This window comes from Sphingobium boeckii, assembly GCF_014199215.1.
GTDB classification, from domain to species: domain Bacteria; phylum Pseudomonadota; class Alphaproteobacteria; order Sphingomonadales; family Sphingomonadaceae; genus Sphingobium_A; species Sphingobium_A boeckii.
Genome location: NZ_JACIJC010000003.1, coordinates 568,776 through 624,267, shown reverse-complemented (window position 1 = coordinate 624,267; position 55,492 = coordinate 568,776). Strand labels below are relative to the sequence as shown.

Here is a 55,492-nt window from a genome sequence, read left to right as displayed (position 1 = left end):
GCGCCATATTGCGGCAAATCGTGACTAACGCAGTGTTGGGCATAGATTGCCCCCTTGCCCCAGCGGCGGGGAATGCCATATTCTGCGTTCAACGATGCAAGACATATCCAAACAGATGATCCCGCCGGCCATGGCCGGGCGGAAAGATGGCGAAGACCCGGGCACCGGCCTGGGCGTCGCCACGCGCACACGCACGCGGACGAAAAAGCCCACACCCTATAAGGTGCTGATGCTCAACGACGATTATACGCCGATGGAATTCGTCGTGCTGTGCCTCCAGCGCTTCTTCCGCATGGATATGGAAGATGCCACGCGCGTGATGCTTCATGTGCATCAGAAGGGCGTCGGGATATGCGGTGTCTTCAGCTATGAAGTGGCGGAGACGAAGGTGACCCAGGTGATGGATTTCGCCCGGCAGAACCAGCATCCGCTCCAATGCACGCTTGAGAAGGCTTGAGGCGCGGGCCGAACTCAACACGCCGTCATGCTGAACTGGTTTCAGCATCCATTCTTTCGCGCCACCATTTGTCCGGACTTTGCAATGGACCCTGAAACAAGTTCAGGGGTGACGTGCGATGGGGTCACCGCGTTTTGACGTAGCGGCCCGGCGCGTCCTCGATCGCTTTCAGCTTGCCTTTCCCGGGAATACGGGCGGCCTTGGCTGAGACCTTGTCGGCATCCTGGCCGGTGAGCCAGTCGATCCAGTCCGGCCACCAGCTTCCGGCCGTTTCGCTGGCACCGGCCATGAAGTCTTCGAGCGTCTTGACCGGCTTGTCATTGGTCCAATATTGATATTTTCCGGCGCTCGGCGGATTCACCACGCCTGCGATATGGCCTGATCCTGCCAGCAGGAATTTGATTGGCCCCGCGAAATGCTCGGTGATCTTCCATACGCTTTCCAGCGGCGCGATATGATCCTCTTTTCCCGCCTGCACATAGGATGGCGTCTTGACCTTCGTCAGATCGATCGGGGTGCCGTCCACGCTGATCGCGCCGGGCACCACCAATTTGTTATCGCGATAAAGGTCCACCAGATAGGCCTTGTGCCATTTGGCGGGTAAATTGGTGGTGTCGCCGTTCCAGTGCAGCAGATCGAACGGCGTATAGTCCTGGCCGAGCAGATAATTGTTCTGCACATAATTCCAGATCAGATCGCGGCCGCGCAACAGATTGAAGGTGGCGGCCATATAGCGGCCGTCGAGAAAGCCTTCGCCCGACAGGCTCTCGACCAGCTTCAATTGCTCGTCATCCACGAACAAATTCAGTTCACCGGCCTTGGCGAAATCCACCTGCGCGGTGAAGAAGGTCGCGGTCTTCACTTTCCTGGCCTCATCGCGCGCGGCGAGCAGCGCCAGCGTGGCCGCCAGCGTGGTGCCTGCTACGCAATAGCCGATGGCATGGACGGTCTTTACGTCCAGCAGATCACGGACGGTATCGATCGCGTCGATTTGCCCGCGGACGATATAATCGTCCCAGGTCACATCCTTGAAGCTGGCGTCCGCCGATTTCCACGAAACCATGAAGACCGTCAGCCCCTGCGCCACCGCCCAGCGGATGAAGCTTTTTTCCGGGTTGAGATCGAGGATATAGAAACGGTTGATCCAGGGCGGAAAGACGATCAGCGGCGTCTTGTAAACCTCGCTCGTCTGCGGCGTATATTGGATGAGTTGATAGAGCGGCGTTTCCTTCACCACCTTGCCGGGCGTCGTGGCGATATTGCGGCCCACCTCGAACGCATCGGGATCAGTGTGCGTCAACTGCCCCTTGGTCATGTCGCGCAGCATGTGCTCGAGGCCCTTGAGCAAATTCTCGCCGCGTGTCTCGATGGTCTTTTCGATCACCACCGGATTGGTGAAGGCGAAATTGCTGGGGCTCATCGCATCGACAAAGCCCTTGGTGGCAAAGCGGACCTGATCCTTCTGCTTGGGGTCCAGCCCGTCGATCGCATCCACGCCCTTCAGCAGATGGTCGGCGATCAGCAGATAGCTTTGCCGCACCAGATCGAACATGGGATTGTCGCGCCACTGCGGCGCTGCGAAGCGGCGGTCGCGCGCATGGGCGGGATTTTCCTCTGCCGGTTCGGCTTGCGCCGGGGTGAGGAAGCGCTGCCACATCTTCAAACTGTCGGTCCAGAAATCGGCCTGCGCCTTGGCAAAGGCGCTGGTGTCGGGCAGCGCGGGCAAGCCGGGTGCCGCCGGTTTGGCGGTGGCGATCTGCATCATGTCCAGCCCGTGCTCCAGCATCATCTGCTGCGCCTTGCCGATCACCCAGGTCCAGTGCTGCATATCGTCCAGGCTGGGGTAAGGCAGAACGGTGCTGTTTTCAGCCATGCTAAATCCTCTTCGCCGACAAGGTTAGCCGGGATTGAGGGTGAGCGGAATAGGGGGCTTACGCGAAAGTTGACCGGATTCGCTGGCATTTCTCCGCGCTTTGCCGCATGAATCCCGCTCCTTTATCAACGGAAATTGGATCATGACCGAAGACTTCTACCGCATCAAGCGCCTGCCACCCTATGTCATCGCAGAAGTGAATGCGATGCGGGCGGCCGCGCGCGCGGCGGGAGACGACATCATCGATCTCGGCATGGGCAATCCCGATCTGCCGCCGCCGCAGCATGTGATCGACAAGCTTTGCGAAGTGGCACGCAAGCCCGATGCGCATGGCTATTCGGCGTCCAAGGGGATTCCGGGGCTGCGCAAGGCACAGTCCAATTATTACGGACGTCGCTTCGGAGTGGATGTCGATCCGGACACCGAGGTGGTCGTGACGATGGGATCTAAGGAGGGGCTCGCGAGTCTCGCCACCGCGATCACCGCGCCCGGCGATGTCGTGCTCGCGCCCAATCCAAGCTATCCGATCCACACTTTCGGCTTCATCATCGCGGGGGCAACGATCCGTGCGGTGCCGACCACGCCCGACGAGCATTATTTCGAGAGCCTCGAGCGCGCGATGAAATTTACCGTGCCGCGGCCGTCGATCCTGGTGGTCAATTATCCCTCCAACCCGACGGCGGAGACGGTCGACCTGGCATTTTACGAACGGCTGGTCGCCTGGGCGCGCGAGAACAAGGTGTGGATCATCTCCGATCTGGCCTATTCCGAGCTTTATTATGACGGCAATCCGACGGTCTCGATCCTGCAGGTGAAGGGTGCCAAGGATGTCGCGATCGAATTCACCTCGCTCAGCAAGACTTATTCGATGGCGGGCTGGCGGATCGGCTTTGCAGTGGGCAATAAGGATCTCATCGCGGCGATGACGCGCGTGAAATCCTATCTGGATTACGGCGCTTTCACTCCGATCCAGGCCGCGGCCTGCGCTGCGCTGAACGGGCCGCAGGATATCGTCGAGAAAAATCGCCAACTCTATCACAAGCGCCGCGACGTGATGGTGGAGAGCTTCGGCCGTGCGGGCTGGGATATTCCGGCGCCGCGCGCGAGCATGTTCGCCTGGGCGCCGCTGCCACCCGCACTCGCGCATCTGGGCTCGCTGGAGTTCACCAAGCAATTGCTGACCCACGCGGGCGTCGCGGTGGCACCGGGGGTTGGCTATGGCGAGGATGGCGAGGGCTTCGTGCGCATCGCCATGGTGGAGAATGAGCAGCGCATCCGTCAGGCGGCGCGCAACATCCGCAAATATCTGCAGAGCATGGGTGTCAACACGCCGTCCATCAAGGCGGGCTGATCACACTTATCGAGCCGTCTCATAAACCCGTTCGGGCTGAGCGTGTTGAAGCCTTTCCTTCTTTCGGACCGTGAGAAGAAGGAGGCTTCAACAAGCTCAGCCCGAACGGCGTGTGCGCATTGATTGTTCAGGCGGTCGCCAACGTGCCTTCCGCGCGCCGGCGGCGGCGCATGGCGAATCCCACGATCCCGAAACCGGTGATCATCATCGCCCAAGTGCCGGGTTCCGGCACGGCGCCCGTGGGCCGCGCCAGCGTGCCGGCATAGCGGGTGTTGGAAATATCGAAGCCGTTGCCGACGATGCTTTTTGCCAGAACCTGTCCATCCACATTGCCATTGGTGAAGTTCAAGGCAGCGTTCGGGGCCAGGATCGTGCCCTTTACCGCGATATTCGTCAGGTTCAGCGTGGTCGCCTGAAAGAAGTTGAACAGCACGTTGGACGAAGCCAGGCCGTTCAGATTGATGCCACCGGAAAATTGATCGCTCAGGCCACTGATGTTGAAGATCACCAGCGAACCGGAAGGGGCGTTCACGTTGAAATTGTTGGTCGAAGCCAGATCGGCACCCGAAACGGTGAAGATGTTTACGGCGGCGTTGGTGCCGGTGAAGGTCAGCCCGCCATATTGAAAGAGCGTGCTGCCGTTCGACGCTGTGTTGGCCAGCGTGGTCGACGCATAGGAAAGCGCCGCGGCCTCGGCCACGAAATCGATGCTGCCGGTGCCCGTGCGTGCGCTGCCGTTGGAAAAGATGTTCCACGAGGGCAATGCCAGCGATCCGGCGACGGCATTGCCATGGGACACGGTGCCGCTATTCGCCGTCAGCTTGCCGCCCACCACGATCGTGTCCGTGGCATTGGCGGCGTTGCCGAGGCCCGATGTCGCGTTGAAATTGCCGAAGGTCGCATCGCCGCCGACTGCGGTGTTGCCGCGGATGGTGCCGTTGCCCACATTCAAATTGCCGCTGGTGAACACGCTATAGTCAATGGCCTGCGTCGCCCGGGCGGGCGCTGCGGCGGCGAAAGCGCCGATGACGGCGGCAAGAGCAATAACGCGCTTCATCACATGAAACTCCAACGAAAATCCGTTTGATCTGAGAGATTTGTGCCATTCGCACGAGATGCTGCGTCGCACAATGCTCTGGGATAGCTCTAAGCCTTCTAAGTTGAACAAAGGCAAAAGAAGAATGGTTAACGGCCGTTATTTGATGCTTTGAGCCCGAGCCGCTAAGCGGCGTGCATGAGCCGCGCGGATTTCACCTTTTGTCATCGCTTCCGGGTCCGTTATGCGGAAGGGGATGCTCAGGCGATCGTCTTCAATTCCCGCTATCTGGAATATGCCGATCTGGTGCTGACTGAATATTGGCGGGCGCTTGGGGTGAACGCCGTGACGCCGCCCTTCGAGGTGAATGTCGTGCGGGCCTTGGTCGAATATAAAAAGCCGATCCGCGTGGATGAAGAAATCGACGGCTGCATCCGCACCGCCCGCATCGGATCGAGCAGCCTGACCACGCTGTTCGAGCTGCATGGGGCAGGGGCGGACGATCTGCGCGCCGCGATCGAGACGGTGCATGTCCATGTCGATCTGGCGGCGGGCAAATCGCGGCCCATCCCAGCCAATGTGCGGCGGATGTTTGGCGGCTAGATCGCCGCCAGCGCCTGCTCGAAATCGGCCAGCAGATCGCCCGCATCCTCCACGCCGATCGAGATGCGCACCATATTGTCGCCGATCCCCAGCGCCTTCTTGCGCTCATCGGGGACGGAGAGATGCGTCATCGCTGCCGGGTGGCTGGCCAATGTCTCCGTGCCGCCAAGGCTGACGGCGAGCTTGGCGATCTTGAGCGAATCGAGGAATTTGAACGCCTCGGCTTCGCCGCCTTTCAGATAAAGCGAAAAGGTCGATCCCGCGCCGGTGCAATGGCGCTTGTAGATATCGGCCTGTCGCTCGGTCTCCGGAAAGCCGAGATAGACGATCTTCTCCACCTTGAGATGATCCTTCAGCCAGGTGCAGATTTTTTCGGCATTTTCGCCCGCGCGCGTCATGCGAAGCTCCAGTGTCTCCAGGCTACGCAGCAGCATCCAGGCGCTGTTGGGATCGAGGATCGTACCGATGGTATTGCGCATCATGCGGATCGCATTGATGTGGACGGCCGATCCCAGCGCACCGCCCGCGACGAGATCGCTATGCCCGCCGGCATATTTGGTGAGCGAATAGACGACGATATCAGCGCCATGTTGCAACGGCTTCAGCCAGAGCGGGCCGAGGAAGGTGTTGTCGATCACGATCGGCGGCTGATCCGGTCCGCGCGCGAAATGTCGGTCGCGCACGGCGGAGACGGCCTCGATATCCACCAGCACATTGGTCGGATTGGCGGGGCTTTCGAGATAGATCATCGCGACGCGGCCCTGCGCCTTGGCCTTTTCCACCACTGCTTCGATCTCGTCCTCGGTCGCGCCTGCGGGAAAATCCAGCCAGGTCACGCCGAACTTGCCGAGGATACGCCCGATCAGCGTTTCGGTGGCGGCATAAAGCGGAGCGGAATGCACGATCACATCGCCGGGTTTGACGAACGTGAGCAACACTGTGGCGATGGCGGACATGCCGCTGGAGAAGGTCAGCGCGTCCTCCGCATCCTCCCACACGCCCAGACGATCCTCGGCAATCTCCTGATTGGGGCCGTTGAAGCGCGAATAGACCAGTCCTTCGGCACCACCGGGGCGCTTGCCGGTCACCCCTTCGAAATGGCGCTTACCCGCGGCGGCGCTTTCGAAAACGAAGGTGGAGGTGAGGAAGATCGGCGGTTTGAGCGATCCTTCTGAGAGCATGGGATCATAGCCATGACCCATCATCAGCGTGGACGGATTGAGCTTGCGATCGCCGATCGCCATCACATCGGGCTTGGGACGGCGGCGCGGGGTGATGCCGGTCAGATCGGCTTCATCGGGCGTTTTGGGCATGTCGGAAAACCTCTCGCTATTCTTGTAATAAAATTACTCTAACGCGAAATGGTTGCGGATGAAACTACATCCCGATCAGGGATATCGCTCGGCCATAGCCCGCTTCGCCGCGATGGCACGAGCGACGATAGCTGAAGAAACGTGTCGGATCGGCATAGGTATCCAGCCCCAAAGCCTCGATCTGGCTTAGGCCCGCGGCGGCGAGCCGCGCGGTCACATAGGCTTCGATATCGAATTGATGGTGGCCCGGCTTGCCCGCACTGAAGAAGCGCTCATTGGCGGGATCGGCTTGTGCGAAGACCGCCGCGAAATCCTGGCTCACCTCATAGGAGGCGCGCCCGATGCAAGGTCCGATCGCGGCCACGATCCGGCTGCGGTCTGCGCCGAGCGCCTCCATCGCGGTGATCGTCGCATCGGTCACGCCGCCGATTGCACCCTTCCAGCCGGCATGGGCCGCGCCGATGACACCGGCCTGGACATCGGCGAACAGCACGGGGACGCAATCAGCGGTGAGGATGCCCAGCAGAAGACCGGGTCGATCGGTGACGAGGGCGTCGGCATGGGGACGCTGATCGTCGGGGAAGGGCGCGGTCACGGTCACGGCGTGGGCGCTGTGCACTTGATGCAACGTCACCAATTTCGAGCCAGGCAGCACGGCATCTGTGGCGCGTGCGCGATTTTCGATGATGGCGGCGCGATCGTCGTCGCTGCCCAGACCCACATTCAATCCGGCGTGAATCCCGGTGGAAACCCCGCCCCGGCGGCCGAGGAAGCCATGAGGTAAAGAGGAAAGGGCGGCGGCGCGGATGACTTCGATATGAGGCATGAAAGTAGCATAGCCAGATACCTCCCCATTGAAAATGAAGAGTCAGCGAAACCCTTCCGGTTCCGGCCAATCCGGCGATACGAACGCCAGCACCTTGAACAATCGCCCCATCTGATCGGCCTTGACGAGCCGATCGCGCGCGGCGGCGATCTCGTCGGCGCGTTCGGGGCGGGCTTTCATGAGAGATGCGGCGCGGGCGGCAATGCCGAGACCGTTCAGCCAATCGCCCTGCTCTATGGGGCCGCAGATGCGCAATCCGGCCGCCCGGCCTTCCTGCGCCAATGCGGCGAAATCGACATGCGCGGTCAGATCGCGTTCGCCTGGATCGGCGAAGGGATCGGCATAAGCATGGGCCTTCACCGCCTGAAGCGTGTCGCCCGTGGCAGGACCGGAATAGCCGTAATCGATGAACAGTGCCGCGCCGCCTTGATCCGCGATCCGCGTGGCAATCTGCGCGGCGATGGCGTTGGCGGCGGGTGAAGTTTCGATGATGGCGCCCGGCGGTGCATCGATCAGGGCGGGCGGGATCGCGGCGTCCATCGGGCGCGGGCCGATGGTGGCAACGAAATCGCTGCCATTCAAAGCCACCACGCGCTCGCGCCAGCCGTTTGCGGTCGCAACGAGTTGCCGGACGGGGAGCGCATCGAAAAACTCATTGGCCACGATGAGCAGCGGACCTGAGGTGGGGAGTTCCGCCACGGCATCGTGCCAGTGCGCGCCCGCCACGCGCTCGGCTTGGGCGGTCCGCAAGGCTGCGCTGGTTTCCACGAAATGTACCGGCGGATCGAGCCGCGCCGCGCGCATGGCGCGGAGCGCATCGGCCGCCAGTGTGCCGCGCCCCGGCCCCAATTCGGCATAGAGCGCGGTGATGGGCGATCCGGCGCGCAGCCACAGATCGGCCAGCCAGAGACCGCAGAGTTCGCCGAACATCTGGCTGATCTCGGGCGCGGTGATGAAATCGCCGCCTGCGCCCAGCGGATCGCGCGTCGCATAATAATGCGCATTCGCCTCCGCCATGAACTGCGCAACGGGGATCGGCCCGCCCTGTTCAATGACCCGGGCCAGGCGTTTGGCGACGGGGGAAGGCGTCATATCTCCAAACCTCCCACGCGGCCTTGCTTTTTACCCGCTTGTCCCGAGCGAAGTCGAGGGACGTTGGTCCTTGGTCCTACGTCCTTCGACTTCGCTCGCGACAAGTGGTGGCTTTGGTTAAGCGACGCTTTGGCCCCCGCCGGTGGCCTCAACGCGCTGGCGGCGGCCCTTGGCGGTGGCGATCAGATAGATGCCGCCCACGATCATCGGCACGGTGAGCCATTGGCCCATGCTCATGCCGCTGTTATAGGCAAATTCGGTCAATTGCGCGTCCGGCTGGCGGAAGAATTCCACGGTGAAGCGGCTGATGCCATAGCCCAGCAGGAAGGTGCCGACGAGCTTGCCCGGCTCATAGCGCGCCTGGGTTTTCCAGAACATCAGCCAGAGCACCAGCATCAGCAACAGGCCTTCCATTCCCGCTTCGTAAAGCTGGCTCGGGTGACGCGGCGGGCCGGTGATCAACATGCCGCTCATGTATTCGGGAAAGCGGATCGCCCAGGACACGTCGGTTTCGCGGCCCCAGAGTTCACCGTTCACGAAATTTGCAAGCCGCCCGAAAAACAGGCCGAAGGGGACGCAGCACGCCACATAATCGTGGATACGCAGCCAATTGAGCTTTTCCTTGCGCGCCAGCAGGATGATGCCGACGGTGACGCCGATCATGCCGCCGTGGAAGCTCATCCCGCCTTCCCATAATTTCAGCGCGTCGAGCGGATTGTTGAGGATCGCGGGCTGATAGAAGAGGATATAGGCAATGCGCCCGCCCAGGATGATGCCGAGCGTGGCATAGAATACCAGATCGTCGGCATGACGCCGCGCCATCGGTGCGCCGGGCCGGGCGAGCAGCTTGAGCAGATACCACCAGCCCAGGACGATTCCCGCGATATAGGCAAGGGAATACCAGCGAATCTGGAAAAATCCGAGATCGACCGCCACCGGGTGAAGCCCCAGTGTCTCGAAACTCAAGTGTGACGTAGCGGAAGCCAGAAATGACAATAACAAAGGCTTTACCCCCGATGATTTGCGCCCTCATATAGCCGGAAAACCAATAACCCAAGAGAGGAGAGGAGCCTTATGCCATCCGCGCTCGATTTGCGCATCGCGCAGGCGTTGGCGAAGCTCACCGATCCGGGCGCACCCATGGCGCTCACGACGATCGAACGCTTCGGCACGGCGCTGCCCATGATCGCAGCCGCTCCGCCCGCATTGTCCCACTATTTCGCGCATTTCTGCGCGCAGCATGGCGATGCCGATTTCCTGGTGGAGGGCGATGAGCGCCTGAGCTTCACCCAAACCTATGCCGCCGCCCGCAAGGTGGCGGGCGCGCTGGTCGAGGGCTGGGGCGTGAAGCGCGGGGACCGTGTGGGGATCGCCATGCGCAATGCGCCGGGCTGGATCGTCAGCTATATGGGTGTGATCATGGCCGGCGGCGTGGCGACCCTGCTCAATGGTTGGTGGCAGGGCTGCGAACTGGCCGACGGGATTCGCGATACCGGCACGAAGCTGGTGCTGGCGGATCCGCCGCGCGTGAAGCGGCTGGCCGAATGCGATGAAGACAGCGGCGCGACGCTCGTATCGCTCGATGTCTCACTGCCGATTGATCAGGCGATCGCGCCGTTACTGGCGCGGGGCGGCGGGGCCGATACGCCGCTGCCCGAACTGACGGGCGATGATCTGGCAACGATCCTCTTCACCTCCGGCTCCACCGGCCAGTCCAAAGGTGCCTATTCCGATCATCGCGGGGTGGTGCAGGGGACGTTCAACTATCTGGCGATCACACTCGCGATGCTCGATCTGGTGACGCAGGATGGCAAGGCACCCTCGGTGCAGCCCTGCACCCTGCTCAATGTCCCACTGTTTCATGTCACGGCCGAGATCCCGGTGATGCTGCAGAGCTTCGCCATGGGCCGCAAGCTGGTGCTGATGCCCAAATGGGATGCCGAAGATGCCATGCGGCTGATGGCGCGCGAAAAGGCGACCTATTTCGTCGGCGTGCCGCTGATGAGCTTCGAGATCATGACCCACCCCAATCGCGCGCAATATGATCTGTCCACGGTGGCGTCCTTTGCGGCCGGCGGCGCGGCGCGGCCGCCCGAACATGTAAAGCGGCTCGAGGACGAAATGGGCGGCGCGCATCCTTTGCTGGGCTATGGCCTGACCGAAACCAACGCGGTGGGATGCAGCAATATCAACGAGAATTATCTCGCCAAGCCGAACAGCACCGGTCCGGCATCGAAGCCGCTCGTCGAGCTGGCAATCCTGGACGATGCCGGGCAATCGCTGCCGCAAGGCGATCGCGGCGAAGTCTGCATCCGCACGATCTGCAATTTCCTGGGCTATTGGAACAATGAAGCCGCCACGCAGGCGGCGATCACATCCGATGGGTTCTTCCGCACGGGGGACATTGGCTATCTGGACGAGGATGGATATCTCTTCATCGTCGATCGCAAGAAGGACATCATCATCCGCGGCGGCGAGAATATCTCGTGCCAGGAGGTGGAGGCGGCGATCTATGCGCATGAGGCGGTGGCCGAGGCGGCGGTGTTCGGGCTGCCCGATGCGCGCTTCGGTGAAGTGCCGGGTGCCGTGATCCATCTGAAAGACCATGGCGCGCTGGATGTGGTAGCGTTGCTCGATTTCCTGAAGACTCGGCTGGCACCGTTCAAGCTGCCTGCCCGCGTCTGGCTGGTGGCCGATCCGCTGCCGCGCTTGGGGACCGAGAAGATCGACAAGGTTTCGATCCGCGCGGCTTATCGGAAATTGGCAACGCTGGAGGGTGTTGGGTAAAAAGGGAAGTGCCCACCCCCGGCCCCTCCCGGAAGGCCGGGAGGGGAGAAGAGGCGGCGCAATATGACTCCCCTCCAAGCCTTCTTGGAGGGGCCGGGGGTGGCCCTTTTCTTCCTGACTAACCCCTTTCCCTAAACCGCCCCGCATCCTATCAGGCGTCAATGGCGTTTGGGGACAGGATCAGGGAGAGCATCGGGACACCGACGCGCCGGCAATTGCTGGTCGGCGGTGGTGCCGGGGTGGGCCTGCTGGTGGCATGGACACTATGGCCGCGCCGTTATGCGCCCAATCTGATCGCCAACAAAGGCGAGACCATCGTCAACGCTTTCCTGAAGATCGCCGAAAGCGGCGTGGTCACCGTGGTCGTGCCGCAGGCCGAATTGGGGCAGGGGGTGTTCACCGCGCTTCCGCAAATCCTGGCGGACGAACTGGGTGCGGACTGGCGCACGATCGCCGTTGAGCCGGCGCCGATCAGCCCAGTTTATGCCAACCGGCTGATCGCGGGCGACCTGGCCGAGGGGCGCGGCCCCGGTTTCCTGCAAGGCGCGATCCGATGGTCCGCGCAGGAATATGCCACGCGGGAAGCGTTGATGATCACCAGTGGATCAAGCTCGGTGCGCGCGTTCGAGCAGCCGATGCGCGAGGCGGGCGCTGCGGCGCGCGTGCTCTTGTGCAAGGCGGCGGCGGCGCAATGGGACGCCGATTGGGAGGCTTGCGATACGGCGGGGGGCTTCGTGGTGCGCGGGGAAGAGCGGCTGCGTTTCGGTGGACTGGCCGCGGCGGCCATGGCCTATCATCTGCCCGATCCGCTGCCGATGCGCGATGGGCAGGAAAACCGGCTGACTGGACTCAAGCTGCCGCGTCTCGATCTCCCTTCCAAGGTGGATGGATCCGCCAATTTTGCGGCGGATGTGCGCGTGCCCGATCTGGCCTTCGCAGCGATCCGGCAGGGGCCGGTGGGCGATACGATGCTGAAGTCGCTCGATCGCAAGGCGGCGGAGGCGGTGCCCGGTGTGATGGGCGTGGTGGATACGCCGCATTGGGTGGCGGCGGTGGCGAGCAATGGCTGGGCGGCTGAACGCGCGCTCGACGCCATGCGCCCGCTGTTCGAAACGCGCGGGCCATGGGCCAGCACCAAGCGGATGACGGATGCGCTGGAGGGCGCGCTGGACGGCGATGGCACACGCTTTGCCGCCACGGGCGATCTGGGCGCGGCATTTCGCGGACAGACGATCCATGCCGCCGAATATGCGGTGGGCCTGGCGGTGCACGCTCCGATGGAGACGATGACCGCGACCGCGCGGTTCAAGCGGGATCATCTCGAAATCTGGCTGCCCACGCAGGCACCCGCCATCGCGCGCGCGCATTGCGCCGCCGCACTGGGCCTTGCGGAGGATGCCGTGACGATCCATCCGATGCTGGTCGGGGGAAGCTTCGGCCGCAAGCTCGAAGCCGAAGCGGCCGTGCAGGCGGCGATCATCGCGCAGCGCATGAACCGGCCGATCCAGCTTGTGTGGTCCCGCGCGGAAGATATCGCGCACGATCTGTTTCGTCCTGCCGCGCAGGCGCGAATGAGCGCGAAGCTCGGCCCGGGCGGGCGGATCGAGGGCTGGCTCGCCAAGATCGCCGCGCCCGCCACCGCGGCGGAGCAGGCGGCGCGCATGATGGCGGGGAGCGGACTGGCCGGTGCCTTCATCCCCGATCCCGAAGGCGCGGACGAAAGCGCGATTGCCGGTGCCGTGCCGCCTTATGCGATTTCGGCGCTGGGCGTGGATCATCATCCCGCAGCGCTCGGCGTGCCCACCGGCCATTGGCGATCGGGCGCGCATAGCTACACCGCCTTCTTCACCGAATGCTTCATCGACGAACTGGCGATCGCATCGGGCGTGGAGCCGCTTTCGTTCAGGATGCAGATGCTGATGGGCCATCCGCGCCTGGCGTTGTGCCTGTCCGCCGCGGCCGCGCGCGGCAATTGGGAGGGCGGGGTGCAGGGCAGTGGACAGGGCATCGCCTGCCATTCCATGGCCGGCAGTCATGTCGCGATCGTGGCAGAAGCGCGGATCGAGGAAAATCAGACAGTGGCGGTCAGCCGCGTTGTGGCCGCGGTCGATTGCGGGCGCGTGATCAACCCCGATCTGGTCCGCCAGCAGATCGAGGGCGGCATCATCTATGCCATCGCGGCGGCGACGGGTGCGCCGGTGGATTTCGAGCGCGGCCTTCCCGTGCTCCGGAATTTTGAGGCGCTGGAGATCCCGCGTCTCGCGCAATGTCCTGAAATCATCGTCGAGATCATCCGCTCCAACGCTCCGCCGGGTGGCGTCAGTGAAATCGCCGTGCCGCCTGTTGGCCCGGCCATTGCCAACGCCATCTTCGCCGCCAACGGGCAGCGCTTGCGACGCCTGCCGCTCAGGACTGGAAACACATGACCCTGCCCGTGGATCACCCGATCGTTGCTGCGCCCCGCATCGGCGTTCTCCTGATCAATCTGGGGACACCCGACGCGCCCGATTCACCCTCGGTGAAGCGCTATCTGAAGCAATTCCTGTCCGATCGGCGCGTGGTGGAAATCCCGGCCCTGCTCTGGCAGCCGATCCTGCGCGGGATCATCCTCAACACGCGGCCAAAGAAATCGGCCCATGCTTATGGTCTGGTCTGGGGACCGGATGGCTCACCGCTTGCTGCCAATACCAAGGCGCAGGCGGCGGCGCTGAAAGACGCCTTCGGTGCGGACGTGATGGTCGATTATGCGATGCGCTATGGCAATCCGGCAATTGCGGACCGGCTGGCGGTGATGAAAGCGGCGGGCTGCGACCGCGTCCTGATCGCGCCGCTCTATCCGCAATATTGTGGCGCGACCACCGCAACCGCCAATGACGATGCGTTTCGCGCGCTGATGGATATGCGCTGGCAGCCGGCCTTGCGCACGCTGCCGCCTTATCATGACGATGCCGCCTATATCGCCGCGCTGAAATCGTCGATCGACACCAGTCTGGCCGCGCTGGATTTCACGCCCGATGCGCTGATGGCGAGTTTTCACGGAATGCCCGAACGCACGCTGCATATGGGCGATCCCTATCATTGCCATTGCCGGAAGACCGCGCGCCTGCTGGGCGAGGCGATGGGCCGCGATCTGATCGTGACATTCCAATCCCGTTTCGGCCGGGCCAAATGGCTGGGGCCGGCGACCGATGTCACGCTGGCCGCGCTTCCGGGCCAGGGCGTGAAGAAGATTGCGATCGTGTCGCCCGGCTTTTCATCCGATTGCCTCGAAACGCTGGAGGAACTGGCGATCCGCGGGCGGGAGAGTTTCATCGAAGCGGGCGGCACGCACTTCGCCTATCTGCCCTGCCTGAACGCCAGCCCGGTGGGCGTGGCGATGCTGGATCATCTGATCAGCCGCGAGCTTTCCGGCTGGCTGTAAACATTTTCGGGGCCGGACAGAATTTTACACAATTCGCCAGCTTTCCGCGGCGTCCACATTCCATTAGTCATGATCGATAACACAAGAGAGAGGAGAGCGATTCCCATGACCAGAGTAGCGATCGTCACCGGCGGCACACGCGGTATTGGCGAGGCGATCAGCCTTGCGCTTCAGGATATGGGGATGGTGGTCGCCGCCAATTACGGGGGCAATGAGGAAAAGGCCAAGGCCTTTTCCGAGCGCACCGGGATCAAAACCTATAAATGGGACGTGGGCGATTTCGACGCCTGCCAGGATGGAGCAAACCAGGTGCTGCAGGATCTCGGCCCGGTCGATGTGCTCGTCAACAACGCGGGGATCACGCGCGATGGCGTGTTGATGAAGATGAGCTTTGATGACTGGAACGAAGTGATGCGCGTCAATCTGGGCGGCTGCTTCAATATGGCGAAGGCCGTGTTCCCCGGCATGAAAGAGCGCAAATGGGGCCGGATCGTCAATATCGGATCGATCAACGGGCAGGGCGGCCAATATGGCCAGGTGAACTATGCTGCGGCAAAGTCCGGCATCCATGGCTTCACCAAGGCGCTGGCGCAGGAAGGCGCGCGGACCGGGATCACTGTAAACGCGCTGGCACCGGGGTATATCGATACGGACATGGTGGCCGCGGTGCCGCCCGAAGTGCTCGAAAAGATCGTGGCCAAAGTGCCTGTTGGTCGCTTGGGTCAGGCGAGTGAAATCGCGCGCGGCGTGGCGTTCCTCTGTTCGGACGAGGCGGGCTTCGTCACCGGATCGACGCTGTCGATCAATGGCGGGCAGCATATGTATTGAGCGAATTCTATCGCGGCCCCGTCAAGCGCTCGATCACCATTGCCGGGCATCAGACGTCAATCAGTCTGGAGCCGATGTTCTGGGATGCGCTGGGCGCGGCCGCTGTGGAACGGGCGCTGCCGCTCAATGCGCTGGTGGCGCAGATCGACGTGGAGCGCATTGCGGCGGACGATCCGCCCAATCTGGCGAGCGCCATCCGGCTGTGGCTTTTTCATCATCATATGGATGCGCCCAAGTCCTCAATCGGCTATGATGCGGATTGAACGCCCCTATTCGGAAAGACGCCTCGATGATCCGCAAGTCCGCCCTTATCCCCCTGATCGCGATCATGGCCGCCTGCTCCAGCGGTGGCGGCAATGCGCAAACACGGGAAGCGGACAAGATTTCACCGGTTGATGGGCCGCCGTTCAAGGTCACCGAGGTCGGAAAGTTCGCCGAACCCTGGGCGATGGCGTTTCTGCCCGGCGGCAAGCAGGCACTGATCACCGAAAAAGCGGGCGTGCTGAAGCTGTGGACCGTTGGCGGTGGCAGCGTGGATGTGGCGGGTGTGCCCAAGGTGAATTACGGCGGTCAGGGCGGGTTTGGCGATGTCGCGCTTCACCCCAAATTCGCTGAAAATGGCTTTGTTTATCTGAGCTATGCCGAAAAGGGTGCGGGCGATCTTGGTGGTGCCGCGGTGGCGCGCGCCAGGCTGGTGATGGCGCAGGATGGCAGCGCGAAGCTGGACGGGCTGAAAGTGATCTGGCGTCAGTCCGAAAAGGTGAGCGGGCAGGGCCATTATTCGCATCGCATCGTCTTTTCGCCCGATGGCTATCTGTTCCTCTCTTCGGGGGAGCGGCAGAAATTCGATCCGGCGCAGAACATGAAATCCAATCTGGGCAAGATCCTGCGCCTGAATGATGATGGATCGGTGCCCAAGGACAATCCCTTTGCCGATCAGGGCGGGGTAACCGCGCAAATCTGGTCGCTCGGCCATCGCAATGCGCTCGGTCTGGCGTTCGATGGCAAAGGTCAGCTCTGGGATCTGGAGATGGGTCCGAAGGGCGGCGACGAGCTTAACCTGGTCGAGCGTGGCAAGAATTATGGCTATCCGATCGTCTCCAATGGCGATCATTATGATGGCAGGCCCATCCCCGATCACGATACCCGCCCCGAATTCGCGGCCCCCGCGGCATTCTGGACGCCGGTGATCTCGCCCGCCAATCTGATGTTTTATTCAGGCGATCTGTTTCCCGAATGGAAGGGCAGCGCCTTTGCGCCGGGCCTGTCCTCAAAGGCGATCGTGCGCATCACATTCGATGGCGTAAAGGCCAAGGAAGCCCAGCGCTTCGACATGGGAGAACGCATTCGCGAGATCGAGCAGGGTCCGGATGGTGCGCTCTGGGTGCTCGAGGATGGCGAGGAAGGCGCGGGCGGACGGCTGCTCAAGCTGACGCCGCGGGGATAGGAAGAGCGAAAGTCCCGCTTGTCCCGCGCTTATCCGCCGCGCCACGCGCTTGCCACGCACCTGCTTTCCGCCAGACCCGCGGGCGGAGCGAAGCTCATGGCTTCAGCAGATCGAGCACCACTGCGGTCATCGCCACGGTGCCCGTCACCACCGAAGGTTCCGGATCGATCTTGAACAGGGGGCTATGGTGCGACGGCACTGCAGGGCCGCCCTTGGCCTCCGCATCGAACGCGGCCTTCGGCGTGCCACCCACGCCGAAATAATAGCCGGGGACTTTCAGGTCCGGTTGGACGAAATAGGCGAAATCCTCCGCGCCCATGCTGGTCTGCTCGAAGGGCTCAAAGCCCTGCGGTCCCAGCGTCTCGATCATCACCGCATTCAGCCGCCGGGCCAGCGCGGTATCGTTGATCGTGGTGGGAGTGCCTTCGGATACGCGGACTTCGGGCAGCAGTTTTTCCGGCAGGCCGGCGGTGCGGCCGACACCCTTGGCGATGCGCTCGATCGCCTTCAGCAATTGCGCACGGGTTTCCTCATCATTGGCGCGCACGGTCACCTGAAGATCCGCGCGATCGGAAATGATGTTGTGCTTCAACCCGGCATGAAAAGCACCGACGGTGATGACCGCGGGAGAGAGCGGCATGACTTCGCGGCTGACGATCCCCTGGAGCGCGATCACAATTTGCGACGCGATATAGACGGGATCCTTGCCGGTATGCGGCGCGGCGCCATGCGCGCCGACGCCGTGGACAATGATGTCCACGCTATCTGCAGAGCTATATTGAATGCTTTCGGACGCGCTGACCTTGCCGGTTTCCAGCGCGGAAGACACATGAAAGGCCACGGCATAGTCCGGCTTGGGAAAGCGGGTATAGAGGCCATCCTCCAGCATCGCCTTCGCGCCACCGACGCGCTCTTCGGCGGGCTGGACGATGAACACCACCGTGCCCTTCCATCGGTCCTTCATCGCCGCCAGCCGCTTGGCCGTGCCGATCATCGAGGTGATGTGCACATCATGGCCGCAGGCGTGCATCACCGGATTGTTCACGCCGTCGATGCCGATCTGATGGACCTTGGATGCGTTCGCCAAGCCCGATTTCTCCTCCACCGGAAGCCCGTCCATATCCGCGCGGACCAGCACCACGGGGCCGGCACCATTCTTCATGACGCCCACGACACCCGTGCCGCCGACGCCTTCCGTCACCACCACGCCACCAATCGCGCGAAGCTGCTTGGCCATGATCGCCGCGGTGCGGGTTTCCTTGAAGCTCAGTTCGGGATTGCGATGGAAATCATCGAACAGGGCGGCGAGGCTTGCCTTGTAATCCGCCTGCACTGCGGCTTCGTAATCCGGTTTGGCCAGCACGGGTGTCGTGATGCACGCAGCGGCGATGAGCAGATGATAAAGACGCATTCTTTCCTCCCTGTCCGTTTGTCCGTTCATGTCGCCGGTCCCACCCGATGGCCGGGCAGGATCGCCTGATCGTCAGGTGCATTCGCCGATGCGCTTGGAATTCATGGTCATGCCCATCTCCACCTTGCCGCCCGGCATATTGGGATCGGTGACATGCGTATCCATCGTCATCGTCATGGCTTCAGCACCCAGCGTGCCCTTCATCGCGGCTTCCATCGTGCCCTGACCGGCTTTCTTGCAGATCATCTTGCCATCCAGCTTGCCGCCCGAAACGTCGAAATGTTCGAACGTGCAATCCGCGCCCGCCTGGCCCTTCTTGATGAATTCGGTCGGATCCTTGTCGGCTTCCTCCTTGGTGAGGCAGGATTCGCTGGTCTGCGCCTGGCCCATCATGCCCTTCATCGCATTGGCCGCTTCGGGCGGCGCGCCGGGCATTTCGAATTTGGTGATCTGCATCGTGGTCTGCCACTTGCCGGGCTTCATTTTCACCGCTTCCTTCATCTCCGCGGCGGCCTGCTCTGGCGTCTTGGGGCCTTTGTCGGCGGAATCGCACGCGACCAGCGCAAGCGCGGGGAGCATGAGGCAAATCAGTGTCTTCATGGAATATCCTTCCCGGTATCGGGTTTTGAGTGTCACGCGCCCGATTGTCGTTGCGGGCGACACTATCGGCATTCCCTGCCCGTTCAAGTGATCATGCGCACAGGGGTTGGCGATGGCCCCTGCGTTCGCCATATGTACCCCATGGTTATTCAGATCCGCACCAGTCTCGAAGAGCCGGAGACCGGCGATTCCTTTGTTCCGCACCGGCCGGAGCGCCCGCCCAAGACGGAGGGCGGCAAGGCCTTCAAGATCGTTTCGGATTATGAGCCGGCGGGCGATCAGCCGACCGCCATCGCCGAGCTGACGCAACAGGCGCGCGAGGGGGAGCGCGATCAGGTGCTGCTGGGCGTCACCGGCTCGGGCAAGACCTTTACCATGGCCAAGGTGATCGAAGGGCTGCAACGGCCCGCGCTGATCCTGGCACCCAACAAGATCCTGGCGGCGCAGCTCTACGGGGAAATGAAGAGCTTCTTTCCCGACAATGCGGTCGAATATTTCGTCAGTTACTATGATTATTACCAGCCCGAAGCCTATGTCGCGCGGTCGGACACCTATATCGAGAAGGAAAGCTCGGTAAACGAGGCGATCGACCGGATGCGCCATTCGGCCACGCGCGCGCTGCTGGAGCGGGATGATGTGATCATCGTCGCCTCCGTTTCCTGCCTTTATGGCATCGGCTCGGTCGAAACCTATTCGGCGATGATCTTCGATCTGAAAAAGGGCCAGACAGTTGATCAGCGCGAGATCATCCGCAAGCTGGTCGCGCTGCAATATAAGCGCAACGACGCCAATTTCGTGCGGGGCCATTTCCGCGTGCGCGGTGATGCGCTTGAGCTGTTTCCTTCGCATTATGAGGATACCGCCTGGCGGGTGAGCTTCTTCGGCGACGAGATCGAGGAGATCGTCGAGTTCGATCCGCTCACCGGCAAGAAGGTGGCAAGCCTCGAATATGTGCGCGTCTATGCCAACAGCCATCATGTGACGCCCGGCCCCACGCTGAAACAGGCGATGGAGGCGATCAAATTCGAACTGGCGGAGCGGTTGAAGGAATTGGTGATCGAAGGCAAATTGCTGGAGGCGCAGAGGCTTGAACAGCGCACGAATTTCGATCTGGAGATGATCGCCGCCACCGGAAGCTGCGCGGGGATCGAGAATTACAGCCGGTTCCTGAGCGGGCGGATGCCGGGTGAGCCGCCGCCGACATTGTTCGAATATCTACCGGAAAATGCGTTGCTGTTCGTGGATGAAAGCCATCAGACGATCGGCCAGATCAACGGCATGTCGCGCGGCGATCATCGTCGCAAATTGACGCTGGCGGAATATGGCTTCCGTCTGCCCTCAGCGATCGACAACCGTCCATTGCGCTTCAACGAATGGGAGGTGATGCGCCCGCAGACGGTCTATGTCTCCGCCACGCCCGGAAGCTGGGAGATGGAGCAGACCGGCGGCGTGTTCAGCGAACAGGTGATCCGCCCTACCGGCCTGATCGATCCACCGGTGGAGATCAAGCCGGTCGAGGATCAGGTGCAGGATTGCATCAATGAATGCCGCAAGACCGCGGAGGCCGGATACCGCACGCTGGTGACCACGCTTACCAAGCGCATGGCGGAGGATTTGACCGAATTCATGCACGAGGCGGGGCTGAAGGTCCGCTACATGCACAGCGATGTCGAGACGCTGGAGCGTATCGAGCTGATCCGAGACCTGCGGCTGGGGGTCTATGATGTGCTGGTGGGCATCAATTTGCTGCGCGAGGGATTGGACATCCCCGAATGCGGGCTGGTGTGCATTCTCGATGCCGACAAGGAGGGTTTTCTGCGCTCCGAAACGTCGCTGATCCAGACGATCGGCCGCGCCGCGCGCAATGTGGACGGACGCGTGATCCTCTATGCCGATCGCATCACCGGATCGATGGAGCGCGCCATGAACGAGACCGCGCGCCGGCGCGAGAAGCAGCATCTGTTCAATCAGGCCAATGGCATCACGCCGATGACGATCAAGCGCAACATCTCCGACGTGATGGGGCATATGTCCAATCGCGATCAGGTGACCATCGATACCGGGATCGAGGACAAGCCGCATCTGATCGGCCACAATCTGCGCGCCTATATCGAGGAATTGGAAGGCCGGATGCGCCGCGCCGCCGCCGATCTGGAATTCGAGACCGCGGGCCGCCTGCGCGACGAAATCCGCGCGCTTGAGCGGGAGGAACTGGGGCTGCCGGCCGACGAGCATAAGGCGCCCACGATGGGGCGCAGCAACGAAGGCAAGCCGGGGACGCGGAAGACACGGTTCGGAAAGAGCCAGACGTTCAAGGGACGCAAGGGGCGGTAAAGCGCCTGCTCAGAGGATGCGCTCGATCCGCACGGGTAGGCCGTCCTTCGGCTTGGGAATTGGCCAATATTGCCACTGCCCCTCGCCTGCACCCGTCGGCACGATGCGGTGCGTGGTCAGCAGATGATAGAAGAAGATCTTGGTCTGCAAATAAGCGAAATGCAGACCCAGGCACATATGCGCGCCGCCGCCGAAGGGCACCCAGGCATATTTGTGCCGTGCCCGGACCGCTTCGGGGGCGAAGCGCATCGGATCGAATGTCTCGGGATCGGGCCAATGCTCGGGCATCATATGCGCATAGCCGGCATTGACGCCGACGAACGTGCCCGCCGGGAAATCATACCCGCCGAATGAGAAATCGCGAAGCGCGCGGCGCGGGATCGCGGGGACGGGCGGGATCATCCGCAGCGTTTCCTTGAAGGCGTAGTCGGTTAACACCAGCTCATCCACGCGCTCATAGGGCAGGCTATCGCCATTGAGGCCCAGACCCAGCATCTCTTCGCGCAATCTGTCCTGCCACGCGGGATGTTTGCCGAGCAGCGAGACCATGGACGTGATCGACGAGGTGATGGTGTCATGCGCGGCCATCATCAGGAAATTCATGTGATCGACGATCTCGTCTTCGGTCAGATGGCTGCCGTCTTCATGCGTGGCGCGGCAGATCTGGCTGAAGATATCATCGCCCTCTCCCGCGCGGCGCTTGGGCACTTCGCGGCCGAAATAATCGACCAGATAGGCGCGGGCCTTCACGCCCTTGCGCATATCCGTGAATGGCAAAGGAAAGCGCACCACGCCGATCGTGGCCTGCACCATATCGACAAAGGCCTGGTTCACGGCCTCGGCTTCGGGGCCGAACGGAATGCCGAGGAAAGACGTCGCCGCCAGATCAAGCGTAAGCTGTTTGATTGAGGGATAGAATTTGATCTCCCGATCGCTCCAATCGGGAATGCGCGCTGCGATGCCTGTATTCAAAGCGTCCGCATAGCGCCGCATCGGCTCGGGCTTGAACGCGACCGACAGCGTGCGGCGATGCGCGCGGTGCTTTTCGAAATCGATCAGCATCAGGCCGCGCGGAAATACCAGATTGAGCATCGGCCCCCAGCCCTGTTCGGATGAGAACAGCTTGTCCCGATCGAACAGCATCAACTCGTTGGCATCCGGCCCGAGCAATGCGACTGATCGGCCGCCAAAACTCTTGCAGCGATAGACCGGCCCATAGCGGGCAAGCATCCGTCGCGCGAACGCCATTGGATCGCGGAGCTGTTCAAGCGTGGTGCCGACGACAGGCCATCCATCTTCACCCGGCACATGATCGAGCGCGCTGGAAGGGTTGGCCGGAAGCCAATGGGGATTGGCTTCGAACGTATGTGCATAGGCCATCGGACAGCGCTCCTGCTTACTTACATTGAGGTAAGTAACGGAGTTCGGTGGCCGATGGCAAGTGCAGAATGCGATTTCTGGCGCGGTTCGGCCCGGCGGGTGCGTGATGCACCCGCCGGGCCTCTCCTGTCACCAGAGATGCTGTCCGCTTAGCGACAGGAAACTTTACCGCGGCCGATTTCGCGGCCCAGCAGGCCACCGGCACCCGCGCCGATGATGGTGCGCAACGTATCCGATCCGCCCAGTTGAAGCTGATTGCCAAGGAGGCCGCCCACGGCTGCGCCGATGATCAGGCCGGTGGTGCCATCATTGCGGCGGCAATAATAACGGCCATCATTGCCGCGATACACGCGATCATTGTAACTCAGCTTGCGCGCCTGATAATAGCGACCGTCACGGTAGTAATCCTGCGCATTATAGCGCTGGCCACGCTCCGGGCGGTTCCAGTCATAATTGCGATATTGGCGATAGTCGCGCACGCTCTCCCGGCGATCCTTGCGGGCATCGCGGACATCACGCTTATAATCGCGCTGCGCCTCGCGCACGTCCTTCCGATATTCGCGGTTCGCTTCGCGCGGATTCTGCGCCATCGCCGGGATGGCAGGCAAGGCAAACGCCGCAATGATCGACGCCAGAATAATCTTTTTCATAATACCACTCCTACTCGATCCACTTGAAAGCGGATCACTGGCCAAGAACGACCGGGCAGGCGAAGCGGTTGCGTGAACGCGATATTACGTCGCGTTCATCAGCGGGAAAGGTGGTCTAAGCGTGCGCCAGATCAGGAAACCAGGCGGGGGCGGCGGTCACGGCGCGACGGCGCTGCGCCCGTGGCGGCAAGCACGGCGCGCAGCCGGTGGAGATCGATTTCATGCGTGAACTCGCAGCCGATCTGGCCGCCCTTCGCCCAGACGACGCGGGCGGATACGGTGCCCAGCGAAGGCAGGCGGACCCGCACGATGCTCTCCGCATCGAATTCGCCATCGGCATCGGCCATGAAGCCCATGGTGGATATATTGCGGATCACAACATCATGGCCCTGATAGCCGAGCGCCCGCATCGTGGTGGGCACTTCAATGGCTTCACGTTCAGCCCTACGCTGATGGGGTGCGGGCGTCTCGACCGCCACCTTGGCTGCAATATGCACGGGTAATCCTCCGGGGTTGGTCCTGTTGATCTTAGGCCGATCGGGTAAATATGGCGTAAAGGTTCGTGATGGCGGCCGTGGGCCATATTCCCGGGAATTGCCGTTTCCCTTACGCAACAAAGCCGATTTTTGAAGAGGTTCGCAGGACACTGAGCCTCTCGGCCCGAAAAAAGCCTCAAATCAGCTCATCGCGTTTCCATGGCCGCTCGTCGATCAGCGCCGTGGAAACGCTGAAACATCCCCTCTCGAAGCCGTTGCGCTTTGCCGCTAGACGGGCACCTCTTCATGAAAGGCGACCATGCCCACCATTCTCCTGCTGATCGCCTCCAACGTGTTCATGACGATCGCCTGGTATTGGCATCTGAAAGGCGGGATGGCCAAGCCCGTGCTGCTGGTGATCCTGATAAGCTGGGGCATCGCGCTGATCGAATATTGCTTTGCCGTGCCGGCCAACCGGATCGGCTATGCCGGCGGCTGGAGCGCGGGTCAGCTCAAGGTGGCGCAGGAGGCGATCGCGCTGATTATCTTCGGCGGCTTCATGGTCACCGTGCTGGGAGAGCCGCTGCACTGGCGCCATCTTGCGGCATTCGCCTGCATCATGGGCGCAGTGGGCTTTCTATTCATTGGCTGGTAAAACGCTCAAGACTGGCTCATCCCCAGGATCTGGCTGAGCCGGATGGAGGGCACCGGATTGATGAATTCGCCGCCCACCGCCTTGCCATCGAACCAGGCGATCCGCGCCAGCATCGTCCCCAGCGCGGGCAGGCGGAGCCTGACATAGCTGCCTTCGGGAAAGGCGCAGCTCACATCGGCCATGAAGCCCAGTTCGGAAATATTGCGGACGACCACATCGCTGCCATGATAGCCCAATGCCCGCATCGAAACGGGCATGGCGACTGCAACGCGATCGGCTTGCCGCTGACCCGGCGGCTCTGATTGCAATGCCATTCTTGCTGCGACATGCATATGCCGGCAACCCCTCCAAAACCCCGTCAAGTATTTAATATATAAGAAAGAGCGTTAAAAAGTGTTAACGCGGTGGAACGCCGGATTTTCAAGGCCGCCAGAGTAAAATCGCTAATAATGGCAAGTTGATGCGGACTTTTGCGGAACGGAACGTGCCCGTACCGGTTGAGCGATCATGGCAGATGCCGCCCGATCGAGAGGAACGCCAATGACAAGCCGCCCAGATGAAGACGATCTTGCGCCCGAAAATCACAATAATGAACAGGATGACGAAGGGCAGGCGCAGGACGTGGCCGAAGATGCGCTGCACCGCGGCGATGACCTGTCCGAAGACAGCGAACATGGCGGGCGCACCAATCCGGCGCAGATCATCCCCGATGACGTGCCCGATCTGGTCGACCGGATGGATGCCATGCTCCGCAGCGGGATCATCGACAATGATGCCTTTGAAGGCGAACCGATGCACGATGACGAGGAAGACGGTCTGGGCCAGACCGATCGGGACGATGACGATTAGGCCAGCCTGAAAAGGAAAGCCCCCGGCGCTGGCACCAGCGCCGGGGTCCATCATGAGTTACCAGCCGCGATAATGGCGGCGACCGCGGTCCATATAATAATAACGACCGCGGCTATCCCGGCGATATTCCCGACGGGCTTCGCGAATTTCACGATTATAGTCGCGACGCGCCTCACGGACATCGCGGCGGCTGTCCGCGCGGCGGATGTCTCGATTATAATCGCGCTGTGCATCACGCACGTCTTCGCGATATTCGCGCCGCGGGGAATCCGCCATTGCGACGGAGGGAAGCGCCAGGCCGGCGATGCCGGCGGCAATGATCAGGATACGCATGACATTGCTCCTTTACTGTGTTGGTCCTGCGTTGAGGAACGACCGGAGCATGGCTTGGGTTGCGTGAACCCGTGATTACAGCGCGTTCATCCCGTTGACAGGCGGAGGGCAGGCGGTCCGGCAGCGGACCACTGATCGATTTTGACGATTGGTTACGCGCAAGTTCACACTATCTATTGTCCCGGAAATCGTCCGCCCGGAGGCGCGACTGATCGATCAGGGCGATCATGATTGCATGTTGCGTTTCGGGTTATGTCAAAGAGCCAGCCCGACGATGGCAGAGCAGGCCCGTGTAGGACAGACCGGATTTTGAGGGCCGGCGTCGCAGGCCGGGCTCCAGGCGGAACGATCATCGCGCATCACCGTTGATGCTCGAGGCTATCGGAGCGATCGATCATGCGCAGACACGGCATCATGATGCACCTGTTCAGGATGACGGCACCCGCGCTTGTTTTGGGCGTCGCGGCGGGCGCGGGCATCGCCGCGATGACGGACGGTTCGGTTGATCGCGCCATGATGGCGCGTGAGGGCACCAGCCGGACATGGGCCAATCCCGATGCCCTCTTCGCCGATCGCTATGGTCCCGCCCCCGCCACCTTGGCGGCCGCCGGCCCGATCATCTGCACCGGCTGCGGCCCCGGCCTGGCCGAACGCCGGGCCATGGCCGAAGAGCGCGCCTATGACCGGATGCTGGCCGACTATGCCGCGCAGGTGAACGATGACGGCGCGGCGGTGGACGAGGCGGCGTATGAACCTGCGGTGCGGGTGACGGCGGATGAGCGACGCGGCGCGCCGCGATCGGAGTTCGAGGAATCCACGCCCGAAACGGTGATGCGGGATGTGCCGATGGATGATGGCATTCAAGGCGCGCAAATGCCGCTGTAAAAGGCCCGACCATTGCCTGCTTATCAGTTTTGTAGTAACAGATTCATATGGACATTCGGTTCGAATGGGATCCCGATAAGGCGGCTGGCAATCTGGCCAAGCACGGCGTGGGATTTGCGTTGGCGAGCCGGGTTTTCAGCGATCCGTTCGCGTTGAGTCACCAGGATCGGATCGAGGGCGGTGTGTATCGCTGGCAGACGCTGGGGATGGTCGAGGGCTGGTTGTTGCTGTTGGTGGCTCACACCATGCGGGATGAAAGCGACGGATCCGAAATTATCCGGATCATTTCAGCACGACGCGCCACGCGCGCAGAAAGGAAGCGCTATGAGCAATGAACTTGCGGAAAAGCGAAGCGGCTTCATGCCGCAGCCCGCCATAAGCGCAGCCGAGCGTGATCAATTGGCGGCGTTGGCCGCCATGTCTGATGACGATGTCGACACAAGTGATCTTCCGGAACTCGGCGAAGATTTCTGGCGCAACGCCAGGCGCGGTCGCTTCTACAAGCCGGTCAAGGAATCGACCACGATCCGCGTCGATGCCGATGTGCTGCACTGGCTGAAATCCGAGGGTCGCGGCTATCAGACCCGGATCAACGCGATCTTGCGGGAAGCCATGATGCGCGATGCGCCGGACCCGCATTCTTGACCGGATAGGGGAAGCGAGGCAGAATTGCGTTATGATCAGGCATTTCCGTTGACCCGTTTGTGCGGCGGTCGTCCTACTGTTTAGTCGCCGCCATCGAATCCGAAATCCGTCTGCCGATCGTCTGTTTGATCGGGTCGTTCCTTCTTCTTGCGAGGCCCATTAAGATGCAGCCTCCAAGCTTGGCGTAAAGAAGCAATTCTGCGAGTAAATTCGCGATCTGTCATTGCCGGAATTTGCAGTATGTCTACTAATTTAAGATCTCGGTTTTGACCCTCGAGCGCTTCCGTATCAATCAACCAAAGTTTGAAATCTTCGAAATAGTCACTATAAATTTCTTCAAGAACGCGCCGCATAAAACTAGCACTGTAAGCCCACGGGGTAGCATTTTTGCGCGGCTGAATAAAGATTAAGTTGGCTACTCCGTCCACAACTGCAACTGTTTCCGGTTTTACGCTTAGCGCAAAATCGCGATCGACGGGGTAGAGCAGTTTATCCAGCGGATAAAATGTTCTGCCACGAAATTGGGTGCAAGCGGCTACGAGCTTTGCAACATCCAAATTACATTTTCGGGCCAAATCAAATTTGATCTTCTCTATTCCTGCTACCGCCACGGCATAGGGCATGGATCCAGAAAGAAGGACTGCGGTAAGTTTTCGTACTGCGCCATAACTAAAAGGTCCGTTATCTCCGAAATATTCGCTCACGCGCACCGCGGTCTCACGCGATGTTGCAGCAGTCATCCGAGCTGCATCCAGCACATCCACCGTTCGACCCAATTTTTCCTCCTTAGTGTTGCGTTATTATAGGATTCAATCTTTTAAAGTGATCTAAAATCAACGCATCAGGAATCTTCATGCCAGGATAAATAACTTCTTCTGCTTGCTTCCAAACATATTCCCAAGGGCCATCCTCGACGTGAGATTCTTCAACAAGCTGACCGGCTGTGTACCGCGCATATTTTTGTAATACTTCTCTAATTACGGCTTTATGGTCTCCACTTATCAAAGGAGGTTTATAAACGGCCTCGCCTGATAGGGGGTCAATATATGTTGCTCGAATATCTCTTATTGGTGTGTTTCCACAAATTTTAAATTGATTGTATATTACTCTCTGAACCGGGCCATACTGCCATGCTTCGAATTTATTCTTAATCAAAGGCTCGTCAAACAGTGAATAAAACCACCCATGTGCAAAATAAAGTAACTTCTGAAGCGCCAAATTCGTAAGTGGCAGATTGTATTCTTCTGCAAAATCGAGCGTAAAATTGGCAATGTCTCGGACGTCATACATTACGCGATCCGTATAATAAGTTCTCTGTTGATTCGGTTATTGTTCCACCTTTGTTTCATCGCATATGATTTTGATCCGATCAAGATCACTCCGCCGCGATCCCCGCTTTGGAGAACATATCCCCGCCCTCATCGGCCTCCGCGCCTGTCGCTGCGGCCTCGTCATTCGCGCCCGCTTTCTTGCGCAGATCGAAGCTGTCCCAGACTTCGCCCCAATTGCCGCGGGTGGCGGCCTTGGAATATTCGGTGGCGCGGGTTTCGAAGAAATTGGCGTGTTCGACGCCGTTCAGCATCGGGATCAGCCAGGGGATGGGATGTTCCTCGATCATGAACATCGGCTTCAGGCCGAGCTGGCCCAGGCGCCAGTCTGCGATGTAGCGGATGTATTTCTTGATATCCTTGGCGGACATGCCGGGCACCGGACCCTGTTCGAACGCCAGATCGATGAACGCATCTTCCAGCCCGACGGTGGTGTGGCACATGTCGCGAATGTCCGCGCGGACCGCGGGGGTGATGCAATCGCGCTCCTTGCCGAAGGTGTGATAGAGCTTGATGATCCCCTCGCAATGCAGCGTCTCGTCGCGGATCGACCAGGTGACGATCTGGCCCATGCCCTTCATCTTGTTGAAGCGCGGGAAGTTCATCAGCATCGCGAAGCTGGCGAAGAGCTGCAAGCCCTCGGTAAAGCCGCCGAACATGGCGAGCGTGCGCGCGATATCCTCGTCGGTATCGACGCCGAAGGTGCTCAGATAATCATGCTTGTCCTTCATCTCCTTATATTGAAGGAACATGCCATATTCGCTTTCGGGCATCCCGATCGTATCGAGCAGATGGCTATAGGCGGCGATATGCACCGTCTCCATATTGGAGAAGGCGGCGAGCATCATCTTGATCTCGACCGGCTTGAACACGCGGCCGTATTTCTCGTGATAGCAATCCTGCACCTCGATATCGGCCTGGGTGAAGAAGCGGAAGATCTGCGTCAGCAGATTGCGCTCGTGATCGGTGAGCTTCTGCGCCCAGTCGCGGCAATCCTCGCCCAGAGGCACTTCCTCTGGCATCCAGTGAATCTGCTGCTGGCGCTTCCAGAATTCATAGGCCCAGGGATATTCGAAGGGCTTATACTGATTGCGGGATTCGAGAAGGGACATGGGCGTTTCTCTCAGTAGGAAATCGAAAGGGCGGATGGGGCGGATCGCGTGCTCATGCGTTGAGCGTCCGGATCAACCCCATGAGGAGAAGTGCTATGGCCGACCTGTCCCAGATCAAGGAACATGCCGAAGTGATCGGCGCCGATGGCGTCCATGTGGGCACCGTCGATCATGTCGATGGCGACCGCATCAAGCTGACCAAGAAGGACAGTGGCGAAGGATCGCACAAGGGGCATCACCATTATATCCCCGGCGGGCTGGTGGCCGGTGTCGAGGGCGACAAAGTCCGCCTGAGCGCGAACGCTGATGTCGCGGTCACGTTCGAGGAAGAGGCCTGACGCCTCCGCGCCTTGCGGCGTAGAAAAGGGCCGCCCACCAGACGGTGCGGCGGCCTTTTTCATGATTATTGGCAGGCCAGGCATTCGTCATAATCCGTGCTGGTCAGCTCGAATTTGGGGGCTTCGGCGGTGTTGTCCGCCTCCACGCCGCCGGCGAAGCCCGCGCGCTGGATGCTCTTCGAACGCAGATAATAGAGACTCTTGATGCCCAGTTCCCACGCGCGGAAATGGAGCATCAGCAGATCCCATTTCTCGACATCGGCGGGGATGAACAGATTGAGCGACTGTGCCTGGTCGATATAGGGCGTGCGGTCCGCCGCGAGTTCGAGCAACCAGCGCTGGTCGATCTCGAAGCTGGTCTTGTAAGTGTCCTTTTCCTCGACCGAGAGGAAATCGAGATGCTGGACCGAACCGCCCTGCTCCAGGATTGAATTCCACACCGCTTCGCTATTCTTCGATTTCTCGCTGAGCAGCTTTTCCAGATAGGGATTGCGGACCGAGAAGCTGCCCGAAAGCGTCTTGTGCGTATAGATGTTCGCCGGGATCGGCTCGATGCAGGCGCTGGTGCCGCCGCAGATGATGCTGATCGACGCGGTGGGCGCGATCGCCATCTTGCAACTGAACCGCTCCATCACGCCCATATCCGCCGCATCGGGGCAGGCGCCGCGCTCGATCGCCAGATGGATCGAGGCTTCGTTGACCTGGGCCGAGATGTGCTTGAACATCTTGAGGTTCCAGCTCTTGGCCATCGCGCCTTCGAACGGCAGGCTGCGCGCCTGAAGGAAGCTGTGGAAACCCATCACGCCGAGGCCGACCGAGCGCTCGCGCCCGGCCGAATATTTGGCGCGGGCCATCTCGTCCGGCGCGCGGTCGATATAATCCTGCAGCACATTGTCGAGGAAACGCATGATATCCTCGATGAACTGCTTGTCGCCATTCCACTGATCCCAGGTCTCAAGGTTCAGCGACGAGAGACAGCAGACCGCGGTGCGATCATTGCCGAGATGATCGGTGCCCGTGGGCAATGTGATCTCGCTGCACAGGTTCGAGGTGGAAACCTTCAGGCCCAGATCGCGATGATGCTTGGGCATGTTGCGGTTCACCGTGTCCGAGAACACGATATAGGGCTCGCCCGTGGCCAGCCGCGTCTCGACCAGCTTCTGGAAGAGCGAACGCGCATCGACGCGGGCGCGCTCGGACTGATCCTTGGGCGACCGCAGCACCCATTCCTCGCCATTGCGCACGGCTTCCATGAAGGCATCGGTCAGCAGCACGCCATGATGCAGATTGAGCGCCTTGCGGTTGAAATCGCCCGAAGGTTTGCGGATTTCGAGGAATTCCTCGATCTCGGGATGCGAGACATCGAGATAACAGGCGGCCGAACCGCGGCGCAGCGATCCCTGGCTGATCGCGAGCGTCAAACTGTCCATCACGCGCACGAAGGGGATGATGCCGCTGGTCTTGCCATTGAGGCCGACCGGCTCGCCGATGCCGCGCACCGCACCCCAATAGGTGCCGATGCCGCCGCCGCGGCTGGCCAGCCACACATTCTCGTTCCAGGTGTTCACGATACCGTTCAGGCTGTCGTCCACCGAATTGAGATAGCAGGAGATGGGCAGGCCGCGCCCGGTGCCGCCGTTGGAAAGCACGGGGGTGGCGGGCATGAACCACAGGCGTGAGATATAATCATAGACGCGCTGGGCGTGCGCCGCATCGTCCGCATAAGCGGAGGCCACGCGCACGAACAGATCCTGATAACCTTCGCCCGGCAGCAGATAGCGATCGGTCAGCGTATCCTTGCCGAAATCGGTGAGCAGCGCATCGCGGCTGTGATCCACCTCCAGCGCATAGGGCTGAGGCGTGATGCTGTGCGAATCGTCCAGCCGCGCGGGCTTGGCCGCGGGCTTCGCTGCGGTGCTTGATTCGTTCCCGGCCGTTTCCTTGGCGGGGGCTTCCGTAACGCTGGCTGACACGTCGCTATTGCTCGCTTCCTGAGTATCTCTGAAGTCCATGTGGCGCTTCCCCGTTCCCGATCCGTTCGACTCGGGGGCGAACCCCCTTTCTAACATTATTACGCAGGGCGCGGGCGGAAATATTTGCTCCCTTCCGCCTGCCGCAGGCACGAAAACAGCGGTTTCGCGAGAGTTGTCGCGATTGCTGTCCTACCAGTGCTTGCGGGCACCCCCTGTGCTCAGCACCACCCATAGTGCCTCAACCGTGCAGAGATACAAGACGGTAAATGACGCTTTAGAGACTCGGTTCATCGCTAAAATGACCCGGGTCACGGCGGGTAGAGAAAGCGCGCGCATGGCGACGCGCGGAGTTGCGCGGGGTTTGCGGAATGCAAGCGAACGGAGAGGGAACGAAAAAATTTTCCCGGTGCCCGCGCCGCCCAATCACCATCCCAATTCAGAGATAAGGCGGCCGGTGCAATCCCTTGGGGCTGGCGGTAAAAATCTCGTGGCCGTCCTGGGTGATGCCGATTGAATGTTCGAATTGTGCCGAGAGGGAGCGATCGCGGGTGACGGCGGTCCAGTCATCGTCGAGGATCTTCACGCCGGGCTTGCCGATATTGATCATCGGCTCGATCGTGAAGATCATGCCGGGGCGCAGTTCGGGGCCGGTGCCGGGGCGGCCATAATGAAAGACATCCGGCTGATCATGATAGACCAAGCCGACGCCGTGCCCGACGAAATCCTGCACCACGCCATAACGATGCTTTTCGGCATGGCGCTGAATGGCATGGCCGATGTCGCCCAGATGATTGCCGGGCCGGGCCTGTTCGATGCCGAGCATCATGCACTCATAGGTGACATCGACCAGGCGCCTTGCCTTGAGCGGCACATCACCCACCAGGAACATCCGGCTGGTGTCGCCATGCCAGCCGTCAATCACCGCGGTCAGATCGATATTGAGAATATCGCCCGCGGCGAGGGTCTTGGCACCGGGAATGCCATGGCAGACGACATGGTTCACCGAAATGCAGGTGGCGTGCGCATAGCCCTTATAGCCGATATTGATGGGGATCGCGCCCGCCGCGACGATGGTATCGCGGACGAAATCATCCAGCGCGCCGGTGCTGACTCCCGGCACGACCAGCGGCGCGAGCGCATCGAGCGTTTCCGCGGCGATCCGCCCGGCGCGGCGCATCCCCGCAAAACCGTCTGCGCCATAGAGTTTGATGGCATTGGTGCGGGTGCGCGGCGTATCCGCCGTGACGTCGAGATAGGTGGTCATGACTTGTCGGATAGAGATTTCGGGCCAGAATTTCCAGCGAGCTGGGCACGCGCTCAGGCCCAATATTCGATTGATCCAGCGCATCACCCCGTTGCATGATCGTGATGCTTCAGGAGAGACACCGCATGACCATCCGCCTCTATGCCCATCCTTTCTCGTCCTACTGCCAGAAGGCGCTGATCGCGCTTTATGAGAACGGCACGCCGTTTGATTATCGCACGCTGGAGGATGCGGAGAATGATGCAGCGCTGGAAAAGCTGTGGCCGTTGAAGAAGTTTCCGTTGCTGGAAGAGGATGGCCGGGTGGTGATCGAGGCGACCGGGATCATCGAATATCTGGCGGTGCACCATGGCGGGCCGGTGGCGCTGATCCCGGCCGATCCTGCCGCGGCGGTGGACGTGCGGATATGGGACCGGTTTTTCGACAATTATGTGATGAACCCGCAGCAGCAGATCGTGTTCAACCTGATCCGCCCCGAGAATGACCGCGACCCGTTGAATGACACGCAGGCGCGCGCCACGCTGAACAAGGCCTATGCCTGGCTCGACGGGCATATGGCGGGGCGCATCTGGGCGGCGGGGGCGGATTTCTCGATGGCGGATTGCGCCGCCGCGCCCGCGCTTTTCTATGCGGACTGGAGCCACCCGATCCCGGCCGCCTTCGCACATGTCCACGCCTATCGCCGACGGCTGCTCGCCCGCCCGTCCTTCGCCCGCTGTGTGGACGAGGCGCGGCATTTCCGGGCCTATTTTCCGGGTGGCGCGCCGGACCGGGATTGAGCTCATTCGTCATTCCCGCGCAGGCGGGAATCCATAAACCCGGAATTATCCGGACAATGTTGAGGGTATGGATTCCCGCCTGCGCGGGAATGACGGCGGTGTCACAGCAGCGGGCTCACCAGTCTTGCCGCATTCTCTGTCGTTTTCCGCAATCGCGACCGTTTGCGCCATTGCTCCAGGTCCACCGGATCGCTGCGCGCGATCGCGCCGCGCTGGATGGTGGCGAGCGCGTCCACCGAAACGGGATCGAGCAGGAGGAGGCTGACCTCTTCGTTCAATTGGAAGGAGCGGATATCGACATTGCTCGATCCGACGATCGCGAGCGTGCCATCGATGCACATGTTCTTGGCGTGAAGCAGATAATCGCGGAAGAGATGGACGCGGATGCCGGCGGCCAGCAATTCGCTATAATATGAGCGTTGCGCGAGGCTCACCAGCATCTGATCCGCAATGGCGGAGACGATGATATCCACCGCGACGCCGCGCCGGGCGGCCGTGGTCAGCGCATCGAGCAAGGCCTCGTTCGGGATGAAATAGGGGGTGGTGATGGTCACCTGGCGCTCGGCGGCGTGGATCTGCCAGATCAGCAAGGTCTCCAGACCTTTGAGCGGATAATCCGGGCCGCTCGGGAGCAATTGCGCAACCGCGCCGTCGGCCTGAATCGACGGGATGGCGACCACATCGTCCAGTTTCTCCTCGGTTTCCAGAAACCAGTCCGCCAGGAACAGCGCGGTCATCTCCGCCACCACCGGGCCGGTGACGCGCACGACCAGTTCCTGATTGGTCACGCCGGGGCGGAAATCCTTGTTCACGATATTCTGCGAACCGGCATAGCCGATCAATCCGTCGATGATGAAGAGCTTGCGGTGATTGCGCATGTCGCGCCGGGTGCGCGCGCGCAGCAGGTGAAAGGGCAAGGCCTCATGCACCTTCACGCCGGCCGCCTCCAGCGCGGTCATCACGCCTTTCAGCCAGCGATGCGTGCCGAAACTGTCTATGATGACATGGCAGGGGAGCCCGCGGGCGGCGGCGCGACCCAGCGCCGCGATCACGCGCTGGCCGGTGGCGTCATCAGCGAAGATGTAGGCGATCATGCGAACATGACGCTCGGCCGCGTCGATATCGGCGATCAGCCGGTCGATCGTGCCGTCATAATCCTGGAGAAAGGCGATGTGATTGCCATGCACGGCCGGAAAGCCGCCCAGCTTGCGGGCCAGCGCTGGAAGCGGGCCGGGCGCTTCCATCTGCGCCAGGCCATTGGAGACATCCTTGAACAGCGGCGCGATCTGCAGGGAGCGATCCGTGCGCCATTGCGGAAATTTGGGGCGGCCGATCGCGAGATAGAGCAATAGGCCGGGGATGGGCAGGAAGAAGATCAACAGCAGCCAGCTCCGTGTCGCCTCCGGAGACCGGCGCAACGGCACGATGATCAGCATGAGCAGGCGGATGGCCCATTCGCTCACGACATAGGCCGTGCCGAATCCGGGGATGAGGTCTTGCAGCATCGCCCGCCAGCATAAGGAGATCGCCTTGCATTGCCACCAGCGCGGCCTTGAATGGCTAATGCGTAATTAAGGCTCGCCGTTTCCAATTCCTTATCATGGCATCGTTAAATGCTGAGACATCGCAAGGCGTGGACCGAAATCCGTCGCCATCCAGCGCGGGTTTTGTTTCAACAGGGGTATTGATGATGAACAAGAAAACGGTTTTCGCGGCAGCAAGCCTGGCTTTGGCCAGCATCTCGGCACCGGCATCCGCGGCGGTGCTGACCTTCAATGGCAGCGGCGGCGCGATCTGGGATTATTCCACGCTGACCAGCACGATCACCGTGCCCGACAATTTCGTGGTGACGGATGTGAATGTAATCCTGAACGGCCTCAGCCACAGCTATTGGGGCGATCTGGTCATTTCGCTAACGCACGGGGCAGTCAGCGCCACGCTCATCTCGCAAGAAGGCGGCAGCAGCAATGCCAACGGCACCTTCACCTTCGATGATTCCGCTGCGAAATCGGCCGCGCAGGTCAACACAGGCGGCGGTTCCTTCCGCCCCGAAGTCGCGCTGACCGCCTTCAACGGCACCAATAGCACTGGTGCCTGGGTGCTCAAGGTGGCGGATACGGCCTGGCTGGACACGGGCAATCTCGCAAGCTGGTCGGTCCAGCTTACCGGCAATGCCGTCGCGCCTGTGCCAGAGCCTGCCACCTGGGCGATGATGATCATCGGCTTCGGGGCCGTGGGTGGCGTGATGCGTCGCCGCGCCAAAGTGACCGTCACTTACGCCTGATCGCGCACACGGCTTCAAGAAAACCCCGCCGGACCGGTTCCGGCGGGGTTTTCTGCTTTGCGCTCAAGCGCACTCCCGCTTTGCGGAAAACTGCGATAAGGGCGCTGCACATCCACAGACTCATGCCGGGACGAAATGCCGATGACCGTCATCAAGGAAGCCGATCTGATCGAAAGCGTGTTCGATGCGCTGCAGTTCATCAGTTACTATCATCCGATGGATTATATCCGCGCGCTGGGCGAAGCTTATGAAGCGGAGCAGAGCCCGGCGGCCAAGGATGCGATCGCGCAGATCCTGACGAACAGCCGCATGTGCGCGGAGGGGCATCGCCCGATCTGCCAGGATACCGGCATCGTCAACGTGTTCGTCAAATGGGGCATGGATTGCCGCATGGACAAGACCGCCCGGTCGCTGCAGGAAATCGTGGATGAAGGGGTGCGGCGCGCCTATCTGTTTCCGGAAAACAAGCTGCGCGCCTCGGTGCTCGCCGATCCCGCCTTCACCCGCCGCAACACCAAGGACAATACGCCCTGTGTGCTGCATGTGGAGATGGTGCCCGGATCGAAGGTGAGCGTTGATGTCGCGGCCAAGGGCGGCGGCAGCGAGAACAAGTCCAAGTTCAAGATGATGAATCCGAGCGACAGTATCGTCGATTGGGTGCTCGAGATGATTCCGCAGATGGGCGCGGGCTGGTGCCCGCCGGGGATGCTCGGCATCGGCATCGGCGGCACGGCGGAGCATTGCGTGCTGCTGGCCAAACAGGCGCTGATGGATCCGATCGACATGGGACCGCTCAAGGCCCGCGGGCCGCAGAACGATATCGAGGCGATGCGCATCGAGATATTTGACAAGGTGAATGCGTTGGGCATCGGTGCGCAGGGGCTGGGCGGGCTTTCCACCATCCTCGACGTGAAGATCCTGGACGCGCCCTGCCATGCTGCGGGCAAGCCGGTGGCGATGATCCCCAATTGCGCGGCGACCCGCCATGCGCATTTCACGCTGGACGGTTCGGGTCCAGCCTATCTGGAGGCACCCAATCTTGCCGAATGGCCCGATGTGAACTGGACGCCGGACAAGGCGGCGATCCGGGTGGATCTTGACAATCTGACGCCCGAAGTGGTGCAAAGCTGGAAGCATGGTGACCGGCTGTTGCTCAATGGCAAGATGCTGACCGGCCGCGATGCAGCCCATGCCCGCATCAAGGCGATGCTCGAAAAGGGCGAGCCGCTTCCCGTGGAGTTCAAGGGGCGCGTGATCTATTATGTCGGCCCGGTCGATCCCGTGGGCGAGGAAATCGTCGGCCCGGCCGGCCCCACCACCGCGACGCGCATGGACAAGTTCACGCGGATGATGCTGGAGCAGGGATTGCTCGCGATGGTCGGCAAGGCCGAGCGCGGCCAGATGGCGATCGAGGCGATTGCGGATCATAAGAGCGCCTATCTGATGGCGGTCGGCGGCGCGGCCTATCTGGTGGCCCGCGCAATCAAGGGATCGAAGGTGGTCGGCTTCCACGATCTGGGCATGGAAGCGATCTATGAATTCGAGGTGCAGGATATGCCCGTGACGGTCGCCGTGGATAGCGACGGTCAGAGCGTCCATCACCTCGCGCCGCTGGTATGGCAGGAGAAGATCCGCAAGGAACGATTGCTGGAGGGGTTTGAAGCCACGAGTTCCACCACGAGATGGTAACAGGCCTCATTGCACCGAGTAGGTGATACCAACTATGCTCCGATTTCGAATACTTCGGGGGACTCATGACGCAAATTGCCAAACTTCTTTCGAAGCTGCTCGACGGACGTCGACTGACTTTCACCGAATTTGTGCGGTTGATGGAGGCATTTGGTTTTGTGAATATTCGCACACACGGAAGTCACCGGATATTCTCTCGTCGCGACATTGCTGACCAAATCAGTGTTCAGCCGAAAGGCAAAGAGGCGAAGCCCTATCAAGTCAGGCAGTTCAGAGCTATTGTAGAAGAATATGAGCTCAAGCTGGACGCTGATGAATGACCGATCGCTATCATATCAATCTGTTTTGGTCAGATGAAGACGAATGCTGGATCGCAGACGTTCCCGATCTTCGATATTGCAGCGCACATGGTGATACGCCGGAAACAGCGGTCGCTGAAATCCGTATAGCGATGCAATTATGGCTTGAAACTGCGGCTGAGCGTGGTTTGCCGTTTCCGGAAGCCAAATATCGCGCGCCTCGACCGGAAGATGCCAAGGCAGCCTGACGCGTTTCAAGCCCAATTCCCTTGATAACCTCCCCCATCTGGTTGCCCGCAACGCTGTTTGCCGGGATGCTTCAGGCGTGGCGCACCGCGGTGCAGCGGCGGGTGGGTCATACGCTGTCTGTCAATGCCGCTGGATTGGTGCGCTATCTATATGGCCTGCCGTTCGCGGTCGGGCTGATGGTGCTGTATCAATATGGCATCGCGCCCGCCGCATTTCCGGGGCTTGGTCCGGATTTCCTGCTCTTTTGCCTGGCGGGCGGGCTGGCGCAGATCATTGCGACCAATTTGCTGCTGATGGCATTCGGCCATCGCAATTTCGTGGTCGGCACGGCCTATTCCAAGACCGAGGCGGTGCAGGGCGCGCTGCTGTCCATGCTGTTGCTGGGCGAAAAGCTCAGCCTGTTGACGTGGCTGGGGATCGGATCGGGCGTGACGGGCGTCATGATCCTGTCCACCGGCGGCAAGCGCATGGCGCCGATGGATTTCATCCGGGCGCTGGGCCAGCCCGCCGCGCTTTATGGCATCGCCTCGGGCTTCTTCTTTGCGTTGACGGCCATCGGCGTGCGACGCGCCACCATGGCGGTGGCAACACCGGATCATATCCGCGCGGCGCTGATCACGCTGGCCGCTACGGTGGCGCTGCAGACGATCCTGCAGGGCGGCTATATCATCTGGCGCGAACGCGATCAGGTCCGCGCAATATTCTCAAGCTGGCGGATCTCGGGGCAGGTGGGTTTGCTTTCTGCCGTGGGATCAGCCTGCTGGTTTACCGGTTTCGCCAGCGCGCCGGTCGCGCTGGTGCGGATCGTGGGCCAGGTGGAGATGGCGTTCACCATGGCCTTTGGCTATTTCTATCTCGGCGAACGCATCGCCCGCAGCGAGATCATCGGACTGATGCTGGTAACCGCCGGCGTCGTGATGGCGCTGACGGGCGCTTTATAGGCGGCTTCGCTTCGGTATCGAGCAGCGCGACGAGACGGACATCCTCGAACTTGCCGATCCAGCGCCGGACGATCTTGGCGAGCGGAACGGGATTGAGATAGTGCCGCTTTTCCCGCCCGCTCTTGCGGACAGCGATCAGATTGGCCGCCTCCAAAATGGCGAGATGCTTCGACACCGCCTGGCGCGACATGGCGAGGCCGTCGCACAATTTGACGAGGCTCTGGCCATTCTCCGCAAAAAGGCGGTCCAACAGCAGGCGGCGGCTTTCATCGGCCAGGGCGCGAAACGGATCAGACATGAACGCGATTAGGCAATCATAAGGTTGCCTGTCAAGGGGGTGCCAGACCATATCATTTTCGCCGCGCCCATTTGCGGCCGACGCGCGTTATCTCGAACGATGACGGGGTTGCAGCGATCACGATCGCGGCTATGCGCATGGGCGGAGATGAAGGAACAACATGCGCGGCGCAATCACCAAAGCGATGAAGTGGGCCGTTGGTGCGTTGCTGCTCTTGGTCGTCGCCACCTGTCTGACGATCCTGATCGTGCCGCCTTTCCTCGACCGCATCTATTATGAAGGGCCGCACAGCGCCCATTATGACGGCGCGCATTTCTTCAATCCCGACGGCGAGGATACGGCACGGCTGCCCGGCGGCGGCAGCCGGGGCGGTTTCATCGGACGCTGGATTTTGGGCAATGAGGATCGTCCGCCCTGGCCGGCGGCCGTGCCGGTAACGCCATCGAAGCCCGCCGCGCGGGTGGAGGGCGATCGGATGGTGGCCACATGGGTGGGCCACGCCACCGTGCTGGTGCAGACGCAGGGCTTGAACATCCTGACCGATCCGATCTGGAGCGATGTGGCGGGGCCGTTCAATCTGGCCGGGCCGCGGCGCGTGGCGGTCCCCGGCATCCGGTTAGAGGATCTGCCGAAGATCGATCTCGTGCTGGTGAGCCACAATCATTATGACCATATGGATCTGCCGACGCTCGGGAAATTGTGGGACCGGGATCGGCCGAAAATCGTGACCAGCCTCGGCAATGACAGCATCATCCGCGATTCCGGTGCAGAAGCGATCGCGCTCGATTGGGGCGGGCGGATCACGCTGCGCCCCGGCGTGGACGTGATCGTCACGCGTAATCATCATTGGGGTTCGCGCTGGGGCACGGATCGCAATCGCGCGCTCTGGTCCAGCTTCACCGTCACATTGCCCGGCGGCAATCTGTTTTTCGCGGGCGATACCGGGGCGGGCGACATGCAATGGCCGGTGGAAGCCGCGTGGCTCGGCCCGGTGCGGCTGGCGATCCTGCCGATCGGGGCTTTCCGCTTTCAGCCGGGCCAGATGCGCACTGGCAGTCATATCGGGCCGCGCGAGAGCGTTCAGGTGTTCGAGCGTCTGGGCGCGTCCTTTGGCTTGCCGATCCATTGGGGGACGTTCCGATTGTCATCGGAAGCCTATGATACGCCGCCCAAGATGCTGGACATTTTCACGCGCTGCGTGGGCGTGACGCCCGGTGTGTTTGCAGCGCAGCGGATCGGGGTGCCTCTGTCGGTTCCGGCTTATGAAGCGCCGGGTCAGCGGGCGGCGGTGGATGATCCGGCGTGCCGGGATGGATCGCCGGCATTGCAGGCGCTGAAATAGGTCCGGCATCCGTGCGGGCTGAGCCTGCCTAAGCCCGTCAATCCACCTTGCGTTTGAGCGTCAACGTAAGTTCCTTGTCCGGATCATAGGCACCCGGCGCGCGCTTATCGATCAGCGCGATATAGGCCATGGCCTGATCCCAATTCTCCACCTTGCACACATCATCCTCGGCATGAAGTTCCGGATGCGCGTTAAGATAAGGCTCAAGCGCGCCCTTGATGCGATCGCAATCGGGCTGGCGGACGATGAATTTTTCGTCGGACACCCTTTCGGCCACCAGCAATGCGCTGTTGCTGGCAGACGCGGCATGGATCAGATAGCGCCTGCCGCCGAGAGGCGCGGCTTCGGCCACATTGGCTTCATCGCCGCGGATCAGCACATAGCCCTTGGTCTCCGGATCGCGATACAAAAAGGCGTTCTTGCACTCGCCGGCTTCGCACGATTCATAATGGCCCATCGCAAAGGGGGCTGCGCGCTTGTCATCGGGGATGACATCGGAATCGCCCTGAAGGCATCCGCCCAGCAGCAAGAGCGAGGCCGTGGCAGCGATGGTCGATAATTTCCGGACGCGCATATATTCCCCCAAGGTCAGTCGCCCAGAGACTATGCGCCGCCATCGCAGCATACAATGCCTGATGCTGTGTCATGCCGTTCCGCTGTTTCCGCAGGCTCGCCTGAACGCGTCATCATCTCGTTACCACGGGCTCCATGTCGCGAAGCAGGGTCTTCAGCTTGGCGACGGCCGAGGTTTCATATTTTCCCTGAATGCTGACAAAGCCCATCTGCACGGCGTTCCATGGCGAATGGGGAAGGCGCTTCAGCCGTCCCGCCGCCAGTTCCGGGGCCACGATATCGTCTGCGATCACGCCTATGTGCCGGCCTCGCAGGACGAGCAGTTCGATCACACTCATTGATGACGTGCGCACCTCCTGGCTTGCCTGGCCAAAGCCCGTTTGCACCAGAACCTCCTCGATATTGTCGGTCGTGGGAAAGCCATCCGGCTGGCCTCTGGGCTGGAAGATAACCCATGGATAGCGCTTTCGCTGCCCCTTCGCCATATCCTCGAATATGGGATGATCCGATTGCACGACAACCGAATAGTTGAGAAGCATCCTTGGCTCGAAAAACAAAGTCTTGTCATCAGACGCGCCCAGGGGAAGCGTGCAATAGGCGAAATCGAGTTTGCCCTGGCGGAGAAGATCTATCAATTCCGGACTATAACCTGCTTCGATACAGAGCGTGGCATCCGGCACGACGTGCGAAAATTCCGCGACGCATCTTGCAAATCCATCGTGCAGCATTCCGGAATGCACGCCGAACGTGATCACCTGGTTCAGACCCTGATCCCGGACATCCGCCAACAGCCGGTCCTGCTCACTGATGATGAGCCGTGCGCGGCTGACCAGCTTCTCGCACATCGCCGTAGGCTCAAGTCCGCCCGGACCGCGATCGAACAAGCGCACTTTGAGCTCATCCTCCAGTTGCTGGATGCTCAGGGTCAGCGCCGGCTGCGACATTCCCAGCCCAAGCGCAGCTTTGCTCACGCTACGCGATTCGTAAACTGCCACCATTCGCTCCAGCTTCACAATATTCATCCGGAATTCCCGTTGGTGTCCCTAGCCGGCCCAGGGCTTGCTTGACCGCAAAGCCGGCTCTTCGCTTCAAATGCCGATGCAGCCTGACCGGCCGCAAACGCGGATCGGGACGGACAGGTTTAGCGTTCGCTCGACGGCAACCCTCGTCGGCCTTTGCAACAGAATATGCTCGAGATTTGCCCGCGTGCGTAGCCGTTCCCCTCATATTTTTCGGCAGGTGGATACAAGTCAGAGCGGCGTCGACATTATTTTCAGTGGGGACAGTGTAACGAGACAGTAACAATAAGTATTGTTGGCCACACAATGATATGATCTATAATATAAGAAATTTATCACCCATAAATAAACTAAATATCACTTGTATTAATTCAATATATATTTGAACAACGTCATTATTATATGATGAAATCACTTTCAATTGTGTAAATATGGAAATCACGAACATATATTATGAAAATTAATGTAAATCTTGCAAATTAAAATGAATAAATATGCCTTGTGGATTTTGCGATCTTCAAGATAAAATGCAATGGCAATTACATGAAAAGCTTTGATCGAAATAATTTGAATTATTCATAAGTAAAAACGTAAACACGCCAGAAAAATAATATCTATTTAATGCCATGTAAATTCAAATTTATAAGGGGACGTTCAATGAAGAAATCTGCATTTAGAAAATCGATGTTTCAGGGTCTTTCCTCGGTCGCGATGTGCACGGCTTTTTTGGCGTCTGGCGGTGTTGAGGCGCAGACTTCGCAAACCGCGGTGGGAGAAGACGAGGTCTATTCCGGGGAAATTCTGGTGACAGCGCGTCGCAAAGAGGAAAACCTCCTGGATACGCCCGTCGCCATCGCCGCTTTCTCGGGCGACGAACTGGCAGCGCGAAACATCGTTAATCTGCAGGATCTGTCGCAGAGCGTTCCCGGTGCCAATGTGGTGAATCAGGCGTCCAACGGCGGCCGTTCGGATCGCTCTTTTCAGGCCATCTCGCTGCGCGGGATCGCGCCCACAACGGGCAATCTGCAGACCGTGTCCGTATTCATCGACGGCGTGCCCGTCTCCTCGCCCGTCGCGCTTCAAACCATCACGTCGCCCGAGCGCATCGAAATCATCAAAGGGCCGCAGTCCGCCTATTTCGGCCGTCAGACCTTTGCGGGCGCGATCAATGTCGTGAACAAGCTGCCATCCGAAGAGCTTACCGGCAGCATTTCGGGCATGGTCGGCACGCGCGCCAACTATGACGCCATTGTAGAATTGAGCGGTCCGATCCTGGGTGAAAAGCTCGGCTTCCGTGTGGTGGCGCGCGCCAACGGCAAGCATGGATCCTACAAGAATTACGCGGATCCCAACACCACGCTCGGCAATCAGACCACCAAGACCGGATCGCTTCTTCTGGTCGCCAAGCCGACCGAAAATTTCACGGCCAAATTGTTCGGCTTCATGGTCGAGAATAAGGACGGCGCGCCCGCGCAAGGCCTCATCTCGGCGACAACCATCCGGGACGACAGCGGCGCGCTGGTTTCGATCAGCCAGTCGAACTGCGTGGTCAATGGAAATCCCTTCATCTGCGGCACCGCGCCGAAGCTGTCGCCCTACACGCCAGCCCAGTCCATCCCGACGCCCAGTTTCCTCGCGTCGCTGCGCAATCCCGCCGGCCGGCTCATCGATCCTGCCGATGGTCCGCAGAATCTTGGGCTGGTCAGCCGCACCTATCATGCGCATCTCGGACTGGATTGGGAGATTGGCGATACCGGCCTGACGGTCTCCTCGCTGACCGGCTATAACAAGACCTGGTATAGCGAAGTCGCTGATTCCGATAACCTCGGCTCGACCAACTTCGATGCCGCCAATGCCGGCGGATATGGCGCCTTCGTGCTGATCGACAGCGTGCAGCGCGATTATTCGCAGGAACTCCGTGTGACGCTGGAGAATGGCGGGCCATTCCACGCAACCGTGGGCGCGAGCTATCTCGATATGAAAAGCCAAGGTTCGTTCGGGCCCAATTCGGGTCTTCGGGTCAATAACGGCCTGCTGATGAACGCTTCGGGAAAATCCGGGGCGCGGACGTTCGGCGCATTCTTTGGCCTGGGCTATGATATTTCCGAGAAGTTCAGCGTCAATTTCGACGGGCGCTATCAGGTCGATCGCATAGCCTCCTACGCTGGCCCGGCCGGAACGACGATCAGCGCAGGTAACGCGCAAATTCTGGGCGTGACGCCAGGTCGATATGAGTATGACGATAAGGTGGTCGGTGCGGTCTACAAGAATTTCGCGCCGCGCGTCATCGTTCAATATAAGCCAAACACTGATACGATGATGTATGCCTCCTACTCCAAGGGCATAAATCCAGGCGTCTTCAACACCACATTGCTGACGCAGAGGCCGGAGGCCTTGCCCGTCGCTCAGGCGAACAACATCGGCGTCGTCGTAAGCCCCGAAAAGCTGGACAATTACGAGGTCGGGTTCAAGGGGACAACGCTTGATAACAAGCTGACATACCAGATTGCAGCATTCTATGCGCTTTGGACCAACCAGATCAATCAGCAGCAGTTTCGCTATACCAGCGGCACGCCAGCCACGGAATTCTCCTTCGTCGTCTCCAGCAATACGGGGCGCACGGTCCTGAAAGGCGCTGAAATCGATCTGGGCTTCAGACTGGCTCGCGGGCTGACGCTGGATCTCGGCGGTGCCTATATCGATTCGGAGATTTCCAACGCGGCGAATGGTCCGATCTCCAATCTGACCGGTCTTTTCGGCTTCAAGGGCAACCAGACCCCGCTGGTTTCCAAATGGTCCGGCACTGCAGCGGTGGAGTATGTCACGGCGCTCATTCCGCAGAAGAATGTGGATTTGATCGGCCGGGTCGATTTTACTTACAAATCCGGCGCCTATGCGGACATTTCGAACCTGCTGAAGGGGCCGGATGTGACCAACGTCAATGTCACGCTCGGAGTCCAGACGGAGAGGTTCTCGCTGCAGGGCTTCGTCACCAACCTGTTCAACAGCGAGGCCTATTACAGCCTCATTACGCAGACGTTGAGCGCGCCGGCCGCCTTCACCCGTACTGTGCCCAGCGGTGCCTACGCGCAGTTGCGCGACCTCAGGACCTTCGGATTGAAAGGCAGCATCAAATTCTGACGAGGTGGAGCGCCGCCTCCGGAAGAAGTGGCGCTCCAGCATATCGAGATCAGTCCCTGGAGAGGCGGACATGGAAGCATATTGCGTTTACGTCGGTGCGGACGGCACTTCGAAGATCGGCCGGGTGACACTCCCGATGATGGCCAAGATCATCGGGGAGGATGGTGCGTCAACCTGGACCAACGTCCAGACCGGGCGGACTTGGGGCGTCACGGGGGGCGAGGGCCATCTGCCGACCGATGATTTCGGGCCTTGGCACACGGCCGGCAACCCCATGATGTCCATCGTGCTGCAAGGTGCGTGGGAGGTTCAGGCCGGAAGCGGCGAACGGCGCGTGCTGGAACTGGGATCGCTCACCATATTTCTGGACGATACGGGGCCGGGGCATCGGTCCCGGACGGTCTCGATCGAGCCGAGCATCGTCATCGGCGTCGGCCTGGACGAGAAAAGCGCGCTCGATTTCAAAACGCAGCTTGGCATCATCTGATCAAGTCCTTTGTGCCGGCTCATCTCTTTCATTGAGGAAATTTCACGTGAATAAGCATCCGTTAAACCCGATCACCCAACAGCATATGGATGACTATGAGCGCGATGGCGTCCTATGCCTGCGTCAGATGTTCGACCAGGAGTGGGTGGAGGCATTGAGCAAGGGCGCTCGAGACGTGGCCGAAAATCCGGCTGACTGGGGCTTGCTCAGCATGTCCCACGGCGCGATGACCAGCGTCTCCAATATCTGGCAGAGGCAAGGTCCGTTCCGCGACTTCATCTTGAATGGTCCGGTGGGTGAAGTGGTTGGTCGCACGATCGGGGCGGACACGATCCAGATGTTTCACGATCATCTGTTCCACAAGCCGCCGCTTTCCCCCAGCATCATGCAATGGCACGCCGATCACCTTTGGCCGTTCACCGGTTCGATGATCCCCAATATCTGGATCGCGCTGTCGCCGGTCAACAAGACCAATGGCCAGATCGAGTTCGTGGCGGGCTATCATAAATTCTGTCAGGAGACAGGCTCGCGCTTCGGTCCGGCCGGCGACGGCACTTTCCATTTTCCAGATTTCGAGAAGGAACGGAACAACCCCGATTTCCCGTTCAAGTTCGTTACATGGGATTTGGAGCCGGGCGACGCGGTGCTGTTCCACGTCGATATCCCGCATTTCTCCAAGGGCAACATGTCCGATACGGTGCCGCGGACCGGCCTTGCCGTCCGCGTCATCGGCGATGACAGCTATTGGTGTCCGCGCGAGGGGCTTTCCCCCATTCCGGGCATCGACATCCTGTCGCGGGAAGAGGGTGCCCATCCGACGCCCGAGGAAATGCCGATCATCTGGCAGCGCCCCGATAGCGAGCCGCGCGTGTTTCATAAGGACGCCCAGACAGTCTGATCTTCCCGAGGCGGCCGATCGCTGCACGTTTTTCGTATCATTGAGCAAGGAGCAAGCACATGCCTAATATCGATCTTGGAAAGCGTGATCTGTTCGCGATGCTCGGCGCCCTGGGCGTCGCCGGCATTGCGACCGCGGCCAGCGGCGCAGAGCCCGCCGCCCGTCCGCTCACCGCTGAACTTGATTTTCACGGCACCGGGCCAATCCCTTGGTTCAAGAGGATTTTCCATCTCTACACCGGCCCGGATGGCCTGACGATCGCGGAGCAGCTTCCGACCAATGAGCCCAAGGGGCAGGAGATATCACAGTTGCTCCGTCGCAAGGCCTTCCGGGTCACGCTCGGCGGCTCCGCAGGCGGCACTGGCTTCGACTTTCATGTCGCCCAGCACCCAACCCTGCTGATTCCGCTTTTCGGCACGATGAACATCGGACTGCACGACGGCACCGTGCATACCCTGATGCACGGCGATCTCGCCTTTGCAGAGGATTGCACCGGCAAGGGCCATGTGTCGCGCGCCGGACCGGAAGGATCCTTCATGGCGGCGATCCAATTGCCCAAGGAATATTGCCCGGCTTCTGGCAGCTCCGACATCAGCAAGATCTGGCGCGATCCCGCTTGATGACCGGCTGAAGGATGGGCCGAGCTTCATTTTTTCAAGATCATCCCGCTCGCGCTTGCTCAAGCGCCGCATATGACATGCGGATAGCGATCTCGCCTGTCCGCGGGCTGGTATCCAACAGCCGATAATATTCCTCCAGATAGCAAGGCGATTATGAAGCGAAATGCAATGATCGGGTGGGGCGTGGGGTCCTTCACCACCGCCGCGCTCACGGGGGCCGTGGGCCTGCTCCATCTCCGTTTCATGACGGACTCCTTGGGCCTGGCGATGGGCTTGGCGGGTATGCTCGTCGTGATATCACGGGTATATGATTCCGCGCTCGATCCTCTGATGGGCGTGATCAGTGATCGCACGCGGACACGGTGGGGCCGCCATCGGCCCTATCTTTTCGGCGGCGGCGTCATGGCGGCCATTTCGCTGGTCGTGATGTTCAACATACCGGAAAGCCTCAGCGGCGCGGCGCTGGTTCTCTACGTCACTTTCTCGCTTCTGTTATACTCGACGGCCTATACGCTTTTTCGAATTCCGTATCTGGCGCTCGGGCGATCGATCACGCAGGATTTTAACGAGCGCTCTCATCTCATCACGATCAGCGTCTATGGTGCCTCGCTGGGCGGACTCGCCGCAACGTCGGCGGCCCCCTATCTGCTGGCGACGCTGGGCAGCGACCGTGCGGGTCACGGCGAAGTCGCCTGGGCGCTCGCCGTGCTCATCGCCTTGGGGGGTATCATCAGTTTTTGGCTGATCGATACCGAAGCGGGCGAGGTGGATGCGGCGGGCGCTGCGGTGAAACGGGATCACATTTCCTTCCGCGAGGCCGGCAGTGCGCTGCGCCAAAACCGCCCCTTTCAATATCTGATCGGCTTCAAGGTCATGATGTTTACGGGCATTGCCGTGCACGGGGCTTCGGTGCCTTATTATACGCGCTACGTGCTGGGTCTGAGCGACAAGGCGTTGGGGGGCATGTTTCTCGCGCAGATGATTGCGATGATGGCCTCGCAGGTCATCTGGGTGCAGATCGCCCGTCGCATCGGTCGCCGTAACGGATTGATGACCGCGGCCTTGGCCAGCGTCACGGGCATGTTCTGCTGGTTCCTCGTTCCCGCCGCGCATCCGTCGCCGTGGATTACCATCCTGGCCGCGTTTCAGGGCGCCGCCGGCGGCGGCGTGTTTTTCGGTCTTTACACGGTGCTCACCGACACGATGGATCATTCACGCAAGCAAGCGGGAGGGGCCGGGCGCGAAGGCATATTGGCGGGTGTGTTCGTGATGGTGGAAAAAGCGAGCCTCGCGGTCGGCACCTTCATCTTCAGCACGGTTCTGGGTGTTGTCGGCTATGTTTCGGCCAAGAATGCAGGCGTCTCCGCGCAGCCTGCCGCTGTCGTGACGGGCATCAGCATTTCCATGTCGATCCTGCCCGCGCTGCTGGCCGTCCTGGGCTGTTTGTTCCTGCGCAAACTCCATCTCGCAACTGCGCCCGGCAATGCGACGAGCGAAGAATGATTAGGCAAGCCGCTTGCCGGGCCACATCGACGGCCTTGGAAGGACGTGAACAATGACGGATCCTGTTTTCGTGCGCCGTGGCTTCGTCGATGTCGCTCACGGACAAATCCATTATCGCACTGCCGGATGCGGTGCGCCGTTGCTGATGCTCCACGCGTCGCCAGGAAGCTCAAAGCAACTGGAAGGGTTGATCCGCAATCTCGCCAGTGACGTCCGGGTCATCGCCCCGGACACGCCCGGCAATGGCGACAGCGATGCGCTGCCGCTGGACAATCCGGACATAGCCGATCTCGCTGCTGTCCTGCCCGCCTTTCTCGATGCACTCGGGATCGAACAGATCGATGTCTATGGTTCGCACACGGGCGCGAAGGTGGCTGCGGAATTCGCCATTCTGGCACCCGACCGCGTTCGCTCGCTGATCTTCGACGGCGTGCAGGTTCTGAGCGATGAAAGGCGCAGCGAGATGATGGCGCGCTACGCCCATCCTTTTCCGGCCGATCTTGAGGGCGGCTACCTGCAACGCGCCTTCATGTTTTGTCGTGATCAATATATATTCTTTCCCTGGTATGAGCGCACCGTGAAAGGCGTTTTGCCCGTCGTCGCCTTGCCCGATCCGCAGGAATTGCATGACTGGGTGGTGGAGGTGCTCAAGGCGAACACGACATACCATTTGAACTATCGCGCTGCCTTCCAATGGCCCGTCATGGAGCGGTTCCCGCTCGTCAAAAAGCCGGTGCTCATCTACGCCTCGGCGAGCGATCCACTCGCTGAATCCACCCGGAACATCGCGGCGACGCTGCCCAATGGGCGATACGCGCCTTTGTCCCATGCGAACACGCCCGATCACGCCGCAGAACTCAAACAATTGATTACCGGCTTTCTTGCAGCGCAGATCTGAGTTGAGTGGTTGCCGATCCCTTTCGATCCACGGAAAGCAATAAAGAGGATTTTATCATGGCTGTTGTTCGTCGCACGTATGTGGAGGGACCATTTGGCCAGGTTCATGTTCGCACGGCGGGGGCAAAGCGAGATCGGCCGCCGCTCATCTGCTTTCACATGAGTCCCATGAGTGGCCGTGTCTTCGAGGCCTTTATCGCAGAGATGGGTGAGGACAGGTTGGCCGTTGCGCCTGACACACCCGGTTTCGGCATGTCGGACGCGCCCGAGCAACCACCAGAGATCATGGACTATGCGCGGGCAATGGCTGCACTGGTCGATGCGCTGGACATAGACGGGCCGATCGACCTGATGGGTTATCACACCGGCACCCGCATCGCGTGCGAATTGGCGCGCCTTCGCCCGCAGCAGGTGCGGCGCCTCGTCCTGGTGGCCGCCGCGATCATGACCGCGGAGGAGCGCGACGCGCAGCGCAAACTGTATGAGCCGGTCAAGCCAAGTCTGGACGGAACGCATCTTTCGAACGAATGGCAAAGCTATGTGCATTTCAATCTCGGGCGCGGGCTCGATCTGAATGCCGTGGCAGATATGTTTCCAGAGATGTTGCTGGGCCGGGACCGCGCCTGGTATGGCCATCATGCCGCCTTCAATCACGCACTTGACCAAACCCTTGCCGCGCTCAGGCAGCCTGTGATGGTCATAAATCCGGCGGATGATCTTCAGCTTTTCACATCACGCGCCGCGCCGCTTCTGTCGAACGGCTGCGTCATCGACAAGCCGGAATGGGGGCACGGATTTCTCGATGCCTCGACGCAAGACGCGGCCCGCATCGTGCGCGCGTTTCTCGATAGTTCAGATGAGGCTCCATTTTCGGGCGTATAGTGCGGCGAAAAATTAATCGGGAAATTGGACAGGGCGCGCTTGAACGGCCCGCGGCGCTCTGTCTGACAGCACTCAGTCGGCGGTCTCCGGCAAAACATCATCGCCATGACGAAGACCAATCGTGCGAAATGTGGCTGGATGACCGCATAATCGCGCGCCATGCTACGGGTCGGTGACAGCCGTGTAATGTTTGATTGCTGCACTGCAATGTGTGGAACGCTTGGCGGTGGAGATGTGTAGGAGGGTGGAAATAACCCGCCAACCGGCCGTGGTGCCAAGTAGAGGTCGAAATCTTGTCGTTCCCAATATTGAAGACCATACGCGCAGATTTTCCCGCGTCGATCGTCGTGTTTCTCGTCGCCCTGCCGCTCTGTCTGGGTGTTGCCCTGGCTTCCGGCGCACCGCTCTTTTCGGGCGTGATTGCCGGCATCGTCGGTGGCATCGTCGTCGGCTCCGTATCCAAATCGCCCTTGTCCGTTAGCGGCCCCGCCGCTGGCCTGACGGTGATCGTCTTCGCCGCGATCGAGCGATTGCCGTCCTACGAGGCGTTTCTGCTGGCAGTGATGCTGGCTGGTGTGATCCAGATCGCGCTCGCCGCCACCCGCTCGGGTATTGCTTCAGAATTCGTCCCTTCTTCGGTGATCACCGGTATGCTGGCGGCGATCGGCCTGATCCTGATCCTCAAGCAGGTGCCCCATGCGCTGGGCTATGATGGAGATTTCGAAGGCAGCTTCGAATTCCTGCAGGCCGATGGCAGCAATACCTTCTCGTCGATCATCACCGCCGTCCGTCAATATCTGTCGCCGGGGGCGATTCTGATCGCGCTCACCAGTCTTGCGTTCCTGTTCTGGTGGGACAAAGCCCGTCCCAAAGATGGCCCGCTTCGCTTCGTGCCCGGCCCACTCGTGGTCGTGTTGATCGGAGTCGGCGGCAATGCACTGCTCGGCCTGATCAAGCCGAACTGGCAATTGGGCGCATCGCACCTCGTCCAGGTTCCGATCGCCAAGAGCTTCGGCGAATTCACGTCATTCTTCGCCACGCCCGATTTTTCCGAAATCGGCAATGGCGCGGTGTGGACCATCGCGCTCACGCTGGCGATCGTCGCCAGCCTGGAATCGCTGCTCAGCGTCAAGGCAGTCGACGAGATCGATCCGCAGCGCCGCACCACGCCCAAGAATTGGGAGATGATGGCGCAGGGGTCTGGCAACATCGTGTCTGGCCTGATCGGCGGCCTGCCGATCACGTCGGTGATCGTGCGATCGTCTGCCAACGTCGATTCCGGCGCGCAAAGCAAGCTCTCGTCGATCCTGCACGGCACCTGGCTGCTGCTCAGCGTCGCGCTGATCCCGGTCCTGCTCAACCTGATCCCGCTCGCCGCGCTCGCCGCGGTGCTGATCGCGACCGGCTATAAGCTGACCAAGCCCAAGCTGTTCACCGAGCGCTACAAGCAGGGCTGGACGCAGTTCGTGCCGTTCGTCGTCACGATCGTCGCGATCCTGTTCACCGATCTGTTGATCGGCATCGTCATCGGCCTCGTCGTCGGCTTCATCTTCGTTGTGGCGCGCAATTTCCGCTCGGCGATCACCTTCGTCTGCGATGACGGCGATTGTCTGCTCCGCGCGCGCCGCAATCTGTATTTCATCCATAAATATGAGTTGCAGAAGGAGCTGAACCAGGTTCCCGACAATGCCAATCTGCTGATCGACCTTTCCTCCACCAGCTATGTCGATCTCGATAATGTCGACATCATCAACGCGTTCATCAAAGGCGCAGAATATCGCGGCATCAACGTCACCGTTCGCGGCGACATTGCCGAACGCATCGCGCCGCTGATCAACGCACCGATTTCAGGAATCCGTTTCGCATGAAGAATTACAAGCAATTGCTGCTCGCCAACCGCGCATGGGCGATCGAACTGGTCGAGGAAAAGCCCGATTTTTTCGAACGCCAGGCGCACGGACAGAAGCCCGAATTTCTCTGGATCGGTTGTTCCGACAGCCGTGTCAGCCCGGAACAGATGACTATGACGCCGCCGGGCGGGATGTTCCTTCACCGCAACATCGCCAATCTGGTCAATCACGACGATCTTAATCTGATGTCGGTGCTGCAATATGCTGTGACCGTACTCGGCGTGAAGCATCTGATCGTGTGCGGCCATTATGGTTGCGGCGGGGTCAAGGCGGCGCTGGATGGCGGCACCACCGGGCCTGTGGATGATTGGCTGCAGACCGCGCGCAATGTCGCTGATGATCATTGGGAAGAACTGGGCAACCAGTCCACCCCGGAAGCCAAGCTCAACCGTTTCGTCGAGTTCAATGTGCGCGATCAACTCGTCAATCTCGCGCGCACCGCCACGGTGCAGGATGCGTTTGCGAAAAAGCAGGATTTGTGGCTGCACGGCTGGGTCTACGATATTCGCGATGGGCGGATCAAACCTCTGATGGAAATCGACCGTGATACGACGCTGGAAGCGGTGCCGCATCCCCGGCGCGTGCTGCTATCCCAAGACGAAATCAGGGCTGCTCTTTAACGATCGGGTTTCGTTGCAGCTTCCGCGCCAGACGCTCGTATTTGATCGCGGCCTCCTTGAGCCGCACGGACAAAAACGGATCATCCGCCGCATGGGCCTTCAGGCGCGCAACGCGTGCCAATTGTTCATAATATATGGCGTCGCGCAGGCCTTCCATTTCGATCAAATAGTATGATTTCCGTTGAAAACAATCGCGTTTGAAAAGATCGCAGGGGTGGTGATGACGCCATCGACGATGGACATCATCATTCGGCATGAGAGCGATTTCGCGTCCTTGGCTGCGCCACGATGAGGCGGCCACACTGATCCGGCCTTCAGCGCATGGATCTGAAACGGTTGTCCGACGCCGGGCTGTGCGTTAGGGGGCATGCATTCGCATGGACCCGGTGAAATTCCGGGTGGCTATTCCGGCCGCCGATCCGCCGGACAACGCATTTCGCATGGCTGACATGGTGCCGCTGCCGCGGTGAAATTCGTGCGATTTCTGCTGGTGCCCTCCCTGATGCCAACACATGCTCTTTCCCGTTACCGGGCTGAATGGTTCGATGGCGCGGGCAGCGCACGGCGCGATGTGCTGGCTGGCATGGTGGGCACCTTTGCGCTGATTCCCGAGGTGATCGCCTTTTCCTTCGTGGCCGGCATCGATCCCGAGGTCGGGCTGTTCGCCTCTTTCATCATCGGGATCGTGATCGCCTTTGCCGGCGGCCGTCCTGCCATGATTTCCGGTGCGGCTGGATCGGTGGCGCTCGTCGTGGCCGCGCTCGTTCACAGCCACGGATTGCAATATCTGCTCGCCGCCACCGTCCTGGCCGGGCTTTTCCAGATCATCTTCGGCCTGATGAAGCTGGATATACTCATGCGCTTCGTTTCGCGATCGGTTCGGACGGGTTTCGTCAATGCACTCGCGATCCTGATCTTCTCGGCACAGGTGCCGCAGATGCTGGACGTGAGCTGGCACACTTATGCCATGATCGCCGGCGGTCTCGCGATCATCTATGGCGTGCCCCGGCTGACGATGGTAATTCCTTCGCCACTGATCTGCATCCTCGTCCTGACTCTGATCAGCGTGTTTTTTCCCATGCCGATCCATATTGTGTCCGATCTGGGACGCCTCCCCGCATCCCTGCCGTCCTTCGCCATTCCAGCCATAGCGTTCGACTGGAAGGCCATGCAGATCGTCGCTCCCTATGCGCTGGCCATGGCCGCCGTCGGCCTGCTGGAATCGATGATGACCGCGAGTGTCGTCGACGATCTGACCGAAACCACCAGTTCCAAGTCGCGCGAATGCACGGGCCTTGGTGTCGCCAATGTCGCCGCTGGCCTGTTCGGGGGGATTGCGGGTTGCGGCATGATCGGCCAGACGGTGGGCAACGTGCGCTACGGGGGACGCGGACGCCTCTCGACGCTCGTCGCGGGCGTGTTTCTGCTCCTCGTCATGGTGCCGTTGCGGCCATGGGTGGCGCAGGTGCCGGTCGCGGCGCTGGTGGCCATCATGATCATGGTATCGATCAGCACCTTCTCCTGGGGATCATTCCGCGATCTGGCGCGCCATCCCAAGGTTTCGGGTGTTGTGATGCTCGCAACGGTTGCGGTTACGGTCGTGACTCATGATCTTTCGGCCGGCGTCATGGTTGGCGTGCTGCTCAGCGGCGTGTTCTTCGCCTTCAAGGTGACACGCCTCATGCACGTCGCGGTCGATTACGATCCGCATAGCGACACCCGCATCTATACCGTTTCAGGTCAGATATTCTTCGCCAGCGCCGACATATTCGCTGATCAATTTGACCTGCGCGA

At 60.5% G+C, this 55,492-nt stretch carries 56 protein-coding genes and 1 other annotated feature (1 of these 57 running past the window's edge); of the genes, 33 read left to right on the top strand and 23 right to left on the bottom strand.

The window, feature by feature from the left end; translation table 11 throughout:
* The first annotated feature begins 94 nt into the window (after window positions 1-94).
* Entirely contained in the window at window positions 95-457 is a 363-nt protein-coding gene (gene clpS / locus FHS49_RS11455; RefSeq protein WP_425502684.1) for an ATP-dependent Clp protease adapter ClpS, read from the top strand.
* A gap of 124 nt (window positions 458-581) precedes the next feature.
* Here the strand turns inward: clpS and FHS49_RS11450 are convergent, their stop codons facing one another.
* On the bottom strand, window positions 582-2,330 hold the full coding sequence (locus FHS49_RS11450; RefSeq protein ID WP_184018510.1) for a PHA/PHB synthase family protein: 1,749 nt from the start codon (window positions 2,328-2,330) through the stop codon (window positions 582-584).
* A gap of 142 nt (window positions 2,331-2,472) precedes the next feature.
* On the opposite strand from FHS49_RS11450, the gene FHS49_RS11445 reads away from it, so the two are divergent.
* Window positions 2,473-3,681, top strand: coding sequence for an LL-diaminopimelate aminotransferase (locus FHS49_RS11445; protein WP_184018508.1), 1,209 nt, complete (start codon window positions 2,473-2,475; stop codon window positions 3,679-3,681).
* 127 nt (window positions 3,682-3,808) lie between these two features.
* Here the strand turns inward: FHS49_RS11445 and FHS49_RS11440 are convergent, their stop codons facing one another.
* On the bottom strand, window positions 3,809-4,738 hold the full coding sequence (locus FHS49_RS11440) for a choice-of-anchor A family protein (RefSeq protein WP_184018647.1): 930 nt from the start codon (window positions 4,736-4,738) through the stop codon (window positions 3,809-3,811).
* Window positions 4,739-4,915: 177 nt separating this feature from the next.
* On the opposite strand from FHS49_RS11440, the gene FHS49_RS11435 reads away from it, so the two are divergent.
* Window positions 4,916-5,320: an acyl-CoA thioesterase gene (locus FHS49_RS11435; protein WP_184018506.1), complete on the top strand. Its 405-nt coding sequence runs from the start codon at window positions 4,916-4,918 to the stop codon at window positions 5,318-5,320.
* Here the strand turns inward: FHS49_RS11435 and FHS49_RS11430 are convergent.
* The 4 genes from FHS49_RS11430 to lgt form a co-directional block, all read right to left on the bottom strand.
* Entirely contained in the window at window positions 5,317-6,633 is a 1,317-nt protein-coding gene (locus FHS49_RS11430; protein WP_184018504.1) for a cystathionine gamma-synthase family protein, read from the bottom strand. The genes FHS49_RS11435 and FHS49_RS11430 overlap by 4 nt on opposite strands.
* Window positions 6,634-6,697: 64 nt before the next feature.
* Window positions 6,698-7,459, bottom strand: a complete 762-nt coding sequence (gene pgeF / locus FHS49_RS11425) for a peptidoglycan editing factor PgeF (protein ID WP_184018502.1) — start codon at window positions 7,457-7,459, stop codon at window positions 6,698-6,700.
* Between the two features lie 42 nt (window positions 7,460-7,501).
* Window positions 7,502-8,551, bottom strand: coding sequence for a class I SAM-dependent methyltransferase (locus tag FHS49_RS11420; protein WP_184018500.1), 1,050 nt, complete (start codon window positions 8,549-8,551; stop codon window positions 7,502-7,504).
* 117 nt (window positions 8,552-8,668) lie between these two features.
* A complete protein-coding gene (gene lgt / locus FHS49_RS11415; protein WP_184018498.1) occupies window positions 8,669-9,553 on the bottom strand; it encodes a prolipoprotein diacylglyceryl transferase in 885 nt (294 codons plus the stop codon).
* 72 nt (window positions 9,554-9,625) lie between these two features.
* Here lgt and FHS49_RS11410 point away from each other — a divergent pair, with 72 nt between their 5' ends.
* The 6 genes from FHS49_RS11410 to FHS49_RS11385 all read left to right on the top strand — a co-directional run bounded on the left by FHS49_RS11410 (window position 9,626) and on the right by FHS49_RS11385 (window position 17,034).
* A complete protein-coding gene (locus tag FHS49_RS11410; protein ID WP_184018496.1) occupies window positions 9,626-11,338 on the top strand; it encodes a class I adenylate-forming enzyme family protein in 1,713 nt (570 codons plus the stop codon).
* Between the two features lie 161 nt (window positions 11,339-11,499).
* Window positions 11,500-13,764 carry a molybdopterin cofactor-binding domain-containing protein gene (locus FHS49_RS11405; RefSeq protein WP_184018494.1) on the top strand — a complete coding sequence of 755 codons (2,265 nt, stop codon included), beginning with the start codon at window positions 11,500-11,502 and terminating at the stop codon, window positions 13,762-13,764.
* Window positions 13,761-14,759, top strand: a complete 999-nt coding sequence (hemH, locus tag FHS49_RS11400) for a ferrochelatase (RefSeq protein ID WP_184018492.1) — start codon at window positions 13,761-13,763, stop codon at window positions 14,757-14,759. Before FHS49_RS11405 ends, hemH begins: the two co-directional genes overlap by 4 nt.
* A 105-nt stretch (window positions 14,760-14,864) precedes the next feature.
* Window positions 14,865-15,587, top strand: coding sequence for an acetoacetyl-CoA reductase (gene phbB, locus FHS49_RS11395; RefSeq protein ID WP_184018490.1), 723 nt, complete (start codon window positions 14,865-14,867; stop codon window positions 15,585-15,587).
* Window positions 15,584-15,850: a ribbon-helix-helix domain-containing protein gene (locus FHS49_RS11390; protein ID WP_184018488.1), complete on the top strand. Its 267-nt coding sequence runs from the start codon at window positions 15,584-15,586 to the stop codon at window positions 15,848-15,850. The genes phbB and FHS49_RS11390 overlap by 4 nt, the downstream gene beginning before the upstream one ends.
* 26 nt (window positions 15,851-15,876) lie before the next feature.
* Complete coding sequence (locus tag FHS49_RS11385) at window positions 15,877-17,034, top strand: PQQ-dependent sugar dehydrogenase (RefSeq protein ID WP_184018486.1); 1,158 nt, start codon at window positions 15,877-15,879, stop codon at window positions 17,032-17,034.
* Between the two features lie 94 nt (window positions 17,035-17,128).
* On the opposite strand, the gene FHS49_RS11380 is transcribed toward FHS49_RS11385, so the two are convergent.
* Both FHS49_RS11380 and FHS49_RS11375 read right to left on the bottom strand, forming a co-directional pair.
* The gene (locus tag FHS49_RS11380; RefSeq protein WP_184018484.1) at window positions 17,129-18,445 is read right to left on the bottom strand and encodes a M20 metallopeptidase family protein; all 1,317 of its coding nucleotides are present in this window, start codon (window positions 18,443-18,445) and stop codon (window positions 17,129-17,131) included.
* Between the two features lie 72 nt (window positions 18,446-18,517).
* Window positions 18,518-19,045, bottom strand: a complete 528-nt coding sequence (locus FHS49_RS11375; protein ID WP_184018482.1) for a DUF3617 domain-containing protein — start codon at window positions 19,043-19,045, stop codon at window positions 18,518-18,520.
* Between the two features lie 141 nt (window positions 19,046-19,186).
* On the opposite strand from FHS49_RS11375, the gene uvrB reads away from it, so the two are divergent.
* On the top strand, window positions 19,187-21,379 hold the full coding sequence (gene uvrB, locus FHS49_RS11370) for an excinuclease ABC subunit UvrB (RefSeq protein ID WP_184018480.1): 2,193 nt from the start codon (window positions 19,187-19,189) through the stop codon (window positions 21,377-21,379).
* A gap of 9 nt (window positions 21,380-21,388) precedes the next feature.
* On the opposite strand, the gene FHS49_RS11365 is transcribed toward uvrB, so the two are convergent.
* From FHS49_RS11365 to FHS49_RS19840, 3 genes are all read right to left on the bottom strand, one after another.
* Window positions 21,389-22,759, bottom strand: a complete 1,371-nt coding sequence (locus FHS49_RS11365; protein WP_184018478.1) for a cytochrome P450 — start codon at window positions 22,757-22,759, stop codon at window positions 21,389-21,391.
* Window positions 22,760-22,908: 149 nt separating this feature from the next.
* A complete protein-coding gene (locus tag FHS49_RS11360; protein ID WP_184018476.1) occupies window positions 22,909-23,409 on the bottom strand; it encodes a glycine zipper 2TM domain-containing protein in 501 nt (166 codons plus the stop codon).
* 131 nt (window positions 23,410-23,540) lie between these two features.
* Window positions 23,541-23,906 carry a PilZ domain-containing protein gene (locus FHS49_RS19840; RefSeq protein WP_184018474.1) on the bottom strand — a complete coding sequence of 122 codons (366 nt, stop codon included), beginning with the start codon at window positions 23,904-23,906 and terminating at the stop codon, window positions 23,541-23,543.
* Between the two features lie 298 nt (window positions 23,907-24,204).
* Between FHS49_RS19840 and FHS49_RS11350 the strand changes: the two genes are divergently transcribed.
* Complete coding sequence (locus FHS49_RS11350) at window positions 24,205-24,540, top strand: DMT family protein (RefSeq protein ID WP_184018472.1); 336 nt, start codon at window positions 24,205-24,207, stop codon at window positions 24,538-24,540.
* Window positions 24,541-24,545: 5 nt separating this feature from the next.
* Here the strand turns inward: FHS49_RS11350 and FHS49_RS11345 are convergent, their stop codons facing one another.
* Window positions 24,546-24,854 (bottom strand): PilZ domain-containing protein, encoded by a 309-nt coding sequence (locus FHS49_RS11345; RefSeq protein ID WP_184018470.1) that lies wholly within the window; start codon window positions 24,852-24,854, stop codon window positions 24,546-24,548.
* 226 nt (window positions 24,855-25,080) lie between these two features.
* Between FHS49_RS11345 and FHS49_RS11340 the strand changes: the two genes are divergently transcribed.
* Window positions 25,081-25,389 (top strand): hypothetical protein, encoded by a 309-nt coding sequence (locus FHS49_RS11340; protein ID WP_184018468.1) that lies wholly within the window; start codon window positions 25,081-25,083, stop codon window positions 25,387-25,389.
* A gap of 57 nt (window positions 25,390-25,446) precedes the next feature.
* Here the strand turns inward: FHS49_RS11340 and FHS49_RS11335 are convergent, their stop codons facing one another.
* The gene (locus tag FHS49_RS11335) at window positions 25,447-25,722 is read right to left on the bottom strand and encodes a hypothetical protein (protein WP_184018466.1); all 276 of its coding nucleotides are present in this window, start codon (window positions 25,720-25,722) and stop codon (window positions 25,447-25,449) included.
* 396 nt (window positions 25,723-26,118) lie between these two features.
* Here FHS49_RS11335 and FHS49_RS11330 point away from each other — a divergent pair, with 396 nt between their 5' ends.
* The 3 genes from FHS49_RS11330 to FHS49_RS11320 are packed head-to-tail and all read left to right on the top strand — an operon-like array spanning window position 26,119 to window position 27,252.
* Window positions 26,119-26,607, top strand: coding sequence for a hypothetical protein (locus FHS49_RS11330; RefSeq protein WP_184018464.1), 489 nt, complete (start codon window positions 26,119-26,121; stop codon window positions 26,605-26,607).
* Between the two features lie 47 nt (window positions 26,608-26,654).
* Complete coding sequence (locus FHS49_RS11325) at window positions 26,655-26,942, top strand: BrnT family toxin (RefSeq protein ID WP_184018462.1); 288 nt, start codon at window positions 26,655-26,657, stop codon at window positions 26,940-26,942.
* Entirely contained in the window at window positions 26,932-27,252 is a 321-nt protein-coding gene (locus FHS49_RS11320) for a BrnA antitoxin family protein (protein WP_184018460.1), read from the top strand. The genes FHS49_RS11325 and FHS49_RS11320 overlap by 11 nt, the downstream gene beginning before the upstream one ends.
* A gap of 80 nt (window positions 27,253-27,332) precedes the next feature.
* Here the strand turns inward: FHS49_RS11320 and FHS49_RS11315 are convergent, their stop codons facing one another.
* The 3 genes from FHS49_RS11315 to FHS49_RS11305 all read right to left on the bottom strand — a co-directional run bounded on the left by FHS49_RS11315 (window position 27,333) and on the right by FHS49_RS11305 (window position 29,692).
* Complete coding sequence (locus tag FHS49_RS11315) at window positions 27,333-28,028, bottom strand: hypothetical protein (protein ID WP_184018458.1); 696 nt, start codon at window positions 28,026-28,028, stop codon at window positions 27,333-27,335.
* Window positions 28,029-28,038: 10 nt separating this feature from the next.
* Window positions 28,039-28,542 carry a Panacea domain-containing protein gene (locus FHS49_RS11310; RefSeq protein WP_184018456.1) on the bottom strand — a complete coding sequence of 168 codons (504 nt, stop codon included), beginning with the start codon at window positions 28,540-28,542 and terminating at the stop codon, window positions 28,039-28,041.
* A gap of 85 nt (window positions 28,543-28,627) precedes the next feature.
* Window positions 28,628-29,692, bottom strand: a complete 1,065-nt coding sequence (locus tag FHS49_RS11305; protein WP_184018454.1) for a ribonucleotide-diphosphate reductase subunit beta — start codon at window positions 29,690-29,692, stop codon at window positions 28,628-28,630.
* A 95-nt stretch (window positions 29,693-29,787) separates the two neighbouring features.
* On the opposite strand from FHS49_RS11305, the gene FHS49_RS11300 reads away from it, so the two are divergent.
* Window positions 29,788-30,030 (top strand): DUF2171 domain-containing protein, encoded by a 243-nt coding sequence (locus tag FHS49_RS11300; RefSeq protein WP_184018451.1) that lies wholly within the window; start codon window positions 29,788-29,790, stop codon window positions 30,028-30,030.
* 65 nt (window positions 30,031-30,095) lie between these two features.
* On the opposite strand, the gene FHS49_RS11295 is transcribed toward FHS49_RS11300, so the two are convergent.
* Window positions 30,096-32,042 carry a ribonucleoside-diphosphate reductase subunit alpha gene (locus tag FHS49_RS11295; protein ID WP_184018449.1) on the bottom strand — a complete coding sequence of 649 codons (1,947 nt, stop codon included), beginning with the start codon at window positions 32,040-32,042 and terminating at the stop codon, window positions 30,096-30,098.
* 397 nt (window positions 32,043-32,439) lie between these two features.
* The gene (gene map / locus FHS49_RS11290; RefSeq protein WP_184018446.1) at window positions 32,440-33,267 is read right to left on the bottom strand and encodes a type I methionyl aminopeptidase; all 828 of its coding nucleotides are present in this window, start codon (window positions 33,265-33,267) and stop codon (window positions 32,440-32,442) included.
* Between the two features lie 125 nt (window positions 33,268-33,392).
* Here map and FHS49_RS11285 point away from each other — a divergent pair, with 125 nt between their 5' ends.
* The gene (locus tag FHS49_RS11285; RefSeq protein WP_184018444.1) at window positions 33,393-34,046 is read left to right on the top strand and encodes a glutathione S-transferase family protein; all 654 of its coding nucleotides are present in this window, start codon (window positions 33,393-33,395) and stop codon (window positions 34,044-34,046) included.
* Window positions 34,047-34,147: 101 nt separating this feature from the next.
* Here the strand turns inward: FHS49_RS11285 and cls are convergent, their stop codons facing one another.
* A complete protein-coding gene (gene cls, locus FHS49_RS11280) occupies window positions 34,148-35,551 on the bottom strand; it encodes a cardiolipin synthase (protein WP_184018442.1) in 1,404 nt (467 codons plus the stop codon).
* A 182-nt stretch (window positions 35,552-35,733) separates the two neighbouring features.
* Between cls and FHS49_RS11275 the strand changes: the two genes are divergently transcribed.
* The 5 genes from FHS49_RS11275 to FHS49_RS11255 all read left to right on the top strand — a co-directional run bounded on the left by FHS49_RS11275 (window position 35,734) and on the right by FHS49_RS11255 (window position 39,508).
* Window positions 35,734-36,330 carry a PEPxxWA-CTERM sorting domain-containing protein gene (locus FHS49_RS11275; protein ID WP_184018440.1) on the top strand — a complete coding sequence of 199 codons (597 nt, stop codon included), beginning with the start codon at window positions 35,734-35,736 and terminating at the stop codon, window positions 36,328-36,330.
* A 141-nt stretch (window positions 36,331-36,471) separates the two neighbouring features.
* On the top strand, window positions 36,472-38,019 hold the full coding sequence (locus FHS49_RS11270; protein ID WP_184018438.1) for a fumarate hydratase: 1,548 nt from the start codon (window positions 36,472-36,474) through the stop codon (window positions 38,017-38,019).
* Between the two features lie 65 nt (window positions 38,020-38,084).
* Window positions 38,085-38,339 carry a type II toxin-antitoxin system HicA family toxin gene (locus tag FHS49_RS11265; protein WP_184018436.1) on the top strand — a complete coding sequence of 85 codons (255 nt, stop codon included), beginning with the start codon at window positions 38,085-38,087 and terminating at the stop codon, window positions 38,337-38,339.
* On the top strand, window positions 38,336-38,566 hold the full coding sequence (locus tag FHS49_RS11260) for a type II toxin-antitoxin system HicB family antitoxin (RefSeq protein WP_184018434.1): 231 nt from the start codon (window positions 38,336-38,338) through the stop codon (window positions 38,564-38,566). Before FHS49_RS11265 ends, FHS49_RS11260 begins: the two co-directional genes overlap by 4 nt.
* Before the next feature lie 21 nt (window positions 38,567-38,587).
* Window positions 38,588-39,508, top strand: coding sequence for an EamA family transporter (locus FHS49_RS11255; protein WP_184018432.1), 921 nt, complete (start codon window positions 38,588-38,590; stop codon window positions 39,506-39,508).
* On the opposite strand, the gene FHS49_RS11250 is transcribed toward FHS49_RS11255, so the two are convergent.
* Window positions 39,450-39,806 (bottom strand): ArsR/SmtB family transcription factor, encoded by a 357-nt coding sequence (locus FHS49_RS11250; protein WP_184018430.1) that lies wholly within the window; start codon window positions 39,804-39,806, stop codon window positions 39,450-39,452. The genes FHS49_RS11255 and FHS49_RS11250 overlap by 59 nt on opposite strands.
* 160 nt (window positions 39,807-39,966) lie before the next feature.
* On the opposite strand from FHS49_RS11250, the gene FHS49_RS11245 reads away from it, so the two are divergent.
* Window positions 39,967-41,148, top strand: coding sequence for an MBL fold metallo-hydrolase (locus FHS49_RS11245; RefSeq protein WP_184018428.1), 1,182 nt, complete (start codon window positions 39,967-39,969; stop codon window positions 41,146-41,148).
* 37 nt (window positions 41,149-41,185) lie between these two features.
* Here FHS49_RS11245 and FHS49_RS11240 read toward each other — a convergent pair whose 3' ends face one another.
* Window positions 41,186-41,722, bottom strand: coding sequence for a hypothetical protein (locus FHS49_RS11240; protein WP_184018426.1), 537 nt, complete (start codon window positions 41,720-41,722; stop codon window positions 41,186-41,188).
* A 112-nt stretch (window positions 41,723-41,834) separates the two neighbouring features.
* Window positions 41,835-42,743 carry a LysR family transcriptional regulator gene (locus FHS49_RS11235; protein ID WP_184018424.1) on the bottom strand — a complete coding sequence of 303 codons (909 nt, stop codon included), beginning with the start codon at window positions 42,741-42,743 and terminating at the stop codon, window positions 41,835-41,837.
* A gap of 654 nt (window positions 42,744-43,397) precedes the next feature.
* On the opposite strand from FHS49_RS11235, the gene FHS49_RS11230 reads away from it, so the two are divergent.
* The 9 genes from FHS49_RS11230 to FHS49_RS11190 all read left to right on the top strand — a co-directional run bounded on the left by FHS49_RS11230 (window position 43,398) and on the right by FHS49_RS11190 (window position 53,698).
* Complete coding sequence (locus FHS49_RS11230) at window positions 43,398-45,881, top strand: TonB-dependent receptor (protein WP_184018422.1); 2,484 nt, start codon at window positions 43,398-43,400, stop codon at window positions 45,879-45,881.
* Between the two features lie 70 nt (window positions 45,882-45,951).
* Window positions 45,952-46,368, top strand: coding sequence for a cupin domain-containing protein (locus tag FHS49_RS11225; RefSeq protein ID WP_184018420.1), 417 nt, complete (start codon window positions 45,952-45,954; stop codon window positions 46,366-46,368).
* 46 nt (window positions 46,369-46,414) lie between these two features.
* A complete protein-coding gene (locus FHS49_RS11220; RefSeq protein WP_184018418.1) occupies window positions 46,415-47,266 on the top strand; it encodes a phytanoyl-CoA dioxygenase family protein in 852 nt (283 codons plus the stop codon).
* A gap of 59 nt (window positions 47,267-47,325) precedes the next feature.
* A complete protein-coding gene (locus tag FHS49_RS11215; protein WP_184018416.1) occupies window positions 47,326-47,886 on the top strand; it encodes a cupin domain-containing protein in 561 nt (186 codons plus the stop codon).
* Between the two features lie 153 nt (window positions 47,887-48,039).
* Window positions 48,040-49,389, top strand: coding sequence for an MFS transporter (locus tag FHS49_RS11210; protein ID WP_184018414.1), 1,350 nt, complete (start codon window positions 48,040-48,042; stop codon window positions 49,387-49,389).
* A 52-nt stretch (window positions 49,390-49,441) separates the two neighbouring features.
* Entirely contained in the window at window positions 49,442-50,287 is an 846-nt protein-coding gene (locus tag FHS49_RS11205) for an alpha/beta fold hydrolase (RefSeq protein ID WP_184018412.1), read from the top strand.
* A gap of 56 nt (window positions 50,288-50,343) precedes the next feature.
* A complete protein-coding gene (locus tag FHS49_RS11200; protein WP_281397070.1) occupies window positions 50,344-51,168 on the top strand; it encodes an alpha/beta fold hydrolase in 825 nt (274 codons plus the stop codon).
* A gap of 308 nt (window positions 51,169-51,476) precedes the next feature.
* The gene (locus tag FHS49_RS11195; RefSeq protein WP_246350584.1) at window positions 51,477-53,036 is read left to right on the top strand and encodes a SulP family inorganic anion transporter; all 1,560 of its coding nucleotides are present in this window, start codon (window positions 51,477-51,479) and stop codon (window positions 53,034-53,036) included.
* Window positions 53,033-53,698 carry a carbonic anhydrase gene (locus FHS49_RS11190; RefSeq protein ID WP_184018407.1) on the top strand — a complete coding sequence of 222 codons (666 nt, stop codon included), beginning with the start codon at window positions 53,033-53,035 and terminating at the stop codon, window positions 53,696-53,698. The genes FHS49_RS11195 and FHS49_RS11190 overlap by 4 nt, the downstream gene beginning before the upstream one ends.
* Here FHS49_RS11190 and FHS49_RS11185 read toward each other — a convergent pair.
* Window positions 53,682-53,954 (bottom strand): hypothetical protein, encoded by a 273-nt coding sequence (locus FHS49_RS11185; RefSeq protein WP_184018660.1) that lies wholly within the window; start codon window positions 53,952-53,954, stop codon window positions 53,682-53,684. The genes FHS49_RS11190 and FHS49_RS11185 overlap by 17 nt on opposite strands.
* Window positions 53,955-54,074: 120 nt before the next feature.
* Window positions 54,075-54,130, top strand: a sequence feature (sul1 is cis-regulatory element that is thought to sense ions involved in sulfur or methionine metabolism; They are found in Alphaproteobacteria).
* A 70-nt stretch (window positions 54,131-54,200) separates the two neighbouring features.
* Between FHS49_RS11185 and FHS49_RS11180 the strand changes: the two genes are divergently transcribed.
* A protein-coding gene (locus FHS49_RS11180) for a SulP family inorganic anion transporter (RefSeq protein ID WP_184018405.1) crosses the window boundary here: on the top strand, window positions 54,201-55,492 show its 5' portion. 199 nt of this gene lie beyond the right edge of the window; only the first 1,292 of its 1,491 coding nucleotides appear in the window; the start codon lies at window positions 54,201-54,203; the stop codon falls past the right edge of the window.

Excerpts from the sequence above, each read along its gene's own strand:
- FHS49_RS11420 (WP_184018500.1), bottom strand. The coding sequence starts at position 8,551 with ATGACGCCTTCCCCCGTCGCCAAACGCCTGGCCCGGGTCATTGAACAG.
- FHS49_RS11285 (WP_184018444.1), top strand. The coding sequence starts at position 33,393 with ATGACCATCCGCCTCTATGCCCATCCTTTCTCGTCCTACTGCCAGAAG.
- FHS49_RS11310 (WP_184018456.1), bottom strand. The coding sequence starts at position 28,542 with ATGTATGACGTCCGAGACATTGCCAATTTTACGCTCGATTTTGCAGAA.
- FHS49_RS11410 (WP_184018496.1), top strand. The coding sequence starts at position 9,626 with ATGCCATCCGCGCTCGATTTGCGCATCGCGCAGGCGTTGGCGAAGCTC.
- FHS49_RS11430 (WP_184018504.1), bottom strand. The coding sequence starts at position 6,633 with ATGCCCAAAACGCCCGATGAAGCCGATCTGACCGGCATCACCCCGCGC.
- phbB (WP_184018490.1), top strand. The coding sequence starts at position 14,865 with ATGACCAGAGTAGCGATCGTCACCGGCGGCACACGCGGTATTGGCGAG.
- FHS49_RS11320 (WP_184018460.1), top strand. The coding sequence starts at position 26,932 with ATGAGCAATGAACTTGCGGAAAAGCGAAGCGGCTTCATGCCGCAGCCC.
- FHS49_RS11330 (WP_184018464.1), top strand. The coding sequence starts at position 26,119 with ATGCGCAGACACGGCATCATGATGCACCTGTTCAGGATGACGGCACCC.
- FHS49_RS11235 (WP_184018424.1), bottom strand. The coding sequence starts at position 42,743 with ATGAATATTGTGAAGCTGGAGCGAATGGTGGCAGTTTACGAATCGCGT.
- FHS49_RS11265 (WP_184018436.1), top strand. The coding sequence starts at position 38,085 with ATGACGCAAATTGCCAAACTTCTTTCGAAGCTGCTCGACGGACGTCGA.
- FHS49_RS11245 (WP_184018428.1), top strand. The coding sequence starts at position 39,967 with ATGCGCGGCGCAATCACCAAAGCGATGAAGTGGGCCGTTGGTGCGTTG.
- FHS49_RS11325 (WP_184018462.1), top strand. The coding sequence starts at position 26,655 with ATGGACATTCGGTTCGAATGGGATCCCGATAAGGCGGCTGGCAATCTG.
- FHS49_RS11450 (WP_184018510.1), bottom strand. The coding sequence starts at position 2,330 with ATGGCTGAAAACAGCACCGTTCTGCCTTACCCCAGCCTGGACGATATG.
- FHS49_RS11350 (WP_184018472.1), top strand. The coding sequence starts at position 24,205 with ATGCCCACCATTCTCCTGCTGATCGCCTCCAACGTGTTCATGACGATC.
- FHS49_RS11305 (WP_184018454.1), bottom strand. The coding sequence starts at position 29,692 with ATGTCCCTTCTCGAATCCCGCAATCAGTATAAGCCCTTCGAATATCCC.
- FHS49_RS11405 (WP_184018494.1), top strand. The coding sequence starts at position 11,500 with ATGGCGTTTGGGGACAGGATCAGGGAGAGCATCGGGACACCGACGCGC.
- hemH (WP_184018492.1), top strand. The coding sequence starts at position 13,761 with ATGACCCTGCCCGTGGATCACCCGATCGTTGCTGCGCCCCGCATCGGC.
- FHS49_RS11360 (WP_184018476.1), bottom strand. The coding sequence starts at position 23,409 with ATGAAAAAGATTATTCTGGCGTCGATCATTGCGGCGTTTGCCTTGCCT.
- uvrB (WP_184018480.1), top strand. The coding sequence starts at position 19,187 with ATGGTTATTCAGATCCGCACCAGTCTCGAAGAGCCGGAGACCGGCGAT.
- FHS49_RS11250 (WP_184018430.1), bottom strand. The coding sequence starts at position 39,806 with ATGTCTGATCCGTTTCGCGCCCTGGCCGATGAAAGCCGCCGCCTGCTG.
- FHS49_RS11335 (WP_184018466.1), bottom strand. The coding sequence starts at position 25,722 with ATGCGTATCCTGATCATTGCCGCCGGCATCGCCGGCCTGGCGCTTCCC.
- FHS49_RS11445 (WP_184018508.1), top strand. The coding sequence starts at position 2,473 with ATGACCGAAGACTTCTACCGCATCAAGCGCCTGCCACCCTATGTCATC.
- FHS49_RS11225 (WP_184018420.1), top strand. The coding sequence starts at position 45,952 with ATGGAAGCATATTGCGTTTACGTCGGTGCGGACGGCACTTCGAAGATC.
- FHS49_RS11380 (WP_184018484.1), bottom strand. The coding sequence starts at position 18,445 with ATGCGTCTTTATCATCTGCTCATCGCCGCTGCGTGCATCACGACACCC.
- FHS49_RS11215 (WP_184018416.1), top strand. The coding sequence starts at position 47,326 with ATGCCTAATATCGATCTTGGAAAGCGTGATCTGTTCGCGATGCTCGGC.
- FHS49_RS11275 (WP_184018440.1), top strand. The coding sequence starts at position 35,734 with ATGATGAACAAGAAAACGGTTTTCGCGGCAGCAAGCCTGGCTTTGGCC.
- FHS49_RS11190 (WP_184018407.1), top strand. The coding sequence starts at position 53,033 with ATGAAGAATTACAAGCAATTGCTGCTCGCCAACCGCGCATGGGCGATC.
- FHS49_RS11340 (WP_184018468.1), top strand. The coding sequence starts at position 25,081 with ATGACAAGCCGCCCAGATGAAGACGATCTTGCGCCCGAAAATCACAAT.
- FHS49_RS11365 (WP_184018478.1), bottom strand. The coding sequence starts at position 22,759 with ATGGCCTATGCACATACGTTCGAAGCCAATCCCCATTGGCTTCCGGCC.
- FHS49_RS11200 (WP_281397070.1), top strand. The coding sequence starts at position 50,344 with ATGGCTGTTGTTCGTCGCACGTATGTGGAGGGACCATTTGGCCAGGTT.
- pgeF (WP_184018502.1), bottom strand. The coding sequence starts at position 7,459 with ATGCCTCATATCGAAGTCATCCGCGCCGCCGCCCTTTCCTCTTTACCT.
- FHS49_RS11260 (WP_184018434.1), top strand. The coding sequence starts at position 38,336 with ATGACCGATCGCTATCATATCAATCTGTTTTGGTCAGATGAAGACGAA.
- FHS49_RS11185 (WP_184018660.1), bottom strand. The coding sequence starts at position 53,954 with ATGCCGAATGATGATGTCCATCGTCGATGGCGTCATCACCACCCCTGC.
- FHS49_RS11440 (WP_184018647.1), bottom strand. The coding sequence starts at position 4,738 with ATGAAGCGCGTTATTGCTCTTGCCGCCGTCATCGGCGCTTTCGCCGCC.
- FHS49_RS11210 (WP_184018414.1), top strand. The coding sequence starts at position 48,040 with ATGAAGCGAAATGCAATGATCGGGTGGGGCGTGGGGTCCTTCACCACC.
- FHS49_RS11375 (WP_184018482.1), bottom strand. The coding sequence starts at position 19,045 with ATGAAGACACTGATTTGCCTCATGCTCCCCGCGCTTGCGCTGGTCGCG.
- FHS49_RS11345 (WP_184018470.1), bottom strand. The coding sequence starts at position 24,854 with ATGGCATTGCAATCAGAGCCGCCGGGTCAGCGGCAAGCCGATCGCGTT.
- FHS49_RS11300 (WP_184018451.1), top strand. The coding sequence starts at position 29,788 with ATGGCCGACCTGTCCCAGATCAAGGAACATGCCGAAGTGATCGGCGCC.
- FHS49_RS11240 (WP_184018426.1), bottom strand. The coding sequence starts at position 41,722 with ATGCGCGTCCGGAAATTATCGACCATCGCTGCCACGGCCTCGCTCTTG.
- FHS49_RS11385 (WP_184018486.1), top strand. The coding sequence starts at position 15,877 with ATGATCCGCAAGTCCGCCCTTATCCCCCTGATCGCGATCATGGCCGCC.
- clpS (WP_425502684.1), top strand. The coding sequence starts at position 95 with ATGCAAGACATATCCAAACAGATGATCCCGCCGGCCATGGCCGGGCGG.
- FHS49_RS11270 (WP_184018438.1), top strand. The coding sequence starts at position 36,472 with ATGACCGTCATCAAGGAAGCCGATCTGATCGAAAGCGTGTTCGATGCG.
- FHS49_RS11295 (WP_184018449.1), bottom strand. The coding sequence starts at position 32,042 with ATGGACTTCAGAGATACTCAGGAAGCGAGCAATAGCGACGTGTCAGCC.
- map (WP_184018446.1), bottom strand. The coding sequence starts at position 33,267 with ATGACCACCTATCTCGACGTCACGGCGGATACGCCGCGCACCCGCACC.
- FHS49_RS11435 (WP_184018506.1), top strand. The coding sequence starts at position 4,916 with ATGAGCCGCGCGGATTTCACCTTTTGTCATCGCTTCCGGGTCCGTTAT.
- FHS49_RS11230 (WP_184018422.1), top strand. The coding sequence starts at position 43,398 with ATGAAGAAATCTGCATTTAGAAAATCGATGTTTCAGGGTCTTTCCTCG.
- FHS49_RS11205 (WP_184018412.1), top strand. The coding sequence starts at position 49,442 with ATGACGGATCCTGTTTTCGTGCGCCGTGGCTTCGTCGATGTCGCTCAC.
- cls (WP_184018442.1), bottom strand. The coding sequence starts at position 35,551 with ATGCTGCAAGACCTCATCCCCGGATTCGGCACGGCCTATGTCGTGAGC.